This window comes from Vibrio rubrogenes (genome assembly GCF_059641415.1).
Map to the genome: position 1 here is coordinate 1 of NZ_JCARSY010000028.1, position 49424 is coordinate 49424.

The window sequence follows — 49424 nt, forward strand, 5'->3', positions numbered from 1 at the left end:
GTCTTTTAAAAATGGACAATATGCAAAATATTCCTCAACATCAAGACAGGTTAAATCTTATGTTAAGCGTTGTGAAGAAAACAACCATCGCGTTGCACAAGTACTCATTATAGCACCATCCTTTTCAGACGATTTTATTGATGCTGCTGATATGGATACTGAAATTAATATATCTCTACTGGAAGCTGAAGGGCTACAGAAAATTTACACCGCATTCAAACAAAGAAAAAAACCTAATTTTACAGCAAAACTCCTAACAAAAGGTGGCTTACTAAAAGCTGATTTAATCTCTAAATCGATATAGTTGACCTCCGACACTATCCTGAACAACGTATATACTTCAGGTAAGTGAACGCAGTGAAGGAGGCAGACTATGGGAATATCTCAACACGACATGACGGATCTATTCGAACATCTGTTTGGTCAATACGTTTCCTGATCTCCAGTTCAAGCTGTAATGCGGAAATCCGAGCTGATGATTTGCAAGTGGTTCGTAGAGAGCGTTTAATTTCTCGTCGGCCCTCGAAAAGACTTCTTTGATGGCTAGGTATTTGATAACGGAACTGCCAAATTCCAGATTTTGAAAGTGATAAGTAGCGCATGTTTAGTACCGTCTTTTAGTACAAACAGCCAAGGAATTGAATGTCCAGATACAAAAATGGCGATAAGTCAGTAACTTATCGCCATTTCCAATCGATTGGTGGAGCTGGCGGGAAGGCCCACCACATTCAAGGACTTAGATATTTTTCATCTAAGTCCTTGATATTTGATTTCTTATAGCATATTTATCGCAAAATCATTGATATCCCCAGCTATAAACACACGTCCCAAACTATCTTTCAGATATGAAAAAAGGCCGGAAATTTCGGCCTTTACATACCTACCGATCCTTGGCTTATTTTGATTCAAACGAGCCTAAATCAGGCGCATTGCCATTGTAATTGAGGCCGACATCTGTTCCGGCATCAATGAGTTCACTTCTCGGTTTTAGATGGAAGAACTGCACTACAGGTAAACTACCATCACTTTGACGCTCAGCCAGTAAGTCATCGATGTTAATACTTGAGAAGTCGGACGATGAAAACGAAATACCATCCTGCCAGCTATTATTGGTTATATTAGTTGAACTCGCACCAAACTTATCACTGTTACCGCTATCCAAAGAGATACTGTTTTTGATGGTCAGATTCTTCAGCTGACGTGAACTGCCATCACCTAAACCAAAGTTACGATCATTGTTATAAGCAATTGCATTGTAGATCGTGACAGTGCCTCGATTACTGTTTTGATCGTAACCATCCGCGGTATTACCAGCAGATATAGTATTAATATAAAGACCGTTATGAGCTAAATCTTTACCATCACTACCGCCGGTTTTAAAACCGTTACCATCACCAGCCCCTTTTACACCATTTTTCTGATAACCATTTCGAATCATCCAAGTGTATTCCAAGGTTGTAGTCACGGAGCTGCCGTTATCACGCAGGTAACCATCAAAACCATCATCCAGGTTGTTCCACGCACGACAACCGTAGAAGTAGTTTCCGGTTCCCACCGTTAGCTTGGCAGCAAACCCATCTGCATTCTCAAGCGTTGAATCCGCATTGTAGTAAGAGTCAGAATTTTTGATGAAGTTGTAAGCGCCCCCACTACTGATTTGCAGACCTGTATCCGAGTTCTCATAAAACTTGATAAACTCAATGGTATTGTGTGACCCGGTCAGGTACATACCATTGTCACCCGCTTTTTTGATATCGAAACCATATAGGTGCCAATAGTCTGCGCTCATCTGGAAACCACGGTTGCTGCTTTTTTCTGACATCGCAGAAAAGTCAAAAACAGGACGCTCATCACCCGGATAAGCACTGAGTACAATCGCTTTTGACGCAGTACCACTGTGTTCAATCTTAATCGTCTCTGAAGGATAGTATGTCCCGCCCCGCATATAGATAACATCCCCGGCTCTTGCATCGTCGATAGCAGCAAGTAAACCAGCCAGTGTGGAAACGACGGTGGCATCAGAGTCAACATTTTTGATAAACGAAGGATAGCCATTCGTTAAAGGTTCACGGTTAGCTCCTGCACTTTGGGCAGCAGCCGCCGTAGGAGCAGCCGAAGAACTTGAAATATCCGCAGTCGCAGCGCTGCCAGAATCCGAACCTGAAGAACCACAAGTTCTTGTCACTGGCTCAAGCCACCAACGTTGAGAGCTAACACCGGCATCTTGGTTTTGATAAATATCAGCACCCTCCGTTGCTCCGGCAACGGTCAGCAACAAGTTTGAATTCGCATTGATGATCTTATAAGTCCCTTGATAAGTCCCGGACGTAACCTGAACCAATTGCCAGTTTTGACTTAGCGAACCGCTGTAGGGATTTTGTTGAATTGTAGCACCGTTATATATTGACCCACCTTCAACAGTTGCAGCATACAATGTATTGGAAGCCTTGATCGACCAATAGCCATTACTTTGCTGATTCAATATAAATCGTTGAGAGTCACTTCCCGTATTTTTTTGGGCTGCGACATTGGCTTTTTGGGCTGTTGATTCCGCAGCGACTAACATGTCAGCACCAGAACTAACAATCTTATACACAACACCATCTACAGGCTCATCAGTACAATAATCTGCCGCATAAATTTGCCCGCTGAGCATCATCGTACCCATCATTCCGGCAAGTAAAACATACCTATTTTTAACATTATCAACTTTCACAGTTATGGTTCCTTCTCTGTTCATATCGGTTTTTTCAAGATAGATGTCAAGCTTTCGGTATATCCATCAGTCACAACGACAGAAACCGTCATGACGGATGCAGGTTGACATATCAAACTGATTGTTTGTCAAAGTAAGAAGTGTATAAGAAACGAATAAAAAAACAACAAAAATGAAATGGTGTTTTATTTTTAAGATTCAATTTATATAGCAAACACAACATATTTATTATTTTTATAGAGTATTGAAATAATTATAATATTTTATTTTGAGCAGAACCTCTCACTTTTCGGGGCAGCGTATATACTTCAGATAAGCGAACATAGTGAAGGAGGCAGACCATGGAAATATCTCAACATGACGTAACGGATCTATTCGAACAGCTTGGTCTAGGGAGTTCACCGGAAGAAATTAAATATTTCGTGAAAAACCATCGACATACACAAGATTCGACATCCATCCACGAAGCTAGCTTTTGGATCGCTTCCCAATCTACTTTTTTAAAACAGGCGATTGAGGAAGATGCCGATTGGGCCGAGTTGGTAGACCAGCTCGATGTGATGCTGCGAGACTAACTGTGAAACACAAAAGAGCCTCGATTAAAAGGCTCTTCCGTGTTTCAGGGCGACACCTCTGTTTTCAGAAAGTTACAGCCGGACACAACTTCAATGCTTCTTGGGCACGAACATACCGAGCTTTCGTTGCGTTTAATTTCTCTCGCGTAAATTTGATATGACCGAGCAGTTGATTGACAGCAGATATCGATTGATTGAGTGTGGGCGTTGAACGACCTTTCTCTTCTCCTGCCGCTGTACTATCGACACTATCTACCGATTGGAAAATAGCATCATACATTCCCTCTTGTGATGCTGATTTACGGATATTGGTCATTTGCGTATTCAGGTTAGCAATGATGGTATTGATATCCGGACGATTGGATAACAGTTGATTTTTTACCGCGAGATTGGCATCTTTTGTTGCAGCAATCACTGCATCAGGCATCGAAGAGAGCAGATATTGCGATTCATGCGCCTCTTGAAACAACCCGGCTCGGTTAGTCAGTAATGTTTGATAAGCCGCCAAGGCAGCCTTCCCTTCTGTGATCATTTCTTTGTCAGTTTCAGCTTTGTTGATGCCTTCTTCAATTATCTTGATATCACGACTTAATTCCGAAGAATCCAGTGTATTCAGGCTATTGATCATATCATCACCAAGTGTTTTCACTTGCTGTTCAGAATTTTCATCCTGTAAGATCAAATGACTGGTTTGGGTAATACATGCCATCTTTTTCTCAGCTGACAAATATAACTCGGTTCTCGATATAGGTTGATGGTAACTCTTCATCCCCGTAACCCCAACGATGAAAACTCCCGCAGATTTGATGGCATCGATATGGGCATTTCCGAGTAATATCACTCCTGACGCTAAAGCCCCAGCCAACAAAGCTGCATCATAAGCTGTATTATATTTGTATTGGGTATTAGCCGCTTTGGCGTATTTAAATTCTAATTGCTCAGCCCAGGCATATGCGCGACAAAGCCTCGTTTCTTTAGCATTTGAATCTTTATCGACACACTGAATACCGTTATAAAAAACCTTCGTTGCGGGTTTAGTCGCGTCAAAGGTCATGAGGAGTGTATTGTTATATTCTTCTTGCGGATTTACAGACGTCATCGAACAGGCGGTTAAAGCCAACGCGGTGATGCCAACTGCCATATATGTTTTCATAAAATAATCCTTTATTTATATTTGTTATATCAATAAATAGAATAGATTATTTTTCAACCAACCGTATAATTACAAGTTCATATGAATGGAAGACTCAGCCGATATATGATTGGATATAACTCCCCCCTCTTCATCAATGAGTTTGGTCATCGTGTCACTTACGGCCAAGCACGTTTTTTACCACCGTTGGCTTTAATCAGTTCAATTGCTTTCTTCGATTTATCTTCAATCGAACGCAAACTACGCGTGACAGTCTCCTGAAATTCAGCTTTATTCTGACCATGTTGCTCAGGCGGGGACGATGATGACTGTAATTGATGGATCATTTGAACCAATTGTTTATTCTGGGCTTCCAGTGACTTCACCTTGGTAGTCAGCTCTCGGAGCATGCTATTCTGCTCTTGGATTCGAGATTCTATGTTATTGAAAGACTGGAGTATTTGTCCGATATTTTGATCTGTCATCGATATATCCAATTAAATCTACATTTCTCAAGTGTAGGTCAAACTAGACGATCTATTGAGACAATATGCATGATCACCGCCATGATGATAGAAAAAACCGTCTATTATCATGGCGACCTATCAATACATTATTTACAGCGTTGTGAAACGGAGCTGCCTGAACAGTCTCCTGAAACAATCAGCCATCGCTGAGACTAGTGATAAACATCTTGCGCCTGATAATAGTTGTCTTGAAAAGCTAGACTCCCCCACATCGCATAGGCGTGAGCCCTTTCTACTACAGACTCAGCTACCGGATGATCGGTTAACGTATTGTGTTTCGGATCATACCGGTAAGTTGTAATCCCCTGCTCAGGACGAATCACCACTACTTGATTATCGGCTGTCATCCAGCCAAAGTTCTTATCCCGTTGCATCAACGCCCGCTGTTTATCAACAGGCACCGTTTTGGTCATATCATTGCCGACCATCGGGTTGATGCTGTTGATCCCGGCCAGAGATAATAGCGTCGGCGGCAGATCGATCTGACTCACTAAACGATCATCCAGTCGGTGTTCAATACCACCACCAAAGATGATCGCCGGAACTTTAAAGTGACCGACGGGCACCGGTAAGTTGCCGCTGGTGCGGGCATCATGGTCAGCAACTGCCACAAAAATTGTGTTATTCCAGTACGCAGACTGCTTTGCCTTCTTTACAAATTGACCCAAGGCATAATCGGCATACTTGACTGCATTTTCTACCGTATTCTTCGGTTGGTTATACAGTTCGAACGGGCTATCCGGAAACTCATAAGGGGTATGATTGGATGAGGAGAAAACTAAACTAAAGAAAGGTTTATGCTGCGCATCCAGTTGGGTGAACTGCTCATCCGCTTTTTTGTACAAATCACTATCCGAAGCTCCCCATGATCCGACGAATTCTGGGGACTGAAAGGTTGGAAAATCCTGCATATCAACAAAGCCATTGCCGAGGAAAAAACTCTTCATATTGTCAAAATGACTCTCTCCGCCGTAAATGAATTGCGTATGATAACCCCGTTTTTTCAGTAGATCAGCAATGGTAAAAAAGTTGGTCTGACTCTTACCTAATTTCACGACCGCACGTGCCGGTGTCGGTGTAAACCCGGTCGTCACAGCTTCGATCCCACGGACAGAGCGGGTTCCCGTGGCGTACATACGGGTAAAAGCCCAGCCCTCATCGATTAAGTGATCAATATTAGGAGAAGCATTAATTCCCCCGAGACGGCTGACAAATTGCGCACCGTGACTCTCTAATAGCAAAATTACAATATTCTTTGGCTTGCCCTGATACTGCGCCTGATGGCGGGCTAATGTCGGTCTGTCACCCGGCACAAAATCTTGCGGATCAACATTCATCGAAGCTTTCACTTCTGCGATAATTTTGTCTTTGGCCATTTGCGGATAAAACTGAAATGCACTCGCTTCAGCGCCCATCTGTTTGGCAGCAAAGATCACCGAGTAAGACGAGTTTAAGGCAAAATCATTCATCAGAGGATCACTGGAAAAAGCCACCATCGCCGGATTCATCGGACGATGCTCAAAGCTCGACCGAGCCCCCATTACTCCCAACGCAACCACGCCAACGGCAATCACCGGACGCCAATACCAACGCGGGAAAGAAAGACCCGCAACCAATTTTTTCGACCAGCGCCAACCGATAAAAATCGTCAGCACCGACGTAATCAGACCAATCAGCAGCTCCAGTTTATAGCCGCTCCAAAGCATCCCAAACACCTCTTTCGGATAGATCAGGTACTCTACAAATAATCGATTCGGACGAAGATCATATTCTTGGATGAACGGAACGGTTGCCGCCTCCATATACACAACCAACCATAATCCGGCAGTCAGCCAGATGCGGAGAATCACATGCCAGCAGCGTCCAATCAGATGATCCCCTGAAAACAGAGCAGAAAGAAGTGCAGGTAAGATCAACAAGTAACAGATCGATGACACATCAACCCGTAAGCCTCCAAAGAAAATATTTCCCCATCCTTGGGCATCATTGACGCGTTCAATCTGCCACAACGACAGCCCCAAACGGGAAAGCGTAAAAAGAACAATAAAAACAACCGCGGCGCTAACAATCGGATATAACGGACCCAGCAGAACTTTTACTTTATACAATGTCTATTTCCTTAAAATATACCGATGCTATCTTCCGACAAAATGACCATCACACCTTCATCTGAATCATTTCAAGAACAGAATACAACACCTTGTTGTTATTCAAACAATAAATATCAAATAATTTAAGGTAAATAACACATATAAAACTAAGGTGGTATGTAATTTTAGAGACGAAATTGGTCAAACACCACTTATCACAACATTCACTGAATATATAGATCATCCCTAAATATAGAAAAGCCTGAGCAAAACACAAAGGTACAATCGATGTGTATGATCGATTTTAGCAGTAGCATCACACGGCAGACCGTGCAATGGCCTGCCGTGTCAATCAACCCGGTAATTTTTCCATGCCATATGTCTGGTATCAATCGGGCACATCACACTATCAATTCCGACGAAAGTCACGCCCTGTAAAATAAACGGGGCCCCACCCCGGCTGAGCCAGCCCGCAAGCATCAAATCATCTCTTCTTTGCAATAAATCAAACTGTCTTCATCATCTTGCAACAACAAGGTCATCAGAACGTCACCGGCATGACATGAAAGCCTCATAAAACTGAAGCGCATCTGCAACAAATCCTCCCTAGCATGGAGATTATCGTCATGATTCGAGGTTGATATGCTAGCGAACAGTCCTTTTAAGCTACCCAAAAAGACACCATTCGGTGTCGGAGAACACATTGCGGAATGGGCAACAGGCTTAACCAAATTAGATAAGTTTTATGCGCAGCGTCCGGCAAACTGTGATACTCAAACCTTTTTAAGATTCACTCTGGAAATTCTAGGTATCGATTATCGGGTGATTAAAGGGGACTTCAATCATATTCCAGCTTCCGGCCCTACCGTTGTGGTCGCTAACCATCCGCTCGGATGTGTTGAGGGCGTCATTTTAGCTGAAATGCTGTTACAAATTCGTTCTGATGTACAGATTCTCGCCAATCACTATCTGAAAACGGTTCCCGAGTTAGATTCGCTGTTTATCGGGGTCGATGTCTTCAACACCAGTCAGACACAGCAGGCAAACCTGAAGGCGATGCGTACAGCACATCGTCATCTGGAACAAGGCGGCTTACTGCTGATTTTCCCGGCAGGAGAAGTGTCTCACCTGGTCGATATCAAACAACAACGGCTACAGGATAAAGCGTGGAGCACGTCTGTCAGCCGCTTAATTAAAAAACACCACGCAACGTCAGTGCCCATCTTTATTAACGGGCAAAACTCCAAGCGTTTCTATATGGCAGGTAAAATTCATCCACTATTGAGAACGCTGATGCTCGGGCGGGAACTCCTCAATAAAAAATCCCACGCCATCGAGATCGCCATCGGTCAGCCAATTCAGTATAAAGAAATCACACCACTGAATGATGAACAGTTAGTCCATTATCTGCGCTTTAATACCTATCTGCTCAATCCGGCGACCCAAAAACAACGCAATAAGCAAGATGGTGATCTCACCCTCCCTCCTGTCGCCCCCCGCTTACCACTTGATGATCTGAAAAGTGATCTGGCTCGGTTATCCGCTGAAGAGCACATATTGCAATATAATGAATTTGATGTGTACTGTGCCAAAGCAGCATCCATTCCATGCATCATGCACGAAATTGGTCGCGTCCGGGAGATCAACTTCCGTCAGGTTGGTGAAGGTACGGGGCTGGCACTGGATATTGATAAGTTTGATCGTCATTACTTCCACTTGTTTATCTGGGATCGGGAAGCCGATGAGCTGGTTGGTGCCTATCGCTTGGGTCTGGTTGATCAACTGATGGCGGAGCATGGTCTGGCCGGGCTATATTCCAGCACCCTGTTCAACTACGATCCTCAGTTTATTCAACAAATGGGTAAATCAATAGAGATGGGACGCTCCGTTGTCGCACAATCTTATCAGAAAAGTATGTCATCGCTGCTACTCCTCTGGAAAGGGATCGCCACGTTCGTGACCCGACATCCACAGTATACGCACCTGTTTGGTCCGGTCAGTATCAGTAATGAATATAGTGATGACGCCCGCCAATTACTGGCACAAACCATGACTTTAAATTACTACGATCCTGAACAGGCTCAATTAGTCAAACCTACCAACCCACTGCCGATACACAAATACCATGACTGGAGTATTCATCTGCTCAGTGCACTGGCGGACTTACAACTTCTGTCCAAAGTCATTGCCCGAATTGATGAAGGGAAAGGTGTACCGGTGCTATTGCGTCAATATTTAGGACTGAACGGCAAATTTGCCTGCTTCAATGTTGATCCGGATTTTAATGATTCGCTGGACGGTCTGATTGTGGTTGATCTCCGTCAGGTTTCAGAAAAAACCTTAACCCGCTATATGGGCAGTGCTCCGACCAAAGCTTATCTGGCATATCACGCGGTATAAAATACAATGCTCCCCAGAGTCAGTCTGTCTCTGGGGATGGCACTGCGGGCAGGATGTCATCACTCTCGATAGAGATACTGTGCCCCGATGATTCCGAAAACTGTAGTGATATTTTGACCGGTGTATTGTTAGACCACCAGCCGGATTTCTTAGAGAGCGTCACCTGCGGCACAACCTCTGTGGTATCCTGCCGATCGCTCTGTTCAAGGTAGGCGTTCAACTCAAGCGACACGCTCTCAACTTTGAAAAAACAACACGGACACAACATGTATAACGGTATCCATTGAATCTGATAACAGATCCCTTCATCAGTGATACAGGGCATTTTGATTCCGACAGGCTTAGCCGTCATCATCGCCTCATCATCAACGGAAAAATAATCCTGAAGTGGTGAAAATTTTTCTTCTTCCGTACGTGCTTTGGCCCGGAGAATATCTCGCATCAGCCATTCAGCCAGTGCACCGGGAGAGCGGGACTCCGCCTTCACAGACTTTCTCTTCATCATTCGCACCTTCATTACGGTTAGCCACGATTGAGTTTCGGCCGCTCGCCTTCAGCTTTCAGCCCATTGGTCACCATTTGATACTGACGATACTTATCTAACCCCTGACGATAAACAGGATAACTACTGATCGACAGCGCCACCGAGCTATGGCAAACCGGACACGAAAAATGCGCACCGGATAACAGCAGTTCAGGCTCAATGTAGATGATGCTCTTCTTACCGTTTTCAAGACAAGTCGGACAAGGCAATTGCGTATTCATACTGTCACCTCTGTACATAAAAAAGAAAAAGAAATTATGACGCGGAAAAAAGGGCCAGCCCCAGGGCATAGACTAGACAGACTGGCCAAGTGAAGTTGCGTAATCACGACGTCGACGAACCTTCGTTTTGAGTCACCATAATCGGCGCGATATTGTCGGTATAAGCCTTAATGATCACCCCTACGCCTTCAGGTAGCGGCAACTGACCGGCATGCACTTTAACGTCATAACTCGCCTTATTACTCTTTTCATATTTTTCCGTATTACTGTTGCTCTTTTCAGAAGATTTCGACACGCTGCCACTCACACTGGCAGAGAAAGGACCATAGCCGATCTTCGCTTCAAAACTGCCCTGAGCACTCATATTCTCTTTCTCTTGCTGGCTTTGCTCATTCGCGAAGCTGGATTTCACCTCCATATTGAATTCAATACTGATATCATCGACAGCCAGTGCATTGAGAGGCAGCAGCGTCAGCAACGGAATCGAAATCGATGATTCCGCCGTATCGGTACTGACGGTCGAATCACCTTCATTCTGCCCTTTGGTGGTCGTAATGACCGGACGTTTGAGTTTAAGATCAACCATCACCGGTTGATATTCGGAACTTTGCGACTGATTGTCACTGCCACCGCCACTTCCCCCCTGTGCGACCTGTTTACTGAAGCAGGTATCAAGCATGAACTTCACCTGCGTCATCGCCATTTTATTGTTCGCCTCGGCCGCTGCCATCAATGGCCCACCGATCAAGTCTCCCATCGGAAGACCGCTGAATTGTTGTGCCATTGAGACCAAACCCGGCCCTGAAGTGACTGCCATAAAGACTCCTTATCTGTATGTAAACGCCTGCGCCTCAGTCATCACAGAGAACGCATCATCGACTTTCGCAGAGATAACTGCCAGTGACAGCTAAATCACTGTTTTAGTTAGTTAATTAATAAAATAAACAATTGATTAATCATGAATTTATAGCTGATTAACCCGGGACCTGTGCTCTTAACGCTCTTTCATAACCATCGACGATATATTTCAGCCCGTCCGGGGTCTCCATTGCTGCAATTTTCACGTCCAACTTGGCTTTACCGCCATGGCCCTGATTGGCCCCTTCTTCTGCCATCTCTTTTGCTTTGAGGGTCCGTTTAGGAAATGAAACTTGCAGCGCATCACCATTAACACTGAGCTCCAATTCGGTAGAGAAACTCATTTCCTGCAGTTCAACCTGAGATAATGGGATCAGGGTGATCAACGGGACGTTAACTGTCTGTACACTCGGCCCGTTGCGAGTCACCGTCGGATACTGCATCGCCACCATTTTCGGCTTAAGAATCGGAATGTCGCTCCCATATTCACCATGCATAAACCGCTTCGGTACGTCATCTGACGGAGGTGGATTTTTGCCGGTACGTTTCGGTGTTTTGCCCTCAACTTTAGCGTCGGAACGACCGACATCTGCCATATGTGTGATGTCTTCATCATCTTCATCCGCCGGTTCAAAAAAACGCTCCAGCAAATCGAGATTTTTCTGGATGAGCGCCTCTCCGGCTGAAGCTGTCGCCACATGAATCGAATGGACAAACTCTTCTAAGTTGATCATGCATCTCAGTTCCGTTAGTTCACATGGACTCAGTATTGTTGACCGCTCCCAAAAGTTATCGGCTTAATGCAGGGACTTTCAGGTCAAATCGATGCATGGCTGTCTTCTCAAATTCAGTGGTGAGCGATTCAGTGATCGTGAGTCATTTCACCGTCAAAAAAACGATTTTCGCCAAGCTGTTACATCGCTAATACGATGTGATCAATCAAGCGATTGAGGGGAAAATGCCAATGAAACCATTACTGGAAAAATTAAAAGCAAAGAGTCGGCCGATCCTGTTAGGACTGGCCGGCATAGCATCAGCATCGGTGATCCCGGTCTGGCAAATTTATTTTGTCGAAACCTCAGATGTCACACTCGAAATCACCGGCATTCAACGCATTGAATCGGATCATCTCAAAACTACACTCGACACCGATGAACTCAAGTTGCTTGAACCTTATATTCCTGAACACCTGCGCTATGAATACAATCCTCAAGGGGAAAAGGGCGATAAAATCGACTACCCCGAATTCACCGTATCCACCTTGATCAATGCGTATGATGCAGCCCGTCAGGATCTGAAAAATATTGCAGAAACCCGCGCCAAGCTGGAACAATACATTGCGACCATCAATGCCTACCTAGACCCGAAAGATCACGAACATCAGCTCAGTGAATTTAGGGTCGGCGAGATGAAACAGTGGACACTTAGCAATTATATGGACGACTCAGAAGCCCACTACTACGAAAAACAAGTGCTCACCATCACCCGCAACTATGCCGAATTGAAATTTACCGGTAAACAGACGCCCCAGTTTAACCTCCCGGCGCTGAAGTTTTTGCTGTCCGATGTGAGAGATGATCTCAGCGAAGTCATCGAACAAAATAATCACCGGCTGGAACAGCTACGGGATAATATCCGGGGTATCGAGGCCCAGCTCAACAAATTGAAAGCCGAAAAATATCACCAATATAGTTATTTCACCCTCGACGTTGTAGCCGGTAATGTTGGCCGGGTCAGTACTTCACTCCGTCCAGTGGCCTTAATGCGGGTGCAAATCAGTGACAATAATTATGTCGATGTGCGTTTATTGATGGAGGATTATCAGAATAACGCGGAGTTGCCGCCGGCATCGACCAAAGTCCTCCATTATCGTTCTGCTGAATTAAATCATCTGCCCAATGATGATCGCACGCTGGTGAATACGTTTTGGGGAAGTACCGGTCTTGCCAGAATACTGACGCTCGATACCAGCGAGCATATTTATGCCTCAAACACTATCGCTTTTGCCGATAATCAGAACCAGAAAGTGATGGTTGATAAGCTGAAAAAAGCCGCTGGATATTTTTAAACAGATTCCCCCGAATCCTTCCCCGCTTTCCCCAATATTTCAGCAGTGTTGTCCATTACTGTGACCTTGTATTCATCCATATTATACAAGGAGCGAACCATGCAAGAGCTGGAACTGACGGCATCAGTCGGCAACGGTGCAGACAATACCCCGGAAGATGTGTTGAATATCCAGAAAGCGCTGAATCGAATTGCCGGTAAAATCGGTCTTTCAACACCGTTAGCCGAAGACGGACAAATTATTGATGCCCACGATCAATCCCCGACCTGTCAGGCCATCGGGCTGTTACAGACCACCCTGTTAGGCTATCGCCACCCCGATAACCGTATCGACTGTGGCGGTAAAAGTGAACAAGCACTCAAACAGGCACTCCTGCCGACTCCGGCTTATATCCCCGATCTGGCGCTACCGGAATCAGCCCCCCAAAGAGGACTCAGCGAACAGGATTATCAGGATGCTAGCGCAACCCTCTCATGTGAGGTAGCCGCGATCAAAGCCGTCTCGGATGTCGAATCCTCCGGCAGTGGATTCTTTGCATCCGGTGCACCTTGCCTATTGTTTGAAGCACATCAGTTCTCCAAATACAGTGACCATCGCTTTGATGACTCCCATCCGAATATTTCTTCTCAAAAATGGAATCGCTCACTGTATACAGGTGGCGAAAAAGAGTATGAGCGATTGCAACAAGCCCTGACGCTGGACCGGGAAGCCGCTTTGAAATCCGCGTCTTACGGTCGCTATCAGATCATGGGGTTCAACCATCAAAGTGCCGGTTATGATGATGTCGAAAGTTTTGTCCGGGATATGTTTTTGGCAGAACGCCATCATCTGATGGCCTTTGTCCATTTTATTCAGTCCAATTCGAAACTGCTCAGTGCTATTCAATCTCTCGACTGGGCAACCTTTGCCCGTTACTACAACGGTCCGGGTTATGCTGAAAACCACTATGATGAAAAGTTACAACAGGCTTATGAACATCATCAAAGAAATAATACAGCACAGTGATATTCTCTCTGAATATATGGATATCACCGCATATCAGTCGATATGAATAAACCATCGGTGATAGATTCGCCATATTCCGGCAAAAGCGACCCGCTTGCCATCACGGACCGAACAACAAAGGAGAACACCCGTGTCATCAGATATCATTTTGAAAACACAGCAGCTCAGTCAAGAGATTGCGTCAACCTACCCTTTGGACGCAATGAAGATGGATGCCTTCTGGGCAGCACTGAACGATTTACAAGTGAAGTTTTATCTCCAGATCACCGGGCTGGATTTTCTCGGGGAGCCCGATGGAGATGAGTCCATCACCATCACCAACCGGGGCCATGTCATTTGCGATATCAGTCAGTGGCAGATCAATGCCGGAAGCCCTCATCAAGACTATATTTTCCCCGAGGACACCCTGCTCCGAGGCGGTGAATCTGTCACGGTTTATACCCGGCCCGGTGCCCGACATAGTTTTAATTCAAACCGCTCGATCTGGAACAATCATGGTGATACAGCCACGCTGTTCAATCAGAGCGGCGAAGTCATCTCAACCTGGCTTTACGGGAAAGCGGCTCATATGCATGTGCTGATATCTAACGTGCACTATAAAGGCGATGAATTCAGAACTGAGGGTGACGAATATGTTGAATTAACTAACATCTCCGAGCATCGTATTGATATCACCGGGTGGCAGCTCACCTCTGAGAGCAATACGCACAGCTTTACCTTCCCGTCGGGTGCGATTATTGAACCCTCGGGGACGGTCCGGGTCTATACCAATCGTCCCCCCAGTGCTGCCAATGAATATAGTGCCAATAGCCCGAAAGCGATCTGGAACAATCGCGGAGGGATGTGCGCGCTGTCCGATCATCTTGGATGTGAGATAGCTTTTTTTGCGTATTAATCATGCAAAAAACATCATTCAGCAGCATTGTTACAGACACAGATGAGTGATCATCAATATGGTTATTCGCGCATTCAGTCGTCGCTCCCCCGGGAGCGCGGCTACAGAACCGCCATCGAGTTCTGATAAAACAGTACCAACGTCTGCCCTGCTCGAGACACAAACGCTGATCAACGACGGCATTCGACTGTTACATTATGTTGCCCGTTCGGGGAACTTGAATGTTGAGCCGGAAATCGCAGCAGGCATTATCAACGCGCAAAGCAACCTGCACAGCCGCAATTGGGGGGAAGAAGATGAAGGCCGCTTATTAAGTTGCTATGACAAACTCGCCAGTCAGGTCTGGCCGGTGACCGTCGAAAGTATTAAAGCCGTTGTCCCCAATGCCGTCAACGGACAAATCGAGTCCCCTCGCGCCAATCGCACCATTATCTGGTATCGCCGTTATACCGTCTTTACTCTGATCATTCTACTCAGCGTCCAGATCTATTACCTGTTCGGTTACGGACTAACCCAAACCCTGTTGCAGTATACCCATTTGCCCCTGTCATCAACTCCGGTCACGCAAGAGCAACCAGCGACTTCTTCTCCTCAAAAAGCTGAGCTCTACGAAAATCATCTCCGCGCCAGTTATCAGTTGTTACAATATTGGAACCAAGTCTGGATGCTCGGCAATGATTTTCAACTGGCACCGGCCGATCAGCAGATCCCGCCCGGTCAGGAAGAACGGACCATCCACTTTGCCACCCATTTGATTGCAGCCCAGTCCGTACTCCAAATGTTACAAAACTATATCCTGCCTTTAATGTATGGTTTGTTGGGTGCCTTTATTTTTGTCCTGCGTAGCCTGTTACAACAAATCAGAACCCTGACCTATACCGCGAGTCGTGAAATCGGCTATCGCCTGCGACTGACTCTTGGTTGTCTGGCCGGGATGATCACCGGTTGGCTGCTCAAACCAGAAATGGGCACCATGACGCTTTCGCCAATGGCATTGGCCTTTATCGCCGGCTACAGCATTGAAGTACTCTTTAGCGCACTCGATATGATCATCGACAATATTCGTAAGAAAACACCTGAAACCAAAGATTCAACCCCACCTTAGTCTTCACCAGTCCGTTTTTTTGATGCGCTAAAGTCATGATGCCTCCAAGCCTCCAAGCCTCCAAGCCTCCAAGCCTCCAAGCCTCCAAGCCTCCAAGCCTCCAAGCCTCCAAGCCTCCAAGCCTCCAACATGTAACAACATAAAAAACCATATAAAAACAATGAAATCAAAAAAATCAGATTAAAACACCACCTAAAACACAAAATTAGATAATTTATCGATAAATAACGATGAACTTGTAAATGATAACAGCTCGTCTAGACTTAAAATCGCCTAAATGTAACAAAATATTTCTTGACTTCTAAATAGAAGCGTATAGTTTATCAAACAAATTGAAATGAACCTGAGTGCATTTAAATGTTGCTTATTTAATGATTACTTTCATCATTAATTGGGTGTTCATCCAATGATGAAAATATGTACACTTTTTATCAATCGAATACGAAATATTTATATTAGTTGTTTATATTATTAATACTCATTTGTGAGTACATATTTATATATATACACTGATTAATAGATATTTGTATAGTTAAATTAATTAAATAAATTAAATTCACGAGAGCTAGTATAAGAATAACCAACACCTCATTGTAATAATTTTTATATCAAATTGATAAATACATCTGCATGTAAAAATATCATTGGTAAATTATTACAATTGAATATATAAAACAATTAGATTTACAGGAATTCGTCAGTATGAATAGTACCGAAGGCTATGTCGTTTCGTGCGCCCAAGAAGCCATGTGGTTCGTGGATGGGTTTAATTCAACCAGCAGGGAGAATGAACTCAGGGTCGCATTTAAACTTGAAAAACAAACAAATATAAAAGATTTGTGTCAAAAACTTATTGATATCATCAATCAGAATGATGAATTAAGAAGTTACTTTAGATCAACCGAATCTGAATTATTAAAATATACTTCCCCATGTTTTAATATTGATGACATCATCAAATATCATCAAGAAATGAATGAAGATGAGTTCATTCATAATGTATTAAAAGAAAAATTTGATTTAAAAATAGATCACTATTTAATCAAGGTTCACCTCAATCAAAACACAGACAAAAATCTCATTGTCATTAGAGTACATCATATTATTTCTGATTTTCATTTTATTGAAACTATCATTAAGCAGCTATTTGGAAGCGATACTCAGCATTCATTCTCACCACGGACACTTAGCGAATTACAATCCGAATATATTGATAGTCAGAAATATCAGGATGATATTCATTTCTGGTCAGAACAATTAAAGCAGAAAAAAAACGCGCTTGAGTTATTACCGAATACGCCATCTCAAAATGAATTTAATGGCAGTATTTGTAAGACCCGAATCAAAGGCAACCTGTATTCGAGCATTAAACAATACTGTAACCACGCCAGTCTCAGCCCTGCACGTTTACTCAGTCAGATATTTGCCATGACATTATATCGTCTGAGTGGGCAAGCCGAGTTTTGCATGGGCTTATCCGTCAGTATGCGGAAAAATTACCCGCAGGTCGGCTTGGGCTATGCAGTAAATGTACTGCCAATCCCCTACCATTTTTCTCCGGAACAGACCGTCAACGACACGCTCTTAACAGGCAATGAGATCATGTTGAACGCGCTGCATCATAGCCGGCTTCCCTTGAAGCGGATCGTTGAATCCTGCGCACCGGAACGCTCACTCAGCGCCAACCCGCTGTTTAATGTGTGCTTCAATTTCCAAACGCTCTCACAACCTTATCAGGGCAGTCTGTCCTCTTTACTTTACGGTTCTCAAGGGCAATCCATCACCGTCGATCAGACGACTCTTGAGCCCTTCAACATCGATCAAATTGATTGCCAGTTTGATTTACTGATGGTGGCGGAAGAAACCACTGACGCATTTGATGTTTTTCTCCTCCATAAAGATAACGTAGTCAGTCATGAGACCGCTGAAGGTATTTTGGCGAACTTTGTCCATTTTTCCGACGTCTGTCTGCAACAACCGGAACGCGCACTCTCCGAATTTAGTTTCACCACTAACAAAGCATTGCGCCCGTTGACAACCCAACCCGGCACCACCAATCGCACACTGGTGGACTGGCTGAATGAAACCGCGGCAAAGTATCCCGATCATCTGGCGATTCGCTACAACGACACCCAACTCACCTATCGATCATTATTCCGTCTGGCCGACAATTTGGCCCACCAGCTGATCGGATATGGCGTGAAGCGCGGTGACAAAATCCCGCTATGCTTCAATCCCGGACCCGACATGATTGTCGCGCTTCTTGCCGTACTGAAATGCGGTGCCTGTTATGTGCCGATTAACCCCGCGTATCCCGATAGTCGCGTTGGTGATATTTTATCCGATATTCAGGCCGTCAACGGCTTGGTGGAAGAGAGCCTCACCGCAAGATTTGAGCCGTTGCTGGAACGGGTCATCGTGCCCGATCTCGATGCTCTGGCACAGCAAACACCAACCGGCTCGCTGATGCCATACTTACCGGACAGTGAAGATCTGGCCTATATCATTTATACCTCCGGCTCAACCGGTAAACCCAAAGGTGTCCAGATTTGTCACCGCAATGTCGTCCGCCTGTTTACCACCAGCGACGATAGTTTCAATTTTTCTGACGCGGACGTCTGGACGCTTTACCACTCATTTGCTTTTGATTTCTCAGTTTGGGAAATCTTTGGTGCTCTGCTCTACGGTGGCCGTCTCGTGATTGTGCCTTATCTGATCTCGCGCAGCCCTGAAGAATTCTCACAGCTGGTCGAACAAGAACAAGTGACCGTCCTCAACCAGACACCGACCGCCTTTTCCCGCTTCAGTGAAAGTTGTATTCGCAATCAACTCTCACTGCATCAGCTACGGGTGGTGGTGTTCGGTGGTGAAGCCCTCAATCTGGCAAGCTTATTACCGTGGTATAACACCTACGGAGAACGCGTCAGACTGATCAACATGTACGGCATTACGGAAACAACGGTTCATGTCACCTATCGTCAGTTAACCCAACAAGATTGCCTTGAAGACCGGGGGAGCCTGATCGGAATGCCCCTGAATGATTTAGGCGTCGTTGTTATGGATGCATTCGGCCATCCGTTACCGATTGGCTGGCCGGGAGAAATGTATGTCGCCGGAGAAGGATTAGCCAAAGGGTATTTCAACCGTCCCGAACTCACGGCAGAAAAATTCATCGAAAAAACACTGGGTGGGGAAACGCTGCGTTTGTATCGCTCCGGTGATCTGGCACGCTTTATCAGTGATCAAGAAATTGACTATCTCGGTCGCATTGACCATCAGGTCAAAATACGCGGATTCCGGATTGAACTGGGTGACATTCAGGCCAAACTATCGCGAATTGAGGCGGTCTCTCACGCATTTGTGACCACCCAAAAAACCGACAATGACACCATTCTCATCGCTTACTTATTGGTGAACGCACCGATTAGCTACGAACAGATTGTTCAGGATATCGCAGCCGATCTACCGGAATATATGATTCCGCAACAATTTTATCTCACCGATGAAATACCACTGACTGTCAATAACAAAGTCGATATGAAGCGGTTGCATGACATTTCAACCCAACTCTTACCGACCGTCCGAAATCAGGTTGCCGAGTCCGAAACAGAAATCACCATTTTGTCGATTTGGCAGAAAATTCTCGGCTTCGATGAAATTGATCTGGAAAGTGATTTCTTCACCATGGGAGGGAACTCCAGCTCTATCTTGAAAGTTTATCAGCAACTGAACCAACGCTACCCCGGTCAGCTGTTAGTCACTGACTTATTTAAATACAGGAATATCCGCAGCTTATCTCGATTTTTATCAGATAAAACCACAACATTATCCGATAAAGCCACAACGGCGCCCGACAAAAAGAACAGTTCGCAAAAAACGGCAAGAGCGCAGAAAAGAATCAATCAATTAAAAACCAGAAGACAACGTCAACCCCAATTAAATGGTGCATAAGATGGAAAAGAATGGCATAGAGGTAGCAATCATCGGGATTGCAGGCAAATACCCACAGGCTGATAATATTCAAGACTTTTTTGACAACCTCAAACACGGCAAAGAGTGTTTAACCACATTCACCGATGAAGAGTTGCAAGAAAGTGACCCTTGGTACAGTCAGGACGCAAACTACGTCAAACGGGCTGGTATCATCAATCATGCAACCGCATTTGATAATAAGTTTTTTAATATCTCGAACCGGGACGCGCTATTAACTGACCCACAACAGCGGATTTTTTTACAAACCGCGTGGCACGCATTGGAAGATGCAGGGTGTGATCCATTCACCTACCAGGGTGACATTGCACTGTATGGCGGCAGCAGTTCAAATACGTATCTGTCTCACCATATTTTTAATTCAGATTATCGCCATGAAATCAATCAATACCCGGTCGTCCTCGGCAATGAGAAAGATTTTCTCTGCACGCGGGTCTCACACGCGCTGAACCTTCGTGGTCCGGCCATGACCGTTCAAACCGGATGCTCAACCTCACTGGTGGCTGTCCATATGGCCTGCCAGAGTCTGCTCAACGGTGAGTGTGATATCGCCATGGCGGGAGGCATTACCATTCGATTCCCCGTCAAAGCCGGTTATAAATACCTTGATGGCGGCATCTTGTCGCCTGACGGTCACTGCCGTCCGTTTGATCAAGACGCCTGTGGTACCGTCGTCAGTGATGGCTGTGGCATTGTTGTTCTGAAATTGCTTGAAGACGCATTACGCGACCGCGACCAGATCTACTGTGTGATCAAAGGATCAGCAATCAATAACGATGGTCAGGATAAAATGGGCTTCACCTCCCCCAGCATTTCCGGACAGTCCCGAGTGATTGAAGATGCGCTGAGTCTATCCGGCCTCGATGCCAGTCAGATCAGTTATGTGGAGACCCACGGCACCGGCACCAAACTGGGTGACCCGATTGAAATCAATGCTCTCAGAGACGTTTATACCGGTCATCAAGGCCAGAAAGTGAAACTGGGCTCCGTCAAAGCCAATATCGGTCATACCGATACCGCTTCAGGGATTACCGGATTGATCAAAGTCGCCCTGATGATGAAAAATCATACCTTGCTGCCTCAGATTCATTTTAATCAACCGAATCCACTGCTTGAACTCGACAACAGTCCGTTGGAAATCAACACGCAACTGGCCGACTGGCATGATGACGCCGCCATACGCTATGCGGCAGTCAGCTCTTTCGGACTAGGTGGCACCAATGCACATATGATTGTTGAGTCGGGAGATATCTATCAGCAACCTTCGTCACATGCACCAACCAAACCACAACACATCTTACTGTCCGGCCGGACAGTACAAGATTTGATTCGTAACGGTCAGCAAATCGTAGCGGCGGCTCAGTATTACACCGATCAAGATTTGGCAGATGTTGCCTATACGCTGGCAGCCGGAAGACATCACTTCCCTCATCGCTATTGGATTGAAGCCGAAAACATTGCAGAGGTACGCCATAACCTCGCTGTACTGACCGAAAGTAACGTGTACCAACCCAGCGGAATTTGTCGGATTAAAATTTACCAAACTCAGGAACTGAGCTTATCGGAAACCTTCATCAACAGTGCCGATTATTTTAACTTCGCTGAACTGTCGGAAAAACACCGTTTTCTGGCGGAATTGTGCGAACAAATGGTCGTTGAGCCGTTAGAAGTTGAAATGATCTATACCAATGAATTGATCGATAAAGTAATGATTCATGCTTACAACGCAGAAAGCAAAAAAGTGGCGGAGACCGACTGCGAAATTTCCTATCTGAGCAACAATGATGTGTTCAATATGCTCTGCTGGTTATGGCAACAGGGGCTGACCATCCGTTGGGAAAAACTCTATGCGACTCAGTCAGTCCGAAAAGTCTCACTGCCGGGCTATGCATTTGAGCAGACCGTGTTTGAAATTGAACCGACTTATGGCCGCAACGCGCTCACCAGCCAACCGGATACTGAGCAGCCCGTTTCTGACGACTCAGCCATCACAGTGGAAAGTATCCAAGACAAAATCCGGCAACTCTGGTTCGATGATTTGGGCGAAGCGATCCCTTGCGCAGAAACCACCGATATTTATGAGTTATGCGGAGATTCCTTTACCGCGTTACAGATGAACGTTGAGTTAGAAGACTTCTATGAGATCTCGCTGTCGAACAAAACATTTATTGAGAACAATACTCTGAATAAACTCTCTGAGGTGATTTATAACCTCAAACATATCGGTGAACATTCTACGCTGGATGAACATATTGTCTGCTTTAACGACCAAGGCAATCTCGCCCCGGTCTTCCTGATTCACCCGGCAGGCGGCACCGTTATGGGCTGTAAAGAATTGGCGCGTCGGCTACCGGAAGGACACCCCGTTTATGGGATTCAGTACCCCTTCCGCGATGAAGGTAATGACATTGTCTCCATGTGTGATTTAGCCCGCCACTATAACGAGAAAATCACCGCACTTTACCCCGGCGGCAATCTGATCCTTGCCGGTCACTCATTCGGTGGCAATGCCGCACTGGAAATGGCGCTTCAGTTCGAACAAGCGGGCAGAACTATCGAGCAAGTGATCATGTTTGACAGCCACCCGCCACAAGCATACTTCTCAAACACGGTCTTCAGCGAACAGCAGTTTCTGGATTCGTTCCCTGTCATCTGCGGCATGTTCTTTAACACCAAAGAACCGCTCAATGATATGAAAAGTGACACACTTGAAGACGTGGTCGATTACCTCAAACAGAAAGGCTGGGTACCTTGGGGATTCAGTACCGAAGAATTCAAACTGTACTACGAATTATGGCGCAGCAATCACAATACCTTAAGAACGCATATGCCATCCGAAAAACTGAAAGCAGATTTAATCTTCTTCAAAGCGGCAGTGTTCCAACCCCAAGAGATACTCGATGTGCTGAACATCTCCTTGGTTGAAGGCACCGAAATCGCCCAATGGCAATGTTTTGCTCAATCCACGATCAAAGAGTTCGTGGTTCCCGGCACCCATTACACCATGCTGGACAAAGAAAATGTCGATGTCATTGCCGACATCCTGCATGAATTGCTCACCGTAACCGTCGCAGCCTAGGAGAAATTATAATGACTCAACCACGCCCATTACCAAAAGGACAAACACCGGCCAGATTAAACGCCCGGGGGATTGATTTTTCTGACTATCAAAAAATTGACTACCGGGTCAATCGTAAAGGTGAAGACTGCGTCGAAGTCTGCCGCTCACTGGCGAACCACCTCGATGAAGTCGCTTTAGAAAAACAGGCGGCAGGACATCAGCTCAGTGCCTGCCAGCTCTCGTATAAAGCGGCCGCGTTATACCGGATCTCCCATTACGGGATTCTGGAGTTTGATGACGAAAAGGCGGAGTTATATCAAAAAGAGTTGGAAATTTTTTCCCGCGCCCTGTCACTCGATACTCGCTTTAGTGCAGAACGAACCGAAATTCCCTACCGGGAAGGAAAACTGGTCGGCTGGCTGATGAAGCCTTTAAATTGCAGCGATGATGTCCCGGTCGTGATTGCGACCGGCGGTATTACCGGCTTTAAAGAAGAAGTTCATTATGTGATTACCCACTTTCTTGAACGGGGAATCGCGGTCTTGAATATCGACGGCCCGGGGCAGGGAGAAACATTCTATCATTATGGCATCGGTGTTGAACCGGAATCAGAACAGGCACATGAGGTGATGATTGACTACTTGCTTAACCGAAATGATGTAAGCAACGATATCGCTTTATATGGTTTATGTATGGGTGGATTACTGGTAGCCAGAACCGCAGCGGCATATCGGGATAAGATCAAAGCGATTGTCTGTATGGGCGGCGGCTACGAGCTGACGAGCAGTGTCAAAGAACACCCTCAGTTTGAAGCTGTATTTGCCTATCGCGGTAAAGTGGCAATTGATGACGTCTACCCATTTGTCGACCGCTTCTCGATGGATACACTGTCCGCCAAAGTTGACCGTCCGCTCTTGATTATTCACAACCGTCCGGACTTTTTAATTCCGTCGTCGAACGTCAAGCGCATTTATGAAGAAGCGACTACAACCGATAAACAGCAAGTATTCTTTAAAGGCGCGGAACACAACGCGCATAATGCCAATGCTGAGGCTTGCGCACTGGCAGCCGACTGGCTGACCGAGCGATTAGTCAATCGCCAAGAGAATGCCAACGCACCAATATCAAGCAAACAAGCCGGTTTAGTGACTGGATAACCGCCGGAAAACAGCATGAGCCTTGCATTCGCAAGGCTCATTTTTATACATGACTGACATGTAATTACACGGTGATGCATGAGCAGGCAAATCTCATCCTCGTTACGATCAAACTGTGCTACGCTATAAGCATTCATTTGCATAAAATTCTGAGTGAAGCTCATCTATTTTCCTTTAGGACGTGTGAATCATGATATGGGTATTTTTACCGCTGATGATTGTACTTTTCCGCTGGAAGTCATTTGATATATCACAATGGCGCTTCACGGCTTACTATGTATTGTATGCCATCATGCTGACGTATTTTTATCATCGCCCCCTTTCACCTGATCTCGGCAGTTTCTATCTGGGTATTCCGGCGATTTGTTATGTCTCTTTTCTGTTTCCCAATTTGCAAAACTATTATCCGGAGTCAGCCGTCAGAATGCTCAGCATCATGGGACTGTCGGTGACTTTTGTAACTTTGCTCTACAGCCTGATCTTCAACGGGACCTGGCGATGAATCATCGGCATCTACAGGTTGTGCGAGTCCGGATGTCGCCTGTTCAATTTGTTTCGGGATCTGTTGAATAAAGGTTTTAATCAGCTCCTGAATCAATTTATCCGACTCATCTTTCACCCGATCAAGAGTCGCCAGTTTCAGCCGGAACAAATGAATGGACGACTTAACCTTCGCCATCTGCGCCAACTGCTTCGGATTCAGTTTCTGCTGTTGTTTCGGTGGCTTCGGTTTGAACGCTTTTTCTACCTGCTGTAAAAGCTTACTCGTATCGGTCATCGGATGCTCCTCAACACAACCTACGATTCATTTTAGCTTTTCCTTTTCACAAACTATCGGTGAAACAACGGATATATTCCCCCATTTCACCGGGTATTTCAGCGCAGAAATAACATAATCAAACCACGTTGTTTATCAGGAAAAACCCTATGTTCAAAATACCTTCACGCTGGCTTTTTACGCTGCTCCTCTTGCTATCGGGATGCTCAGTTCAACTCGTTGCTGAATTTGATCCGCAAACCCTGAATCAACTTCAGCAAATCAATAACCAAATCGACCGGCTGTATTTGCAGATGTCGGCTCTGCCGGCAACGCAGCGTCAGTATCAGCAATTTCAGCCTCAATATTTGGATATTGATGTCACGATTCGCGGATTCGTCCGGCTTCAGGAGTGGCGGCAAATGAATGAAGAAACCTACAAACAAGCACAAATTCTGGCAAAACTCTGGCAACAGGACATGCAGCAACACCGGAAAAGTGGTCATCTCTCTGATTTTCTGCTCAAACGTCACCGCGCGCAGTATCAGCAGTTGATCAACACCATCGCACAGGGTGAGTTAGCGAAAAAAGCTGCCCATCCCTGACATGAATCACGCAGTCTCATCAATCATTGCTCACAAATCATAATTCATCACAAACAAAGGAGTCGCTATGCCTTTTTCTATAGATACCGTCATCGATCAGATTACAGCGCAATTCGGGCAGTCCCCCTTACAATCGACTATCGAAAACGCACTCAAGACGAGTCTGGCCCAAAAGCAGGAAGAATTTGAGGCACTAGAGACCGCACTGCACAATGGCGACCTGACGCCAGAAGAGTTTCAAATCGAAATCGAACGCGAAAAAGCGCTCCTGACCGCAGAGATGGAAACCCTACAAATCATGGCGAAAGCCGAGGTCCAAAAAGTGGTAAATCAGGTATTTCAGGCTATTACCAGCCAGTTGAAATAACCCCGACACAGTAATCTTCACAGGTACGGAAGGAAAGATGATGAGACGCGTTCGAATCACACGCATTATTTGGGTTCCGTCCGGTTTTCACATCGTCCGCCGTACCGCGAGGCGTGCGTCGAAACAGCGCTCACTCGTAAAGACCCCGGCCACTCAAAACACGGTGCCACAACCGCCGCAGATGACTGAAGCCATGACGCGATCAACGAACGCCACGGCACAACAGCCAGAGCAGGATGCAACGCCTGTCACCTCCCCTAGAGCACAAACCACACCGGATGCTCTTGCAAAAGCGGAGACATCTCACTCAGCACCATCCGATCCGGAGCCGGGCGAGATTGCTTCATTTCCCGAACAATGTAATCCCTATCAGGACTTTTTACAGAACTTACCCCATTATTTGCATGCGATGCCGGCAGAAGCGTTTGTAACCCATTCCCCCGTGGAACCGACACTCTCGTCCTCGAAAACATCGTGTTTACCCGGGAATAGCGTCCCTGTCGCCCCGCCGCTCGTTCCTCACTTGCTCGAGCGCCCGAGAGCCCCTCATATCTCTCCGCCACCCGAGGCAGAGCATCATTCAAACGATGATCATGAGGATGACGATGAAGCACATCATCCTTTTATCGAACATGTCTGGCTCATCCCGCATCTACGCCAACTGACCGGTATCCGTCATGTGCTGCGGGCATCCGCGGTTCTCAATCCGGCACCATTACCAACGACAGCCCGAACTTCATCAACACCGGCACTCACAACTTCATCAGAAAACAGTCATTACTCATTCATTCAGCCAAGTTTATCTCCGCCTGAACCTTTAGGATCACCTTGTCATGACTCAACTTGGAGAAAGAGAATGAGACAATTGCTATTTCGCTTATGTGAAGCCGCTGATGGCCGTCACTTTGCTTTCCTCACTGATCAGCCGGACGTAGAGGACTTGTTCGACAACGGCTACAAAGTTGCCTATAAAAACCGCGACAGATCAACCGGTGAGGGTATGCTGGCGCGCTGGAGAAAAGCCTACTCCGTCAAATCGGCAAGTTACCAGCAGCTGCCGGAGCAAGACGGTTTGCCGGACGGTGTCCAAATTGCCTTCGATACCATGATCCGCAACTTAATTCCCGGGGTTGATGTATTCTTCTGTGACTATAACTTAGCCATTGAAGCTGATTTGCCCATCTGTAATCACATGATGGAACAATACCGTTCGACCGACTTTGTGCTTTTTTCGTGCGAAGAATTGATTGGCAATGATCCCACCACACAACCTTACATGGTTTCTTATGCCTCCCCGCGTTATCAGGATGGCGGTAATACCAGCAGCCAGCATCGAATTTATTGCAAAACCGACGCTTTTGCTTTTTGTCAGTCCATTCATGCGATTGTGGTTCAACAAGAAAAAGATGCTCTGAGTGGCGGGCATATTCGCACTGAAGTCGATACATACATCGGTGATCCGCCCGTCGAAGCCGCTGTTGCCGAGCAAGTCATCAATCGATTTGTCGAAGCACTGCCGCAATACAACAGTTCAGTCAAAGCGCTGAAGGCGCCGCAGACAGAATAAGTTCTGGAGGTGGTATGAAAGCAGAACGACTGTATTATGCGGCCTTGAGTGCCGCATTAATGGCAAAGGCTGAACCGGCACTCGCCCAACAACTAGCCTACCAACTCGCTTATCTCACAGCCAATCCGAAGCTGCTGGGATATCCGACGACCACGCCATCAAATGATTCAGCACCTGAGAAGCGGCCAGTCAACGATACAACCCTGACGCAGCAAGCAAGCGATTCGGTCTCGTCCTCGCTACAGTCTCATCAGTTACAGACTCACCAAGGACAGGCACATCAAGCATTTGCTCCGCAGGATCAGCACTTACGGCAATCTCCGCAGCGCTGGCCGATTAATCCGCTCAACCACGTCGATTGGCTCGGTGGCGGTCGTCTGAATGAACGTTGGCTCAAACAACAGAAGTTTGCCACGGACAGACAACCACGCACGACCACGCACTCAACCGCCCCCTCGTTTCAACGTGTCCCAGTCCCAGCCTCTCCCGCGGATGAGGAACGAATTTTCAATCGCATCAATGATGCCATCATGCGGGCATTGGTCCACTCGGATCCCGATGCGCAGCGTAAATTTGCCGTCGCGCTATTTGCCTGCCTTCGTCATTACCGCTGGCCTGCGCCTGAGGCTGAACGAGAAATCTATTGGCTGATCATGCATTCAGTCCGCTGCTACCGATACGGCACCCGGCTGCAATGGGGCAAGGCGTTTGCCACCGGTATCGAGGCCAGACAGCAGCGCAATCCAATGTATCGGATCGTGTCAGAGTTCCTCAATCACCCACAGCCAGAACGCGCGCAAATCGCGCTCAAACAAGTGATGATGCAACTGAAACAACTGCCCCCTATTCTTCAGGCACAATGTTTAGAGCTCGGCATTGTTTATCGGGATCCCCATACTCTGGCAACCGACAAGTGTTCTATTTTGTATGATGTCCTCAATCCACCGGCACTGGATAAGGCGGTGACGTGGTTTTGGAATGAATGAGTCATTGGCGGTTTTTATATTTCACGCCATCCTTGGGAGCCGGTGGCTGGGAAGATAAAACTTGTGATGCAGGTGTTTGGTGCGCAATGACTTACCTCGGTTTCATCAACATCACCGGATGCGCCCCAGGTACTTTTTCATGGCCGAAAAAGTACCCAAAAATGCCTGAGGTTTGGGTTCAGCGCACCGAATCAGGGTCGGATTGATTCGCATCCTGCTCAGGCAATCCTGAAAAATCCATCCGGGATTTTTCACCCTGAGAGCATCGATCAATTTGGCTTCGCTTTAAAAATGTTTCACGACAGCAAATCAACCGCTCAACCAAGAAAACCATTCCGGGAGAATGGTTAGGCTTTTCCGGGCAGGACGCCCGTAAAAGCCGGTTCTGGACAACGTGCGACGCCGTCAAACAAAAAAAGATTTTCTGGTTCGTCTTTCATCTCTGAAAGATGAACTGGCGCACTGAACGCCAATGCCTCTGAAATCGAAAAAACCAATTGTGCGTCAAATTTGGGAGCCGGAGGCTGGGAAGGTAAAACGACAGCGCTCAATCCCCTATCCTCTCCTGACAAACCTGCTCCACCAGTGCTTGTAAACGCTGCACTTCAATCGCCAGATAATTCAATTCTTCTTCGGTAATCTCGTAGTGCTCCGAATAACGGGCATCAATATACGCCCGTTGCAGACGACGAAAACTCCGCCGATGGAATTGGCTGTCGAGCAGGAAAATAGTCGTAAACTCAGGATCAATTTGTGCGCACAATTTCCCCAGCTTTTCAATATTGTGAGACTTTGGCAGGTAATTCGTACACACCAATAGTGTACAAGAGAAAAGATGTTCAGTTGCTTGATGAAGCAGAAAAGCCGCCTTTTTCAACCAATTCTTTGCCATGGTAATTTCATATAAAGCAAAAAACTGAGAGGCACTTTCAGACCATTGTTCATAATGCTTACGAGCAATATCTCGCAGTTCTTCCTCGCTCAAATGTCCCGGGATCGCCAGCGGTTTTGGAGTAGCAGCAAACAGCTCGATTCCCTCTTCACGAATATCACTAAAAAAATAATGCCCCTGTTGCAGTCGCTCGTTGACTTCCTGCAAATCGTGGACAATCAAACCAAGCGGGGCTGATTTTACTTTGCGGTCAATTTGCTCTTCAGCCCGTTGCCAGACCACATAGTCCTCGACCAAGGCGGCCTTATTCACAATCACTAAAATATCGTAATCACTGATATAACCATTGGCTGGATCATTGACCCAGCACCCTTTGGCATGGCTGCCAAACAGAATAATTTTCAGGATCCGAAACTCACTCTTACTGCCTTTTTTGCCTTCAAGATAGTCTTCCAGCGTATCGCGCAGAATCGTCGAGATCGTCGCAAGCTCATGCTGTTTGTATTCGGGTAGATGATCGAGTGCAGTTTTCATAATCCGGCATTGGGTTTGCTGTGGATGAATAACGCTAGCATAAAAGAAGGCGGTAACAAAGAATACGACTTCTCCCCGGATTACATCGATCCTTGAGAGAAAATGCGATTCAATTCAAAGCAGTAGCCATTATTCTTTTGATCTCGGTGCTCTGAAATCGAAAAAACTAATTGTGCGTCAAATTTGGGAGCCGGTGGCTGGGAAGATAAAACTTGTGATGCAGGTGTTTGGGACGCAATCACTTTCCTCGATTTCATTAGCATCCTCGAACGCGCCCCAGGTACTTTTTCATGGCCGAAAAAGTACCCAAAAATGCCTGAGGTTTGGGTTCAGCGCACCGAATCAGGGTCGGATTGATTCGCATCCTGCTCAGGCAATCCTGAAAAATCCATCCTTGGATTTTTCACCCTGAGTTCAGAGATAAAATTGGCCTTCTTGATGTTTCACTTTACTCAAATCAACCGCTCAACCAAGAAAACCATTCCGGGAGAATGGTTAGGCTTTTCCGGGCAGGACGCCCGTAAAAGCCGGTTCTGGACAACGTGCGACTAAGTCAAACAAAAAAAGATTTTCTGGTTCGTCTTTCATCTCTGAAAGATGAACTGGCGCACTGAGCACCAATGCCTCTGAAATCGAAAAACCCAATTGTGCGTCAAATCGAGAAGCCGAAGGCTGGATTGCTCCGAGAAAGACAGACGGTTTCTAAGCTGCCTACGCGGCAGCGAATTATACGACATCCCTCTAATTAGCTCCCTATATTCGAAGTCTGGAAAAGTATATACGCATCATGAACACCTTGTATGAACATTTGAGCAGCGATAATTGTGAGAATCAGGCCCATCAATCTTGTTGTAATACTAATTCCCGCTTCTCCTATTTTTTCAACTAATTTGGCACCATACAAAAAGCACACGAAAGTAATCAGGCACAGTAAAGCAAATGAAATTATCGTGATAATAATATGCAGTATTTGTCCGGATGCTGAGTAGTTCATCGCGGTAGCAATGGTACCCGGGCCGGCCAGAATCGGCAGAGCCAAAGGCGAAATTGCAATATCTCTGTCGTCGTCATCTAGTGTGGTATCTGAGTGAGAGTGAAGCTTGGACGCGCTACCATGTAACATATTATAACCGACGATAAAGACTAAAATGCCACCAGAAAGTCTTAATGCCGGTAAGGTAATCCCAAAGACTTCGAAGATACCTTTTCCCAACAGACAGAATGCGGTGATGATAATAAAGGCGGTGAGCAGGGCTTTAATGGTCGTATTTTTTCGCTGTTGCTGATTTTGGTTAGCAGTCAGGCCGATAAATACGGCGGTATTCGCAATAGGATTCATCATGGCAAAAAATCCCATAAAAACCGTAATCGCCATGGTCGTTATATCGTGCATCATAAGGAGGAGCCAGCTTTATCTGATTGAGTAAGAATTAGTTATCATGTTTTATGGCGACGTGTCTATCAATCCATCAACTTTGTAGCGAGATATATCGCTCATACATCACCATATTTTTGAACCGAAGGCTAAACCGAAAGAACTCAGGAAAAAACACCGAGATCCGCCCTCCTCAATCACTTACAGTCCCCCTGTACACCACAACATCACTGATCAATCCATCATGTAAGGAGCACCGATGAATGCCCAACAACTGCTCGGATTCTTTGCCGAGCATTACGATTTTCAGCGTGCCAATCAGTATCTTGCCGATCCGGAGATCCGCGCCTTCGCCAAATCCTGGCTGACGGTCGAGCTGGGGCAAACGCTGCTACAACACGTGCCGAATGCCCGGCTTGCCTATACACCACGCTATGCTGACCATGAGAGTTACCTCCATTACCGGGAAAAGGACGATCAGATTGACATTTGCAATAAACGGGCAGCGTCTTACGCTGATTTCAGCATCGGACAGGCACAGAAATCCGTCTGGTATGAAGTTTTTTTCATCCACGAGCAGCAGTTTCGCCTTGCCCGGGAACGGCAGAAAATGCACATGAATATGGCGCGAGTGACGGCTTTTCAGCGCTATCTGCAAGGGGATCAGGTCTGTTTACTCAGTGTATTGTGGGGCGCTTTTGATACCCGGGATGCAGCATTGCTGGCTGAATTTGATCACCCGTCACTCTGTACCTATGCCTTAGATTCGCTGCGTCAGGGGAGCGGTCAGATTTCGCGGTTATGTCAGATTGATAAGCAAGCCAAACCGAGACTGATTCTGGCGGCCTATATGCCGAAGTCATGAGTGAGACCAATGCGCATCGACTGAAATAATGTGTGCGGCTTCAATCAAATTTCTTCGCGACTTCTGCCGCTTTATTCCCCAATTCAGAAAAATTAGCGGTGCCTTTTTCCATAATTTGCTGGGCTTGTTCAATCACTTTGATATATTTTTCGTCGCCGGTGGCTAACAACTGTGACAGGGCCACCCCAATGGCCGTGGTACTGATGGTATTGAGGTTCCGGAGATTATCGACAGCATCCTGAACGGCAATTGCCGTTGACTGTGCAACGGACTGTTGGGCCTTTTCAGTGGTTGATCCTTTCGACATGGTTCCTCATCAAAGCATCGCGCTGAATTCAGATAGTGTGTCAAACTGCGACGTCATTCGTCATCGCCTAGCCTTGCTGTAAGATCAGGGCGCACGCGGTGGATGTTGCAGCATTACTGACGGCTTGCATCCCCTGTTGAATCGTGACTGCATTTTGCATATGCAGGCCCATGGTATCGGACATAGCTGATTCCGTCAGTTGATTGATCATCTCATCGACCTGCTCCAGATCGGTATTTTCCTGCTTTGCCATGATACATTCTCCGCGGATGAAATCATCTTCGCCGGTTGAAGGGGGATTCGCCATTCACAGCGCTTGAGTTGAATGGCTTTGCCCCTTGTCTGATGGCCAATCCCATCCATTAATCTTTTTCGACAATATCTTCAGCAGCCCGGCCTAAAACCGCCGTGCCGATAGCCGTTAGGGCATTGATCCCCTGTACCGTTGCAGATTGCATCGTGATTCCGGCCTGTTGCTGTGCCGATGTGGCATTATGGTTGAGATTCGACATCGCCAGACTCATTGCAGTATAGAGATTACCCATCGCATTGGCTGGGGAACTCGCCAGTACCTGCGTATTGGTCTGAGTGATTGCATCTGTAATTTGTTCATTCACTTTTTTAGACATAATTTCCTCGTTTATGCGTGCTGCTCAGGCAATACCTGCTGAAGTTGCTGATTGATTTTTTGCATTTCCTGCTCGATCTGGGTGTGAACGTCTTCAAACATCTGGTTCACTTCCTGATGAACCTTTTGAATATTTTCGTCCATCTCCAATGACTTAAATTGATCCTGATTCTGGCGGACCATGTGCCGAATCTCTTGCATCTGGTTTTCCGTCGCTTGCTGAATCTGGTTTAGCCGCTGCTCGATATTGGTAGACGATGATTGCTCACTCATTCTTCTGTTTCCTCCGGCTGTTGTTTATTCCGTTTTAAAAACTTGAATAAGTTAAATCGCTTGGGTTGTTTGGTATCCGCTGTCACCGTGTCTGAGTCATTCGTATCCGGGGACAAACGATCTGATCCATCGACAAAAATAGCGGGCTCTGCATTCGAATCTTTTCGGGACGATGCCGGCATAACCGAGGTCTGCGTTTGCAACAGCCGGGCACAAGCATTGGTCACCGACGCTGCGGTTGTCATTTGTGACTGTTGCTGGCTGGTGATTGCGTTATACATCGACAGCCCTAATGTATCTGCCAATGTGGTTTCTAACAGGCTGGTCGGCTGGGCCGTATAGGCCTGCAAGGTATTAAAATGTTCAATCGTCTGCTGTGGCAACTCTTGCCGCGATTCGTTTTCATAGCGGGGATTCTGCTCTTGCATCATCGTCACTCCTTGATTGTTGCTGATGATCCTGATTTCCGCTGCTGCCGATCAAAGATCATCGTGTGGATTGGATCAGGACCGCTCACTCATCTCTTGTTTTCACTGCGCCTCAATACGGGCTCGTCGTATCGGGCGCTGTGATTATTTGTCAGAGTCGTACAGCACTGTGGCAATTTTTTCCCCGACGACGCCAAAGTTATCCGCACCACTGGTCACGACTTTTTGGGCCTGTTCAATGATATGGGCATACTTTAAATCACCGGTTTCTAACATCTGACTCAGTGCGGTACCAATAGCCGTAGTACTAAGCGTATTGAGGTTACGCAGATTGTCTGTCGCATCCGATAGTGCCAGTGCAGTCGATTGAGCAACCGACTGAAATGCAGCGTTAAATGCACTTTGATCCGGCTCAGGAGGACGTAAGGTATCTTTCATCTTATGCTCCTTTTAAGACCCTTTACCGGACGAGCCGGTAAAGGGAATGAAAGCACTGATTAATCTTTCTCAATAATGCCTTCGGCGCTACGGCCAACTACCGAACCGCCGATGGACATTAAGGAGTTGACGCCCTGCACGGTGGCGGCCTGCATCGTAATTTGCGCTTGCTGCTGGGCAGCAGTCGCATTGTGAGCAGCCGTGCCGAGGGCCTGACCGGTTGACATCAGTAAGTTACCCATTGCCATAGCTGGCGTTTCACCGACGACTTTTGTATTGACTTGTGTGACCGAGTCTGTCACCTGTTCATTCACTGGCATTGTGATTTCCTTTTACGAGTTAATTAATGAAATGGTGTCCTGCTCACGCCACTTCGGATGTCAGACAGGACGCGTTAACACAAACTGGTGTTAACCTTTTTCAATGATGCCTTCAGCACCCCGTCCGATGACGGAAGAACCAATAGCCATCAAAGAGTTGACCCCCTGCACGGTAGCAGCTTGCATGGTGATTTGTGCCTGTTGCTGTGCCGCTGTCGCATTGTGTGCTGCATTACTTAATGCATGGCTGGTTGACATCAGCAAGTTGCCCATAGCCATCGCGGGAGTTTCCCCGACAACTTTTGTATTCACCTGCGTTACTGAATCGGTGATTTGTTCATTCACTGGCATAATATTCTCCTACGTTCACTGAATTAGCTTTTTTTGCTAGGTTCTAGAATCAGCTCGACACTCCGGCCAATAATCGCACTGCCGGTACTGAGCAGGGAATTGACCCCCTGTACTGTCGAGGTCTGGTGGACCAAAGTTGCCTGCTGGTTCGCACTCACACTGCTGTGCGCGGTCAGTCCCATGGCATGGCTGGTGGAAATCATCAGATTCCCAACCGCTGCTGCCGGTGTACTGCCAACGGCTTCCGTGTTGACTTGAGTTACTGAATCAGTAACCGCATCATTTACTGGCATAGATATGCTCCTCTTAGTCATGAAAGATGACGATTCATCTTTCAAAGCAGGTCAGGATGACGAACTTTTCAGTGCAATGGCGTAAATCAAACTCGAACTCAGTGCTGTGTTGGTTACGACTATTGTCTGTATCTGCTGCTGAACCTGAGTTGCATTTTGTGCGGCTCGACCAAGTGAGGCGGCAACCAGATTCATTTGCGTATTTCGTGAAACCTTGGGTGTCAATTCGCTTAACAACTTCTGAACATCAATTTCCATCTTCCGGCTTCCTGACGCCATCCTGTGACTGAGTTTCATATTAGAAGTAAGTCGCTTGAATAACTTGGCTTAACAGATGAATAATCACGACTTATCCGGCAAATAAAAGGTGACTAATGGGTAACGTAATAGTCGTTTTCCCGACGCTGCACCTGCCGATACTCTCTTGGTGTACAGCCGGTATAGCGTTTGAACATCTTTTCAAAATGACTGAGGTCGCCAAACCCGGCATTCATACAAACATCGGTGATCTTGATCAGCGGGTTGGTCGTGATCAGACGCTGCGCTTCACGGATCCGAAGCTGACACAGCATGGTCTTGAATGAACTGCCCAGATGTTCCCGGAACAAGTATGATAAATGGGAGGCACTGGTATAACTGGCGGCGGCAATTTGGCTCAGTGAGATCTCTTCGTGGAAGTGCTCACTTAAAAACAGCAATGCTTTGGATAATGCAGGATGCATATTTGTCCATATGGTTTGATCATGACAGAGTAAATGCTCGATCAAATCCACTTTGGGCGTTGCTTTTTGACAGAGACCTAAATTCGCCAGATCATCGGCAGTGATCTCGGTTTGCTCCAACGAGGTAATTAACAATAATATATTTTGCAACTGGCTAATATTGCCGGGCCACTCATATTTTTTCAGTTGTTCCACTGCATCATCAGAAAATAAAACCGGGCGATTAAAGCGACTCAAAATGAATTGAACATGCTGTTCGATATCTTGTTTTCTTTCTCTCAGTGGCGGCAAATGAAAATTAAACTGAGGCACGGAAGAGCCTAGTATTTTTGCAATAAACTGTTGTTCTGAAGGTAAACTATAAAAAGGTTCTGAACAGGAGACAATCAAGCGAATTTTATTTTTCCTTAATGCTTCCTGAAATGAATCCTGCGTGAACAAAAAAATCAATTCATCTTTGAATGATGGTTCTAATTTATCGACCTCTTCCAGATAAATGGAACCGCTCCCGACTTGCTCAATACAATGACACAGATAGTCGCGATATGTTTGAGCATTATGAAGATTGGCAGGAACACAGGTGAACGGCTCTCGTGAACGAGAGCTGTGATAGTGAATATTACATGCCACATCTTTCTTTTCACAGCCCGGCTCGCCCGAAATGAATACTGGAAAATTAACTTCAGAAGCAAAGCGAATCTGTTGTTTAATCCGCTTCATCAAATTCGAATCACCAAGAATAGGATAGAAAAGGTCCTTGTTGTGATTGAAATTCTCAAGAGATGAATCGTATACGTGGTTTGTCTTATTTATCATTGTTTAATTCCTTTTATTTACCATTGACGTCAACGTTTTATGCTAAACGGGACAATCTGGTTAATATTGGAATTTACAATGATCTTTTCGGTCTAAATGATGTTGATAATATTTATCTATCTCAAGAATTTTCGCCACTTATTATCATAAATAATATTTAAAAATTAGTATTTCTATCAAATTTGTGACTGGTATTTTATCGTTCAGCCCACTCATCATTAAAGATAAAATTATCAATTGAATGTTTCCAAATCCATGCAATGTCTTAAGTCAACACGACAACATTCCCTTTATGACATTGAGTGAAAAGGGGGCATACCTACGCTGCTAGTTCATCTTCAACTCTAACTGCGCCTCATATTCTTGATCTTTCTTGTCTTGGTGCCTGACGTACCGCCTGATGATTTCTTCATTTACACCAACCGTATCAACAAAATACCCTCTCGCCCAAAAATGATTGCCCCATAATTTCTTTCTTATATGCGGAAATTTATTAAACAATCTAATTGCTGAACGACCTTTCAATATCCCCATTAACGTCGATACAGATACTTTGGGTGGAACTATCACTACCAAGTGAACGTGATCCGGCTGAATATTTAACTCCAACACTTCACAATCTTTCATATTGCACAAAATATAGATCGAGCGATAAAGCTCCTTACCTACATTTCCTTTTAAGATCTTAAACCTGGATTTCGGCGTCCAAACTATGTGGTATTTACAACGCCAATAGACATGTGATGAACTTCTATAGTCGCCCATGTTTTTTGTTTCCTCTTACTTGTGGTGAATAAGAGGTTTACTTCTAACATGGGCACTTCTCAATAGCCCAAAGGGACAATCACCACCGCCCAAGGCGGTGGTTTAGGGATGACAATAAAAAAGGATTGAGGCGAATGCGCTCAATCCTATCCCCAAATGATGGCATTGCCGCGAAGAAGGTGCTCGCAGTCAACAACGTTACAACGTCAGCAAAAGGTGAGTCATGCTTTGTGATATTTCAGCCAATTCAATCACGCCATCCATCACATTAAATCGAAAAACACAAATTCATTTTGCCAGACTCACCTCTCTCATCCTATTTTGCAACCGATGCCGAAACTGGGTTAGCAGATTTCGCTTCACGGGGTTCACCGAAGAAGAAAGTCAGCGTCGCAGCAATGGCAATACCGACAACTGAAGCCACGATGGCAGCCCAGACAGATGCGTCCACGCCTGTCGAAGGAATATATTGCGGAAACGCCAGAATACTGGGCAATGCAAATGAGAAGACTTTGGTCTGATACAAACCAATAATCCCGCCACCAATCGCGCCACCGACACAACCGAAAATAAACGGACGCTTACGCGGCAAAGTCACCCCATAAATCGCCGGTTCAGTAATACCGAACAATCCGGTAGTAAATGCAGAACTTGCCAGCGCTCTGGTTTTCGGATCCCGGGATCTGAGGAAAACACCTAATGCTGCCCCGGCTTGTGCCAGTACCGCAGCCAGACAAAGTGGTCCAATGGTATCAGCGCCAAACACACTGAGGTTGTTGATCATAATGGGTACGAAGCCCCAATGCAGGCCAAAAATCACGAATACTTGCCAGAAAGCACCGATCACCACCCCGGCAATCATTGGACTGGCGCTGTAAATGAATTCGAATCCGCTCGCCAGTAGATGACTTACCCAAGTTGCAGCCGGACCGATGAGCAAGAAGGTCAGAGGCGTCGTAATCATGATACACAACAGGGGCGTAAACAGATTTGTGACGGCACTGGGCATATACTTTTTGAAGAATTTCTCTAGTTTACAACTCACAAACGCTGCAAAAATAATCGGCATGACCGAAGAAGCATAATTCATGAATGTGACCGATATACCGAGGAATTCGATGCCGGCAGCATCGGGTAATTGCTGAGCATGAAAAGCTGCAATCATCGACGGATGGACCAACGCACCGCCAATCGCCATGGTGACAAATGGATTCCCGCCGAATTTCACACCGGAGGTATACCCGAGAGCGACAGGGAAAAAGAAGAACAGCGCATCACTGGCTGCATTGAAGATCTGGTAAGTTCCGCTACTTGTCGTCAGGACCTGCGTCGCAACCCCCAGAGCCAGCAAACCTTTCAGGATCCCCGAAGCCGCCATAATGCCCAGTAACGGTGTAAAGATACCGGAAACAATATCAATAAACGTACTCAGGATACCTTGTTTTTCTTTTCCTGCCGCTTTAGCCCTCTCTGGATGCTCACTTGGCAAAAAACCACCATGTTGCAAAAAAGACTGGATCGCGCTGAACACATCACCGACATGATTGCCGATCACCACTTGAAATTGCCCTCCGCTTTCCACCACGGCGATCACTGCCGGATTTTCTTGCAACGATTCCCGTTTCGCAGCCGACATATCAAGCAACTTGAATCTCAACCGAGTCGCACAATGGACCAAACTATCAATATTCGCAGCCCCGCCTACAGCCTCAACGATCTCGGCAGCAAGTTTTTCATAAGCCATAAAGTAAGCCTCACATCATTTATCATTCACATACCGGAAGCAAAAAAAAACCTGAAAGAGTTCGTTCACATTTCAATGAACCGACCCTTTCAGGTTTTGCCCGCTTTTCACGGTAACAATCCTAAAATTCAAAAACCGATAATAAAAAAACCTGACCACCCGAAGTTACTTGAAAGAGATCTCTCACTTCGTTTGTGTCAGGTTTTGCCTGCATGAAATACAGTAACAATCCGATATAAACACGTTTTACCTTCTCTGATTCAATCAAACAATCAAGAACTATTGCGATTGTGATATGGATCAGGTAATTGATTTAAGTATCGAAACCAATTACATGAGACTGTTCGTGTGACGCTGAAGTAATCTGCAACATTATCTAACTCATTTCACCGACCGATACATTAATCAGCTCAAGGTATTTGCTCGCCGAAACCACATCTTCAACACATTTTCCCGATCAAGTCGTAACTGTTTTGCATGTACAAATTAAGGGCGAGCCCTCATAAAGCGTTCCTCTTTCATTGTTTTCCCCCATTGCTCACCAATATATTGTTCTATACATGAAAAACCATATTTCTCGTAGAGATGGTGCGCAGCTTCCAGCCCTTCAACGGTGTACAGATGCGTTTCATCAAAACCCGATGCATCCACGAATGCTAAAGCAGCCGTCAGAAGTTTGATGGCCGACACCGGTTCCTCTGGCTTTGTCATCAACAATAAACCGGCGTAAGTGGGCTTTCCCCGGACCTAAATCTTCTCCGTCAATGGCAATTGAACCCACAATCTCTTCGCCCAGTTTGGCGACCCATATTTCATTGTGAGCATGATCTAAACGGCCACAAAACTCCGCGAGCCCGCTTGCGACCGCAGATTCAAATGGCTGCCCAAAGCCAATTTCTCTTGAATAATATAAGCTATGCATTGCCGTTATTTGGGCGATCAGGCCATGACAATAACCCGTGGATATTGTCATTTCAGGACAGCGATTTACTTCACTCAAAGGAAATTGATATGTTTACAATTGCAGCAGATGTCACTGGGAGAATGCCCGCTCTAGTGTGCAAACACACGCAGCCTGTACTGGACAGATATAAAAGGCAGTGAACTGCTTGCTATGCAGGTAGATAATCATGTTGTCAGGCGCTGGCCGTTACCGGAAAAACTCGGCTCGTTTGTACTCACCGAACCATGCGACGATCATCGCCGGAGCGGAAAAAATGATGGATTCGTGAGGTCTTGTGGCCGAAAACACAGAGAGAACAGCCTTCGGATAGAACGATATTCAGCCCCCGGCAACGACTAATTCCGTGCCAGCCTTTTTAAACAACGCTTGATAATCAGGCTCTGGCCAGATATCAGTAATACAAAGATCAAATTCAGAAAGATTAGCGACTTTTAAAGCACCACGTTTACGAAATTTTGATGAATCAAGCAACAAAATACTGCGTGTTGCGGATGACATCATGGCCTTTTTCACAGCGACCTTCTCCATATCGAAATCTAATATATTCCCCAATGAATCCAGACCGGAAGCACAAATCAACGCACAGTCTGCGAAATAACTTCTAATTTCATCGCAGGTTTTCGCGCCTGTCAGAGAGCCATCAGCACCTCGCAAAGTGCCGCCGGTCACAATCACATTATGTTCACTACCATGCGCTGCAAAAATCATGGCCGCAGATAAGTTATGAGTCATAATCTGTCGCCCGGGCAACAGCGCCATCGCCGATGCCACCCGGTCACAAGTCGTGCCCGTATCAATAAAACAGCTCTCCGTCGGTTCCAGACATGCTAACGCTGCTTTAGCAATGACCGATTTAGCGTCCGTCATCATTTCAGATTTAAATCGATACCCCAACCGCACGTCGGTATCCGCCTCAGTAACCCCGCCATGAAAACGCTGCAAGAGATTTTCATCACACAATTTTTTCAGATCGCGCCGAATGGTGGGCTGCGAACAGTCCAGCTTTTTGGCTAAAAACTCGATCGAGGCATACCCCTGCTGACGAACAATTTCTAATAATTTCTGGTGTCGGACTTGGGACAAGTGATGATCTCCAAATTGTCATAATGAACATTTATGCTCAAATCTACCAAAATTCACTCCCTTTGTGATTTATTCTGCTTAAGAGTCATAAAAAATTCATGAATACATTGTTTTCACTCGAAATAAAAACCAACCGTCTTTACTGTAATGGTAAAGCGACACTGATTCGTCTTATCGATGCTGATAGCGCATTCGCCCTTGCGCTTAAAGACTGCCTGAGCCGACAAGATGTCCTAAAGCTCATCCGCGACTTTCCCAATGAAGTTCAGATACCACCGGTCGGTGTGATTGGCCCCAAAGAGGCGACAGACGCTCAGTATCAATGTGCACAAGCTCTTGGGAACAAGCTTGCCAATCTTGGGCTTTGTGTCGTTTGTGGCGGACGAAACGGTTCAATGGAAGCCGTTTGTAAAGGCGTCTATCAGGCAGGCGGGAAATCGATCGCTCTGCTTCCCGGAGATAATTGGCTGGAAGCGAACCCTTACGTGACCATCCCTGTCGTCACCAATATGGGGCCAACCAGAAACTCATTAATCGCTCAGACAGCTTTTGCCCTGATTGCGGTTGGCGGCGGTTACGGCACCCTGACGGAAATGGCCTATGGCCTGCATTATGGTAAAGCGGTATTTGCCACCTGCGACGCACCTCAAATTAAAGGCGCCCGATACGACACAGATCTTGAGACCATTGTGACCAATATATGCAACATCTTATTTGGTGACCTGTCATTCAATGAACCCGCGATCGCGTCATAAACAAACCTTAAACAATACGTAATCAAAATGTCATCGCACAGCATCATGATCACAAACAATCAAATTGAACGATTGTTGTCATGAAAAAGATTACGTCTATTTACATTATTTATTTGTTGCTACCAATTCTCCTTTTGGCAGTCGGCTCCTTTGGACAAAGTTGGGTCAATACCCTGCTGCCAAACGGATTTACCTTCGACTGGTATATTCAGATATTGCAGTCAACCGCTTATCGTAATGCGTTATTGATGAGCCTGCAGGTCTGTATCGCCGTCTGTCTGGTCAATTTACTGGTGGTGACGCCTGTGGTGTACTTACTCCAGTTAACGGATAGTTTGCGATTAAATAAGCTCTCTCGCATGTCAGCACTCATGCCGATAGCGGTACCGGAACTCGTGATAGGTTTTGGTTTCATCCTTGCTTTCACCTCAGATGCGCTGCCCTGGCTAGGCACCACGTGGGTCCTGATTCTTGGCCACTGGGTACTGACATTCCCTTATTTTTTCTTCAGCCTGTCGGCGGATATTGAGAAATCACCACTCAAAAGTCTGGATCGAGTCGCGCAGTCTTTCGGCGCATCATCTGCCCGGCGTTTTGTCACCGTATTTTTGCCTCTGGCATCGCAATCGTTACTGACCGGCCTTTTGACGGTAGCAGCGATTTCATTGGGTGAATTTCAACTCAGCAACCTCATCGCCGGATTTATGAACCGGACTTACCCCACCTTGTTACTGCAGGCTTTCTATGGCGCGACGGGGCTTGCTTGTGCCGCCACAATGATTTTACTGGTGCTGGCAATAGCCATGTCACTACTCTCCAGTCTTCCTCACTGGTCAGATACAAGGAGTCACAGCTAATGATTGAATTTCGCTCGGTCTCTTTTACTTATCCCGACAGTGATGTCGGTGTACATGATATTTCGTTATCGGTTAACAATGGTGAATTACTGGCTATCCTTGGTAAAAGTGGCTGTGGAAAAACCACGTTACTCAAACTTCTGGCCGGATTTGAACAGCCAAATTCAGGACAAGTTATCATTCATCACCAAGATCAATCGGGCATTCCGTGTTCGCAACGTCGTCTTGGCATTGTATTTCAGGACTATGCACTCTTTCCGCATTACAATGTCTTAAAGAATGTCATGTACCCGCTCAAAATCAATAAAACGGCCAATGCCCGAGAGAAAGCAATGGCGATGATCGAGCTGGTTGGTCTTGGGGGGATGGAAAACCGAATGCCTCACCAGCTTTCCGGAGGACAAAAACAACGTGTGGCACTGGCTCGCGCTTTGGTTTTTGAACCGCAAGCCTTGCTACTGGATGAACCCCTGTCGGCACTTGATGCTTCCCTCCGTCAGGAAATGCGCGACGAAATTGTCAAAATCCAAAAAACACTCAATATCACGACCTTTTTGATTACGCATGATCAGGAAGAAGCCATGAGCATGGCCGATCAGGTTGCGGTGATGGAAAATGGTCAAATTCAGCAATGTGGTCAGCCGTTGACGATTTATCACCGCCCCAATTCCGTCGCAGTTGCTCGCTTTGTCGGTAAAGCCAATATTCTATCTGGCACAACAGCACAAAACGGCCTGATCAAAACTTCGTTGGGTGATATTCGCTTACCACAAACAGATTTGATGGCAGATCAGTCCGTTCAGTTAGTGATCCGACCGGAACAAATTATTGCGGCACCGGATATAACAGCACCCAACCAATTTGCTGTAGAGGCGATCGAACAACAGCAATTTCTCGGCCATACCATGGCTTACCGACTACGCGTCAGTGGTCAACCTCTTGATGTATATACCCCTTATTTAACGACACCCTTAACCCGAATCGCCATTCCTGCCGAATCGGTTCATGTGATTGAAAACGGAGACTTTTGATGAAATCTTTCAAGACTACGCTCGCGGCAACCTTACTGGCACTATTACCAGTGTGCAGCAGTATGGCTCAAGCACTAAAGAGTCCGGAATTGTACCCGGGGGAACAAGCTCAATACGACAAAGCCACCAAAGAAGGCATGGTGGTTTCATTTGATACCGGCCCGACTTGGGCGAACTGGGGCTCGATGTTTAAAGCATTCAAAAAGCGCTATCCGGGGATGGAAATTGTTTACAATGATTTAGGGTCGGCAGCAACGGTTGTTGCGCTGGAGAAATCTAAACATCGCCCTCAAGCCGATACTGCATACTACTTTGGCGCGTCAGCGATTGATGCGAGTAAGCGAAATCTTCTGAGTGGATTCAAACCCGTTAACTTCAATAAAATTCCTCAGGTTTTTAAAGATCCGGATGGCAAATGGTTCACCATTCATACTTTAAATGTGGCGTTTCTGGTGAATAAAAAACTGGTTAAACACGTGCCGACCTCTTGGGCCGACTTACAGAAATCCGAATACAAGAACAGCATCGTATATCAAGATCCCCGAACGACTGGTCAGGGGCAAGTTGTTGTTTTAGCGGCGAATGACGCTCAAGGCGGTGATATGTCCAATGTTGCTCCTGGCGCGAAGTACTTCGGCCATTTAAAAACCATGGGTAATACTTTGCGAGTGGTAGGAACCACACCATACGCACAGTTCGTTAAAGGTGAAATTCCGATTTGGATTGGTTATGAAAACGATGGCCTGAAAGCAATGATTAAAGATGGTATGGGCGAGAACGTCGCAGTCATCATTCCCAAAGAGGCCTCGCTTGCCGCACCATACGCCATCTCAATGGTAAAAAATGGTCCTAACCCTGAATCGGCAAAATTATGGCTGAATTTTGTGATGTCTGAAAAGGGACAATCAATTTTTGCAGAGGGATTTGTTCGCCCGGTACTGACAGAGATGACCCTGCCAAAATCAGTGCAAGATAAGTTAGTGAAAGCGCCCCAGATTCACCCTCTGGACCTTGAAGCCGCGGCTAAAATCAAACCACAACTTGATAAGCTGTGGGCGAAAGCTGTCCTCACTCACTAATCATAACTAAGGATAAAACTGTGAAATTTGTAAAATGGGTTCGTTGGCTCACCGTCACTCCCGGATTGCTTGGTTACGGCCTGTTTTTCATTTTTCCTGTGATGTTAGTCTTTTCTGAGGCGCTTTCCGCGCCTCTCGAAACCTTCAATCGCATGATTTCTGATAGCTACCTCGTGGGAAGTATCCAAGGGAGTCTCTTACTTGCACTAACTACATCAGCAGGCTCACTCACCGTTGCTCTGTGTATCGCCCGATTTTTAAGCCAGTGCCACCCTGTCGTCCGGCAGTGGTTAAGCGTGGGTATCGCTCTCCCATTAGTCTTTAGCGGGTTGATCGTCGCCTATGGTTTTATTCTCACTTTTGGAAGAGCTGGTTTTGTAACGCAATTACTCGGGCATGTCGGTGTCCCGGAATCCGTGTTCGGTAATCTGATTTTTACGCCCTTTGGTCTGGGGCTGGCATATTGCTACTACCTGATCCCCAGAGCCGTATTTATTTTGCTCCCCGTCATGTTAAATTTTGACTGGCAGCAAATTAAGGTTTCCGAAAGTTTCGGCGCTTCAAAATGGCAAAGCTACCGTTACATATTTATCCCTCAGCTTTACCCGGCGATGATCACTTCACTATGTGTCATGGTCTCGGTGGCACTCGGAGCATATGGTACGGCATTAGCGCTGTCCGGCACCCAACTGAATATATTACCTCTCACGCTTTACAGTAAAATATCTGATGGCGGGGCCGATTTTCCGGTCGTAGGCATGTTATCTATCGTTTTGGTCGCCCTGTGTATTGCGTTTACTTATCTGGCAGAATGGTTCAAACGTCGCTATGAATTCGCAGGCTCATCATAGGTTCATATAAATCAAATCGTTAAAAATCCATTGACCCTATTGTTTGAATGACGATGTTGTTTGAATAACGATATAGTTTGAATGACGATATGGTTTGAATCACAACGGCTCCTGTGAATTGGTACTAATTCAGGCATTGCTGATCTTTAATCCAATGAGCCATTATATTGAAAGCATTGGGTGAATACGAGTAACGACCTAATAACACAAACAGGTATTCCTTCCATACAGGCCATTGAGATGACAATTGATAGTCAAAAAGTTCGCTACGGAGAAGACCGTGAGTGGCGTTAGGTAACTGTTTTATACATCGAGATACATCACGGGGAAGCAGTCTGTGCCAAACGTCAACCGTCTCAGTGTGATCGACATTTCTATCCTGTTCTCCCATCAGCAACAAGGTAGCAGTATGCATCTCAGATATATCTTTCCTTGAATCAGACTGTGAATTACGTCGTTCAAAATCTGCTCTGGTACAAATTGAGGCACAAGGTTCGCTAGCCTTTGCGATGCTGAATTGTTCGTTAAATTCCAGTTCAGCTCTTTTCTGAGCTTCCTTTATAGCGTCAACAGAGTAATGCTCTAGTTTAAGTCGTTCTCCGGTGTAGTAAATACTTTGACTTCGCCAGTTGATTGCGGCACCGACAAGAACAGCAAAATCAGTTTTGGTGAACTGACTAGCCTTAGGGACAACCCAACCCGCCTGAGAAAAACCAAGATACCCTCCACGACTATTTCTCAGTTCAGGCAGTTCTCTAAGTTGTTTCATCGCTGTGGCTGCCTCAATCGAACGATCGAACATAGTCTGAGCGAACCAATTGCCAGAGCTAAGGCCAACGCCAGGTTTATCCCAAGAATAAACTGCAACACCGTTTGATACGAGAAAACGAACCAATGGGACATAGCCTCCGTTTGACCAGCGATCCTGTGGTCCATCTCCGTGAATTAAGACAACAAATGGAGGAGAAACAACATGAGGAGGAAGGATCAGTGTTCCACTTAAAACGTCACTGCCATGAGTAAAAGATAACGTTCTCTGAGTACCAGTGTTTTCTAATCCAAAATTCAAAAAACGAAACACCATGAAAAGAAAGATTAAAACCACCAACAATAAAAGAGATTTTTGCGACTTATATTTAATCATCAGATTACTCGACCTCTTTTCATCTCATTGCACTCACTCAAACCTGAAATATACATCAGGACACGAAGCAACTAATTACGGGATGTTTACGGTCCACTCCTTGAGGTGCGTGTCCTGCTTATTTTAAAACGTGAATTAACCTGTCTTTCCGGTCTATTTTAACAGAATCTGACCCTTAAGATCTGATTCACCAAGGTCAGCTCTACCCTCCTAACCACAATCGTATGATCGCAATATTATTTACTCAGTTTCACCAAGTTTTCCCCATAAATCACCACTACCATGACGCTCAAACCGAAAGCTTTTATCAACCCATTGTGCCACCTCTCATTGTAACGATCCTGAGCGGGTAGCCACCAACAATTGGAGGTAGCAACCATGACCGCCAAAAGCGCAGGAAAACAATCAGGCATCGACAACCCCTTGTTGCAGAGTCGAACCAATCTTGGCTCCAAACAAGAGTCGCCATCCAAAGGAAGAAAATCACAATATGTTGCCGAAAATCTCAAAGAAGACTTTTGGCAACCCGTGAAGAACAGCCAATAGCCCAAAACAAGGAGATAACAATGATAGCGGAGTCAGAAAACAACTTTGTCCAACTGCTGTTGGATGGCGATGAATTCTTTGATGCCTTTCACACCCAGTTGACAGCCGTACAAAACGCCGCACCAGCCAACAATACCTATGTCAGGCTGGCATACTGGTGGGCCAGTCCAACATTTACCGTTGACGGCAATAATGGTGCGGTGACACTGCCACAAGCCTTATACAACGTTGCCAATGCAGGCCATAAGGTAGACGTTATTTTATGGAACCCCAACAAAGTCGATAAAAAATTTGATCCGACAGGAATGACGATAGACAACTACAACGACCACAGCAGTTTAAAAAACCTCTGCACCACAACAACCGGTGCCAACTACCATGCCAATATTTCGGTTTACCTTGAAACCTACGATGGTTGGTGGGGCGCTTCTACCCATCAAAAAATAGCGATATTTTCAATTGCGGGCAGGTTGACCGTACTGGTTGGGGGGTTAAACCTGGCAAACGATTATTATGCTGATATACCGCACGATGTCGAAACCTGGCACGACACAGGAATACAGATAAATGGACCGGCAGCGTGTGATGTGGAAGGGGAATGGATCCGACGCTGGAACAAAGGGTTTACCCAACTGAAGTATTTGGAATCACAGGTCCCCGTGCTCGGTGGCGTATTGAAATCAGTGTTCAATACCGTTTACTCACCGGTATGTGCCCAAAGAAATCAACAGCTGGTTGCATTGGTGCGACCACTGACTGATGTAACAGTAGCAACAACCAACGCTGAGGGCTATCTGTACCGAGAAACCAATATTCAGGCAAAATTGCTCCAGGAGATCGGGCGGGCGAACAACTATATTTATCTGGAAAACTTCACATTGAGCGACCCTTCTGTCGTGCGGGCGATACATGATCGACTTCAAGCTGTCCCCACGTTAAAAGTGATCGTTATGTTGCCAGAGAACCCGAGCTATCTTGATCGCATGTCATTTTTGAAGATTGCCATGCAGTCAATTACTGATTTTACCTACACAACCAATGCAGGAAACGTAACAGTCACCAGAGCCAATTGTGATATTTGGTCACTGTCTGAGAGCTATAATTTCTCCAATACAGCACGAAGTTATACATCAACCTTCAAAAATCCCTGGATGGCAAATGATGGTATAAAATACCGCCTCACTGTCGGTGATCGTACTGAAAAACTGGCAAAATTCGTCAATATCACGGCAATAAACGGGGGATTACGGTTTTACAAAGTAAACAACGCTGCCGGCCAAAATATCTACATCCATTCAAAACTGGTATTGATTGATGACAGAGTTGCTTTGATAGGCTCAGCCAACTTTAATTTCCGCTCAATGGTATACGATGGCGAATTGTCTTGTTTTATCTACGATCGTACAGTCGGACAGGTCAGGAATATCCGAAGCCGACTATTTGCCCATTATGATATTGACTTTGATGCCAACTGGAATATTCAAAACCTCAATACCCCGAACACCACCACTGTCTTGCCAATACCATTGAACGAGTACAATACTGACCACGGAGAAGCCCCCAACTTTACTTGGGAATAGCAAGATCAGGTAGAACTAGCAGGATTGCGTTTGCTAGTTCTACCAAATCGGAGCTATAAAAAGGTCCAATTCCGTTTTAGCTTTCGTAAAGTGTTTAAATCATTCGGTTACAAAAGTAACGCTGGTAACATAAAAGGCTATTTTCAGAAACTTTGAA

At 45.9% G+C, this 49424-nt stretch carries 50 protein-coding genes and 1 pseudogene; 22 read left to right on the top strand and 29 right to left on the bottom strand.

Features of this window, described 5'->3' with window-relative positions:
* A pseudogene (locus AC55NX_RS16060) lies at window positions 1–304 on the top strand (hypothetical protein); the annotation flags it as partial.
* A gap of 67 nt (window positions 305–371) precedes the next feature.
* Here the strand turns inward: AC55NX_RS16060 and AC55NX_RS16065 are convergent.
* Complete coding sequence (locus AC55NX_RS16065; RefSeq protein WP_496996647.1) at window positions 372–602, bottom strand: DUF6538 domain-containing protein; 231 nt, start codon at window positions 600–602, stop codon at window positions 372–374.
* Between the two features lie 293 nt (window positions 603–895).
* Complete coding sequence (locus tag AC55NX_RS16070; RefSeq protein WP_496996648.1) at window positions 896–2716, bottom strand: RICIN domain-containing protein; 1821 nt, start codon at window positions 2714–2716, stop codon at window positions 896–898.
* Window positions 2717–3057: 341 nt separating this feature from the next.
* On the opposite strand from AC55NX_RS16070, the gene AC55NX_RS16075 reads away from it, so the two are divergent.
* Window positions 3058–3291, top strand: a complete 234-nt coding sequence (locus AC55NX_RS16075) for a DUF2789 domain-containing protein (protein ID WP_496996649.1) — start codon at window positions 3058–3060, stop codon at window positions 3289–3291.
* A gap of 64 nt (window positions 3292–3355) precedes the next feature.
* Here the strand turns inward: AC55NX_RS16075 and AC55NX_RS16080 are convergent, their stop codons facing one another.
* From AC55NX_RS16080 to AC55NX_RS16090, 3 genes are all read right to left on the bottom strand, one after another.
* Entirely contained in the window at window positions 3356–4444 is a 1089-nt protein-coding gene (locus AC55NX_RS16080; RefSeq protein WP_496996650.1) for a hypothetical protein, read from the bottom strand.
* A gap of 158 nt (window positions 4445–4602) precedes the next feature.
* Window positions 4603–4908 carry a hypothetical protein gene (locus AC55NX_RS16085; protein ID WP_496996651.1) on the bottom strand — a complete coding sequence of 102 codons (306 nt, stop codon included), beginning with the start codon at window positions 4906–4908 and terminating at the stop codon, window positions 4603–4605.
* Window positions 4909–5102: 194 nt separating this feature from the next.
* Complete coding sequence (locus tag AC55NX_RS16090) at window positions 5103–7058, bottom strand: LTA synthase family protein (protein WP_496996652.1); 1956 nt, start codon at window positions 7056–7058, stop codon at window positions 5103–5105.
* 624 nt (window positions 7059–7682) lie between these two features.
* Between AC55NX_RS16090 and AC55NX_RS16095 the strand changes: the two genes are divergently transcribed.
* Entirely contained in the window at window positions 7683–9440 is a 1758-nt protein-coding gene (locus tag AC55NX_RS16095) for a bifunctional lysophospholipid acyltransferase family protein/GNAT family N-acetyltransferase (protein ID WP_496996653.1), read from the top strand.
* Between the two features lie 19 nt (window positions 9441–9459).
* Here AC55NX_RS16095 and AC55NX_RS16100 read toward each other — a convergent pair whose 3' ends face one another.
* The 4 genes from AC55NX_RS16100 to AC55NX_RS16115 form a co-directional block, all read right to left on the bottom strand.
* Window positions 9460–9945 carry a hypothetical protein gene (locus tag AC55NX_RS16100; RefSeq protein WP_496996654.1) on the bottom strand — a complete coding sequence of 162 codons (486 nt, stop codon included), beginning with the start codon at window positions 9943–9945 and terminating at the stop codon, window positions 9460–9462.
* 17 nt (window positions 9946–9962) lie between these two features.
* On the bottom strand, window positions 9963–10205 hold the full coding sequence (locus AC55NX_RS16105; protein ID WP_496996655.1) for a hypothetical protein: 243 nt from the start codon (window positions 10203–10205) through the stop codon (window positions 9963–9965).
* Between the two features lie 103 nt (window positions 10206–10308).
* The gene (locus AC55NX_RS16110; RefSeq protein ID WP_496996656.1) at window positions 10309–11022 is read right to left on the bottom strand and encodes a DUF2589 domain-containing protein; all 714 of its coding nucleotides are present in this window, start codon (window positions 11020–11022) and stop codon (window positions 10309–10311) included.
* Between the two features lie 157 nt (window positions 11023–11179).
* Window positions 11180–11797 (bottom strand): DUF2589 domain-containing protein, encoded by a 618-nt coding sequence (locus tag AC55NX_RS16115; protein ID WP_496996657.1) that lies wholly within the window; start codon window positions 11795–11797, stop codon window positions 11180–11182.
* Between the two features lie 230 nt (window positions 11798–12027).
* Between AC55NX_RS16115 and AC55NX_RS16120 the strand changes: the two genes are divergently transcribed.
* The 7 genes from AC55NX_RS16120 (at window position 12028) to AC55NX_RS16150 (ending at window position 24344) form a co-directional block, all read left to right on the top strand.
* A complete protein-coding gene (locus AC55NX_RS16120) occupies window positions 12028–13131 on the top strand; it encodes a hypothetical protein (protein WP_496996658.1) in 1104 nt (367 codons plus the stop codon).
* Window positions 13132–13230: 99 nt separating this feature from the next.
* The gene (locus AC55NX_RS16125; RefSeq protein WP_496996659.1) at window positions 13231–14136 is read left to right on the top strand and encodes an N-acetylmuramidase family protein; all 906 of its coding nucleotides are present in this window, start codon (window positions 13231–13233) and stop codon (window positions 14134–14136) included.
* A 130-nt stretch (window positions 14137–14266) separates the two neighbouring features.
* The gene (locus tag AC55NX_RS16130) at window positions 14267–15031 is read left to right on the top strand and encodes a lamin tail domain-containing protein (protein WP_496996660.1); all 765 of its coding nucleotides are present in this window, start codon (window positions 14267–14269) and stop codon (window positions 15029–15031) included.
* A gap of 58 nt (window positions 15032–15089) precedes the next feature.
* Complete coding sequence (locus AC55NX_RS16135) at window positions 15090–16136, top strand: hypothetical protein (RefSeq protein ID WP_496996661.1); 1047 nt, start codon at window positions 15090–15092, stop codon at window positions 16134–16136.
* A gap of 702 nt (window positions 16137–16838) precedes the next feature.
* Entirely contained in the window at window positions 16839–20087 is a 3249-nt protein-coding gene (locus AC55NX_RS16140; protein ID WP_496996662.1) for a non-ribosomal peptide synthetase, read from the top strand.
* Between the two features lies 1 nt (window position 20088).
* Complete coding sequence (locus AC55NX_RS16145) at window positions 20089–23205, top strand: beta-ketoacyl synthase N-terminal-like domain-containing protein (RefSeq protein WP_496996663.1); 3117 nt, start codon at window positions 20089–20091, stop codon at window positions 23203–23205.
* An 11-nt stretch (window positions 23206–23216) separates the two neighbouring features.
* Window positions 23217–24344 (top strand): alpha/beta hydrolase family protein, encoded by a 1128-nt coding sequence (locus AC55NX_RS16150; protein WP_496996664.1) that lies wholly within the window; start codon window positions 23217–23219, stop codon window positions 24342–24344.
* 412 nt (window positions 24345–24756) lie between these two features.
* Here AC55NX_RS16150 and AC55NX_RS16155 read toward each other — a convergent pair whose 3' ends face one another.
* Window positions 24757–25122, bottom strand: a complete 366-nt coding sequence (locus AC55NX_RS16155) for a hypothetical protein (protein ID WP_496996665.1) — start codon at window positions 25120–25122, stop codon at window positions 24757–24759.
* Window positions 25123–25271: 149 nt separating this feature from the next.
* On the opposite strand from AC55NX_RS16155, the gene AC55NX_RS16160 reads away from it, so the two are divergent.
* The 4 genes from AC55NX_RS16160 to AC55NX_RS16175 all read left to right on the top strand — a co-directional run bounded on the left by AC55NX_RS16160 (window position 25272) and on the right by AC55NX_RS16175 (window position 28626).
* Window positions 25272–25706: a hypothetical protein gene (locus AC55NX_RS16160; RefSeq protein WP_496996666.1), complete on the top strand. Its 435-nt coding sequence runs from the start codon at window positions 25272–25274 to the stop codon at window positions 25704–25706.
* 67 nt (window positions 25707–25773) lie between these two features.
* Window positions 25774–26073, top strand: coding sequence for a hypothetical protein (locus AC55NX_RS16165; protein ID WP_496996667.1), 300 nt, complete (start codon window positions 25774–25776; stop codon window positions 26071–26073).
* Between the two features lie 37 nt (window positions 26074–26110).
* Entirely contained in the window at window positions 26111–27640 is a 1530-nt protein-coding gene (locus AC55NX_RS16170; protein WP_496996668.1) for a hypothetical protein, read from the top strand.
* A gap of 14 nt (window positions 27641–27654) precedes the next feature.
* A complete protein-coding gene (locus AC55NX_RS16175) occupies window positions 27655–28626 on the top strand; it encodes a hypothetical protein (protein WP_496996669.1) in 972 nt (323 codons plus the stop codon).
* Between the two features lie 347 nt (window positions 28627–28973).
* Here the strand turns inward: AC55NX_RS16175 and AC55NX_RS16180 are convergent, their stop codons facing one another.
* The 3 genes from AC55NX_RS16180 to AC55NX_RS16190 form a co-directional block, all read right to left on the bottom strand.
* Entirely contained in the window at window positions 28974–29177 is a 204-nt protein-coding gene (locus AC55NX_RS16180) for a hypothetical protein (protein WP_496996670.1), read from the bottom strand.
* A complete protein-coding gene (locus tag AC55NX_RS16185) occupies window positions 29174–30052 on the bottom strand; it encodes a HEPN domain-containing protein (RefSeq protein WP_496996671.1) in 879 nt (292 codons plus the stop codon). The genes AC55NX_RS16180 and AC55NX_RS16185 overlap by 4 nt, the downstream gene beginning before the upstream one ends.
* Before the next feature lie 745 nt (window positions 30053–30797).
* Complete coding sequence (locus tag AC55NX_RS16190; protein ID WP_496996690.1) at window positions 30798–31445, bottom strand: MarC family protein; 648 nt, start codon at window positions 31443–31445, stop codon at window positions 30798–30800.
* Between the two features lie 241 nt (window positions 31446–31686).
* On the opposite strand from AC55NX_RS16190, the gene AC55NX_RS16195 reads away from it, so the two are divergent.
* Window positions 31687–32292: a hypothetical protein gene (locus AC55NX_RS16195; RefSeq protein WP_496996672.1), complete on the top strand. Its 606-nt coding sequence runs from the start codon at window positions 31687–31689 to the stop codon at window positions 32290–32292.
* A gap of 40 nt (window positions 32293–32332) precedes the next feature.
* Here the strand turns inward: AC55NX_RS16195 and AC55NX_RS16200 are convergent, their stop codons facing one another.
* From AC55NX_RS16200 to AC55NX_RS16270, 15 genes are all read right to left on the bottom strand, one after another.
* Window positions 32333–32599 carry a hypothetical protein gene (locus AC55NX_RS16200; RefSeq protein WP_059121641.1) on the bottom strand — a complete coding sequence of 89 codons (267 nt, stop codon included), beginning with the start codon at window positions 32597–32599 and terminating at the stop codon, window positions 32333–32335.
* Between the two features lie 67 nt (window positions 32600–32666).
* Window positions 32667–32906: a RebB family R body protein gene (locus AC55NX_RS16205; RefSeq protein ID WP_231735768.1), complete on the bottom strand. Its 240-nt coding sequence runs from the start codon at window positions 32904–32906 to the stop codon at window positions 32667–32669.
* 55 nt (window positions 32907–32961) lie between these two features.
* Complete coding sequence (locus AC55NX_RS16210) at window positions 32962–33228, bottom strand: RebB family R body protein (protein ID WP_059121642.1); 267 nt, start codon at window positions 33226–33228, stop codon at window positions 32962–32964.
* 11 nt (window positions 33229–33239) lie between these two features.
* Window positions 33240–33500, bottom strand: a complete 261-nt coding sequence (locus tag AC55NX_RS16215; RefSeq protein WP_496996673.1) for a hypothetical protein — start codon at window positions 33498–33500, stop codon at window positions 33240–33242.
* Window positions 33497–33931 carry a RebB family R body protein gene (locus AC55NX_RS16220; protein ID WP_496996674.1) on the bottom strand — a complete coding sequence of 145 codons (435 nt, stop codon included), beginning with the start codon at window positions 33929–33931 and terminating at the stop codon, window positions 33497–33499. Before AC55NX_RS16220 ends, AC55NX_RS16215 begins: the two co-directional genes overlap by 4 nt.
* 141 nt (window positions 33932–34072) lie before the next feature.
* On the bottom strand, window positions 34073–34366 hold the full coding sequence (locus AC55NX_RS16225; protein ID WP_059121644.1) for a RebB family R body protein: 294 nt from the start codon (window positions 34364–34366) through the stop codon (window positions 34073–34075).
* A gap of 59 nt (window positions 34367–34425) precedes the next feature.
* Window positions 34426–34686: a RebB family R body protein gene (locus tag AC55NX_RS16230; RefSeq protein WP_021019359.1), complete on the bottom strand. Its 261-nt coding sequence runs from the start codon at window positions 34684–34686 to the stop codon at window positions 34426–34428.
* Window positions 34687–34776: 90 nt separating this feature from the next.
* A complete protein-coding gene (locus AC55NX_RS16235; protein ID WP_021019358.1) occupies window positions 34777–35037 on the bottom strand; it encodes a RebB family R body protein in 261 nt (86 codons plus the stop codon).
* 23 nt (window positions 35038–35060) lie between these two features.
* The gene (locus AC55NX_RS16240) at window positions 35061–35330 is read right to left on the bottom strand and encodes a RebB family R body protein (protein WP_496996675.1); all 270 of its coding nucleotides are present in this window, start codon (window positions 35328–35330) and stop codon (window positions 35061–35063) included.
* A gap of 51 nt (window positions 35331–35381) precedes the next feature.
* Window positions 35382–35588, bottom strand: coding sequence for a RebB family R body protein (locus AC55NX_RS16245; protein WP_496996676.1), 207 nt, complete (start codon window positions 35586–35588; stop codon window positions 35382–35384).
* 113 nt (window positions 35589–35701) lie between these two features.
* Window positions 35702–36868, bottom strand: a complete 1167-nt coding sequence (locus AC55NX_RS16250) for a helix-turn-helix domain-containing protein (RefSeq protein ID WP_496996677.1) — start codon at window positions 36866–36868, stop codon at window positions 35702–35704.
* A 327-nt stretch (window positions 36869–37195) separates the two neighbouring features.
* Entirely contained in the window at window positions 37196–37633 is a 438-nt protein-coding gene (tnpA, locus tag AC55NX_RS16255; RefSeq protein ID WP_496996678.1) for an IS200/IS605 family transposase, read from the bottom strand.
* A 316-nt stretch (window positions 37634–37949) separates the two neighbouring features.
* Complete coding sequence (locus tag AC55NX_RS16260; protein ID WP_496996679.1) at window positions 37950–39377, bottom strand: PTS transporter subunit EIIC; 1428 nt, start codon at window positions 39375–39377, stop codon at window positions 37950–37952.
* A 631-nt stretch (window positions 39378–40008) separates the two neighbouring features.
* A complete protein-coding gene (locus AC55NX_RS16265; protein WP_496996680.1) occupies window positions 40009–40299 on the bottom strand; it encodes a GNAT family N-acetyltransferase in 291 nt (96 codons plus the stop codon).
* Between the two features lie 360 nt (window positions 40300–40659).
* Window positions 40660–41424, bottom strand: a complete 765-nt coding sequence (locus AC55NX_RS16270) for a DeoR/GlpR family DNA-binding transcription regulator (RefSeq protein WP_496996681.1) — start codon at window positions 41422–41424, stop codon at window positions 40660–40662.
* A gap of 98 nt (window positions 41425–41522) precedes the next feature.
* On the opposite strand from AC55NX_RS16270, the gene AC55NX_RS16275 reads away from it, so the two are divergent.
* From AC55NX_RS16275 to AC55NX_RS16295, 5 genes are all read left to right on the top strand, one after another.
* The gene (locus AC55NX_RS16275) at window positions 41523–42179 is read left to right on the top strand and encodes an SLOG cluster 4 domain-containing protein (RefSeq protein WP_496996682.1); all 657 of its coding nucleotides are present in this window, start codon (window positions 41523–41525) and stop codon (window positions 42177–42179) included.
* Window positions 42180–42259: 80 nt separating this feature from the next.
* Window positions 42260–43036 (top strand): ABC transporter permease, encoded by a 777-nt coding sequence (locus AC55NX_RS16280; protein WP_496996683.1) that lies wholly within the window; start codon window positions 42260–42262, stop codon window positions 43034–43036.
* Complete coding sequence (locus tag AC55NX_RS16285) at window positions 43036–44067, top strand: ABC transporter ATP-binding protein (RefSeq protein WP_496996684.1); 1032 nt, start codon at window positions 43036–43038, stop codon at window positions 44065–44067. The genes AC55NX_RS16280 and AC55NX_RS16285 overlap by 1 nt, the downstream gene beginning before the upstream one ends.
* On the top strand, window positions 44067–45146 hold the full coding sequence (locus tag AC55NX_RS16290; RefSeq protein WP_496996685.1) for an extracellular solute-binding protein: 1080 nt from the start codon (window positions 44067–44069) through the stop codon (window positions 45144–45146). Before AC55NX_RS16285 ends, AC55NX_RS16290 begins: the two co-directional genes overlap by 1 nt.
* A gap of 20 nt (window positions 45147–45166) precedes the next feature.
* On the top strand, window positions 45167–45997 hold the full coding sequence (locus tag AC55NX_RS16295) for an ABC transporter permease (RefSeq protein ID WP_496996686.1): 831 nt from the start codon (window positions 45167–45169) through the stop codon (window positions 45995–45997).
* 124 nt (window positions 45998–46121) lie between these two features.
* On the opposite strand, the gene AC55NX_RS16300 is transcribed toward AC55NX_RS16295, so the two are convergent.
* A complete protein-coding gene (locus AC55NX_RS16300; protein WP_496996687.1) occupies window positions 46122–47141 on the bottom strand; it encodes an alpha/beta hydrolase family protein in 1020 nt (339 codons plus the stop codon).
* A gap of 378 nt (window positions 47142–47519) precedes the next feature.
* On the opposite strand from AC55NX_RS16300, the gene AC55NX_RS16305 reads away from it, so the two are divergent.
* Together AC55NX_RS16305 and AC55NX_RS16310 are read left to right on the top strand one after the other, a co-directional pair.
* Window positions 47520–47687 (top strand): hypothetical protein, encoded by a 168-nt coding sequence (locus AC55NX_RS16305; protein ID WP_496996688.1) that lies wholly within the window; start codon window positions 47520–47522, stop codon window positions 47685–47687.
* Between the two features lie 20 nt (window positions 47688–47707).
* Window positions 47708–49267, top strand: coding sequence for a phospholipase D-like domain-containing protein (locus tag AC55NX_RS16310; protein ID WP_496996689.1), 1560 nt, complete (start codon window positions 47708–47710; stop codon window positions 49265–49267).
* Window positions 49268–49424: the final 157 nt, after the last annotated feature.

What these genes read in the sequence shown, in the direction of transcription:
- AC55NX_RS16065 (WP_496996647.1), bottom strand. Translation starts at nt 602, where the DNA reads ATGCGCTACTTATCACTTTCAAAATCTGGAATTTGGCAGTTCCGTTAT.
- AC55NX_RS16075 (WP_496996649.1), top strand. Translation starts at nt 3,058, where the DNA reads ATGGAAATATCTCAACATGACGTAACGGATCTATTCGAACAGCTTGGT.
- AC55NX_RS16080 (WP_496996650.1), bottom strand. Translation starts at nt 4,444, where the DNA reads ATGAAAACATATATGGCAGTTGGCATCACCGCGTTGGCTTTAACCGCC.
- AC55NX_RS16085 (WP_496996651.1), bottom strand. Translation starts at nt 4,908, where the DNA reads ATGACAGATCAAAATATCGGACAAATACTCCAGTCTTTCAATAACATA.
- AC55NX_RS16095 (WP_496996653.1), top strand. Translation starts at nt 7,683, where the DNA reads ATGCTAGCGAACAGTCCTTTTAAGCTACCCAAAAAGACACCATTCGGT.
- AC55NX_RS16100 (WP_496996654.1), bottom strand. Translation starts at nt 9,945, where the DNA reads ATGATGAAGAGAAAGTCTGTGAAGGCGGAGTCCCGCTCTCCCGGTGCA.
- AC55NX_RS16105 (WP_496996655.1), bottom strand. Translation starts at nt 10,205, where the DNA reads ATGAATACGCAATTGCCTTGTCCGACTTGTCTTGAAAACGGTAAGAAG.
- AC55NX_RS16110 (WP_496996656.1), bottom strand. Translation starts at nt 11,022, where the DNA reads ATGGCAGTCACTTCAGGGCCGGGTTTGGTCTCAATGGCACAACAATTC.
- AC55NX_RS16115 (WP_496996657.1), bottom strand. Translation starts at nt 11,797, where the DNA reads ATGATCAACTTAGAAGAGTTTGTCCATTCGATTCATGTGGCGACAGCT.
- AC55NX_RS16120 (WP_496996658.1), top strand. Translation starts at nt 12,028, where the DNA reads ATGAAACCATTACTGGAAAAATTAAAAGCAAAGAGTCGGCCGATCCTG.
- AC55NX_RS16125 (WP_496996659.1), top strand. Translation starts at nt 13,231, where the DNA reads ATGCAAGAGCTGGAACTGACGGCATCAGTCGGCAACGGTGCAGACAAT.
- AC55NX_RS16135 (WP_496996661.1), top strand. Translation starts at nt 15,090, where the DNA reads ATGGTTATTCGCGCATTCAGTCGTCGCTCCCCCGGGAGCGCGGCTACA.
- AC55NX_RS16140 (WP_496996662.1), top strand. Translation starts at nt 16,839, where the DNA reads ATGAATAGTACCGAAGGCTATGTCGTTTCGTGCGCCCAAGAAGCCATG.
- AC55NX_RS16145 (WP_496996663.1), top strand. Translation starts at nt 20,089, where the DNA reads ATGGAAAAGAATGGCATAGAGGTAGCAATCATCGGGATTGCAGGCAAA.
- AC55NX_RS16150 (WP_496996664.1), top strand. Translation starts at nt 23,217, where the DNA reads ATGACTCAACCACGCCCATTACCAAAAGGACAAACACCGGCCAGATTA.
- AC55NX_RS16155 (WP_496996665.1), bottom strand. Translation starts at nt 25,122, where the DNA reads ATGACCGATACGAGTAAGCTTTTACAGCAGGTAGAAAAAGCGTTCAAA.
- AC55NX_RS16160 (WP_496996666.1), top strand. Translation starts at nt 25,272, where the DNA reads ATGTTCAAAATACCTTCACGCTGGCTTTTTACGCTGCTCCTCTTGCTA.
- AC55NX_RS16165 (WP_496996667.1), top strand. Translation starts at nt 25,774, where the DNA reads ATGCCTTTTTCTATAGATACCGTCATCGATCAGATTACAGCGCAATTC.
- AC55NX_RS16170 (WP_496996668.1), top strand. Translation starts at nt 26,111, where the DNA reads ATGATGAGACGCGTTCGAATCACACGCATTATTTGGGTTCCGTCCGGT.
- AC55NX_RS16175 (WP_496996669.1), top strand. Translation starts at nt 27,655, where the DNA reads ATGAAAGCAGAACGACTGTATTATGCGGCCTTGAGTGCCGCATTAATG.
- AC55NX_RS16185 (WP_496996671.1), bottom strand. Translation starts at nt 30,052, where the DNA reads ATGAAAACTGCACTCGATCATCTACCCGAATACAAACAGCATGAGCTT.
- AC55NX_RS16190 (WP_496996690.1), bottom strand. Translation starts at nt 31,445, where the DNA reads ATGCACGATATAACGACCATGGCGATTACGGTTTTTATGGGATTTTTT.
- AC55NX_RS16195 (WP_496996672.1), top strand. Translation starts at nt 31,687, where the DNA reads ATGAATGCCCAACAACTGCTCGGATTCTTTGCCGAGCATTACGATTTT.
- AC55NX_RS16200 (WP_059121641.1), bottom strand. Translation starts at nt 32,599, where the DNA reads ATGTCGAAAGGATCAACCACTGAAAAGGCCCAACAGTCCGTTGCACAG.
- AC55NX_RS16205 (WP_231735768.1), bottom strand. Translation starts at nt 32,906, where the DNA reads ATGGCGAATCCCCCTTCAACCGGCGAAGATGATTTCATCCGCGGAGAA.
- AC55NX_RS16210 (WP_059121642.1), bottom strand. Translation starts at nt 33,228, where the DNA reads ATGTCTAAAAAAGTGAATGAACAAATTACAGATGCAATCACTCAGACC.
- AC55NX_RS16215 (WP_496996673.1), bottom strand. Translation starts at nt 33,500, where the DNA reads ATGAGTGAGCAATCATCGTCTACCAATATCGAGCAGCGGCTAAACCAG.
- AC55NX_RS16220 (WP_496996674.1), bottom strand. Translation starts at nt 33,931, where the DNA reads ATGATGCAAGAGCAGAATCCCCGCTATGAAAACGAATCGCGGCAAGAG.
- AC55NX_RS16225 (WP_059121644.1), bottom strand. Translation starts at nt 34,366, where the DNA reads ATGAAAGATACCTTACGTCCTCCTGAGCCGGATCAAAGTGCATTTAAC.
- AC55NX_RS16230 (WP_021019359.1), bottom strand. Translation starts at nt 34,686, where the DNA reads ATGCCAGTGAATGAACAGGTGACAGACTCGGTCACACAAGTCAATACA.
- AC55NX_RS16235 (WP_021019358.1), bottom strand. Translation starts at nt 35,037, where the DNA reads ATGCCAGTGAATGAACAAATCACCGATTCAGTAACGCAGGTGAATACA.
- AC55NX_RS16240 (WP_496996675.1), bottom strand. Translation starts at nt 35,330, where the DNA reads ATGCCAGTAAATGATGCGGTTACTGATTCAGTAACTCAAGTCAACACG.
- AC55NX_RS16245 (WP_496996676.1), bottom strand. Translation starts at nt 35,588, where the DNA reads ATGGAAATTGATGTTCAGAAGTTGTTAAGCGAATTGACACCCAAGGTT.
- AC55NX_RS16250 (WP_496996677.1), bottom strand. Translation starts at nt 36,868, where the DNA reads ATGATAAATAAGACAAACCACGTATACGATTCATCTCTTGAGAATTTC.
- tnpA (WP_496996678.1), bottom strand. Translation starts at nt 37,633, where the DNA reads ATGGGCGACTATAGAAGTTCATCACATGTCTATTGGCGTTGTAAATAC.
- AC55NX_RS16260 (WP_496996679.1), bottom strand. Translation starts at nt 39,377, where the DNA reads ATGGCTTATGAAAAACTTGCTGCCGAGATCGTTGAGGCTGTAGGCGGG.
- AC55NX_RS16265 (WP_496996680.1), bottom strand. Translation starts at nt 40,299, where the DNA reads ATGCATAGCTTATATTATTCAAGAGAAATTGGCTTTGGGCAGCCATTT.
- AC55NX_RS16275 (WP_496996682.1), top strand. Translation starts at nt 41,523, where the DNA reads ATGAATACATTGTTTTCACTCGAAATAAAAACCAACCGTCTTTACTGT.
- AC55NX_RS16280 (WP_496996683.1), top strand. Translation starts at nt 42,260, where the DNA reads ATGAAAAAGATTACGTCTATTTACATTATTTATTTGTTGCTACCAATT.
- AC55NX_RS16285 (WP_496996684.1), top strand. Translation starts at nt 43,036, where the DNA reads ATGATTGAATTTCGCTCGGTCTCTTTTACTTATCCCGACAGTGATGTC.
- AC55NX_RS16290 (WP_496996685.1), top strand. Translation starts at nt 44,067, where the DNA reads ATGAAATCTTTCAAGACTACGCTCGCGGCAACCTTACTGGCACTATTA.
- AC55NX_RS16300 (WP_496996687.1), bottom strand. Translation starts at nt 47,141, where the DNA reads ATGATTAAATATAAGTCGCAAAAATCTCTTTTATTGTTGGTGGTTTTA.
- AC55NX_RS16305 (WP_496996688.1), top strand. Translation starts at nt 47,520, where the DNA reads ATGACCGCCAAAAGCGCAGGAAAACAATCAGGCATCGACAACCCCTTG.
- AC55NX_RS16310 (WP_496996689.1), top strand. Translation starts at nt 47,708, where the DNA reads ATGATAGCGGAGTCAGAAAACAACTTTGTCCAACTGCTGTTGGATGGC.